At 71.9% G+C, this 56,900-nt stretch carries 54 protein-coding genes (2 of these 54 only partly in view); 33 read left to right on the plus strand and 21 right to left on the minus strand.

What is annotated here, in order from left to right; genetic code table 11:
- The 8 genes from AB0C25_RS11755 to AB0C25_RS11790 all read left to right on the plus strand — a co-directional run.
- On the plus strand, positions 1–156 hold the final stretch of the coding sequence (locus AB0C25_RS11755) for a 2Fe-2S iron-sulfur cluster-binding protein (protein WP_357372726.1). 339 nt of this gene lie to the left of the window's left edge; the window shows 156 of its 495 coding nt (coding positions 340–495); its start codon lies off the left edge, out of view; its stop codon occupies positions 154–156.
- The gene (locus AB0C25_RS11760; RefSeq protein WP_357372200.1) at positions 153–1,136 is read left to right on the plus strand and encodes a xanthine dehydrogenase family protein subunit M; all 984 of its coding nucleotides are present in this window, start codon (positions 153–155) and stop codon (positions 1,134–1,136) included. The genes AB0C25_RS11755 and AB0C25_RS11760 overlap by 4 nt, the downstream gene beginning before the upstream one ends.
- Positions 1,133–3,223, plus strand: a complete 2,091-nt coding sequence (locus AB0C25_RS11765; protein ID WP_357372202.1) for a xanthine dehydrogenase family protein molybdopterin-binding subunit — start codon at positions 1,133–1,135, stop codon at positions 3,221–3,223. The genes AB0C25_RS11760 and AB0C25_RS11765 overlap by 4 nt, the downstream gene beginning before the upstream one ends.
- Before the next feature lie 27 nt (positions 3,224–3,250).
- Entirely contained in the window at positions 3,251–3,616 is a 366-nt protein-coding gene (locus AB0C25_RS11770) for a metalloregulator ArsR/SmtB family transcription factor (RefSeq protein WP_357372203.1), read from the plus strand.
- Complete coding sequence (locus tag AB0C25_RS11775; protein ID WP_357372205.1) at positions 3,616–4,257, plus strand: SRPBCC domain-containing protein; 642 nt, start codon at positions 3,616–3,618, stop codon at positions 4,255–4,257. Before AB0C25_RS11770 ends, AB0C25_RS11775 begins: the two co-directional genes overlap by 1 nt.
- Positions 4,258–4,327: 70 nt before the next feature.
- Complete coding sequence (locus AB0C25_RS11780; RefSeq protein ID WP_357372207.1) at positions 4,328–4,837, plus strand: NUDIX domain-containing protein; 510 nt, start codon at positions 4,328–4,330, stop codon at positions 4,835–4,837.
- Between the two features lie 191 nt (positions 4,838–5,028).
- The gene (locus tag AB0C25_RS11785; RefSeq protein ID WP_357372209.1) at positions 5,029–5,859 is read left to right on the plus strand and encodes an SAM-dependent methyltransferase; all 831 of its coding nucleotides are present in this window, start codon (positions 5,029–5,031) and stop codon (positions 5,857–5,859) included.
- 22 nt (positions 5,860–5,881) lie between these two features.
- Positions 5,882–7,453: a nucleotidyl transferase AbiEii/AbiGii toxin family protein gene (locus AB0C25_RS11790; protein ID WP_357372211.1), complete on the plus strand. Its 1,572-nt coding sequence runs from the start codon at positions 5,882–5,884 to the stop codon at positions 7,451–7,453.
- A gap of 39 nt (positions 7,454–7,492) precedes the next feature.
- Here AB0C25_RS11790 and AB0C25_RS11795 read toward each other — a convergent pair whose 3' ends face one another.
- The 3 genes from AB0C25_RS11795 to AB0C25_RS11805 form a co-directional block, all read right to left on the minus strand.
- A complete protein-coding gene (locus tag AB0C25_RS11795; RefSeq protein WP_357372729.1) occupies positions 7,493–9,439 on the minus strand; it encodes an ABC transporter ATP-binding protein in 1,947 nt (648 codons plus the stop codon).
- A 77-nt stretch (positions 9,440–9,516) separates the two neighbouring features.
- Positions 9,517–10,974 (minus strand): ATP-binding protein, encoded by a 1,458-nt coding sequence (locus tag AB0C25_RS11800; protein ID WP_357372213.1) that lies wholly within the window; start codon positions 10,972–10,974, stop codon positions 9,517–9,519.
- Positions 10,975–11,009: 35 nt separating this feature from the next.
- A complete protein-coding gene (locus tag AB0C25_RS11805; protein WP_357372215.1) occupies positions 11,010–12,668 on the minus strand; it encodes an FAD-dependent oxidoreductase in 1,659 nt (552 codons plus the stop codon).
- Positions 12,669–12,819: 151 nt separating this feature from the next.
- On the opposite strand from AB0C25_RS11805, the gene AB0C25_RS11810 reads away from it, so the two are divergent.
- From AB0C25_RS11810 to AB0C25_RS11840, 7 genes are all read left to right on the plus strand, one after another.
- Positions 12,820–15,054, plus strand: coding sequence for a hypothetical protein (locus AB0C25_RS11810; protein WP_357372217.1), 2,235 nt, complete (start codon positions 12,820–12,822; stop codon positions 15,052–15,054).
- Between the two features lie 25 nt (positions 15,055–15,079).
- Positions 15,080–15,571: an SsrA-binding protein SmpB gene (gene smpB, locus AB0C25_RS11815; protein ID WP_357372219.1), complete on the plus strand. Its 492-nt coding sequence runs from the start codon at positions 15,080–15,082 to the stop codon at positions 15,569–15,571.
- Between the two features lie 482 nt (positions 15,572–16,053).
- Positions 16,054–16,476 (plus strand): TOBE domain-containing protein, encoded by a 423-nt coding sequence (locus AB0C25_RS11820; protein WP_357372221.1) that lies wholly within the window; start codon positions 16,054–16,056, stop codon positions 16,474–16,476.
- Positions 16,473–17,246 carry a molybdate ABC transporter substrate-binding protein gene (gene modA / locus AB0C25_RS11825; protein WP_357372223.1) on the plus strand — a complete coding sequence of 258 codons (774 nt, stop codon included), beginning with the start codon at positions 16,473–16,475 and terminating at the stop codon, positions 17,244–17,246. Before AB0C25_RS11820 ends, modA begins: the two co-directional genes overlap by 4 nt.
- Complete coding sequence (locus AB0C25_RS11830) at positions 17,243–18,058, plus strand: ABC transporter permease (RefSeq protein ID WP_357372225.1); 816 nt, start codon at positions 17,243–17,245, stop codon at positions 18,056–18,058. Before modA ends, AB0C25_RS11830 begins: the two co-directional genes overlap by 4 nt.
- Positions 18,055–19,122: an ABC transporter ATP-binding protein gene (locus AB0C25_RS11835; RefSeq protein ID WP_357372227.1), complete on the plus strand. Its 1,068-nt coding sequence runs from the start codon at positions 18,055–18,057 to the stop codon at positions 19,120–19,122. Before AB0C25_RS11830 ends, AB0C25_RS11835 begins: the two co-directional genes overlap by 4 nt.
- Before the next feature lie 147 nt (positions 19,123–19,269).
- Positions 19,270–19,848, plus strand: a complete 579-nt coding sequence (locus tag AB0C25_RS11840) for a dihydrofolate reductase family protein (RefSeq protein ID WP_357372229.1) — start codon at positions 19,270–19,272, stop codon at positions 19,846–19,848.
- Here AB0C25_RS11840 and AB0C25_RS11845 read toward each other — a convergent pair.
- The 4 genes from AB0C25_RS11845 to AB0C25_RS11860 form a co-directional block, all read right to left on the minus strand.
- Positions 19,830–20,540 carry a helix-turn-helix domain-containing protein gene (locus AB0C25_RS11845; RefSeq protein WP_357372231.1) on the minus strand — a complete coding sequence of 237 codons (711 nt, stop codon included), beginning with the start codon at positions 20,538–20,540 and terminating at the stop codon, positions 19,830–19,832. The two genes, AB0C25_RS11840 and AB0C25_RS11845, sit on opposite strands and share 19 nt — an antisense overlap.
- Positions 20,541–20,623: 83 nt before the next feature.
- Positions 20,624–21,037 (minus strand): type II toxin-antitoxin system Phd/YefM family antitoxin, encoded by a 414-nt coding sequence (locus tag AB0C25_RS11850; RefSeq protein WP_357372233.1) that lies wholly within the window; start codon positions 21,035–21,037, stop codon positions 20,624–20,626.
- A gap of 41 nt (positions 21,038–21,078) precedes the next feature.
- Complete coding sequence (locus AB0C25_RS11855; protein ID WP_357372235.1) at positions 21,079–21,651, minus strand: GNAT family protein; 573 nt, start codon at positions 21,649–21,651, stop codon at positions 21,079–21,081.
- Positions 21,652–21,762: 111 nt separating this feature from the next.
- On the minus strand, positions 21,763–23,070 hold the full coding sequence (locus tag AB0C25_RS11860; RefSeq protein WP_357372237.1) for a hypothetical protein: 1,308 nt from the start codon (positions 23,068–23,070) through the stop codon (positions 21,763–21,765).
- 175 nt (positions 23,071–23,245) lie between these two features.
- On the opposite strand from AB0C25_RS11860, the gene AB0C25_RS11865 reads away from it, so the two are divergent.
- Both AB0C25_RS11865 and AB0C25_RS11870 read left to right on the plus strand, forming a co-directional pair.
- Complete coding sequence (locus tag AB0C25_RS11865) at positions 23,246–24,808, plus strand: NAD(P)/FAD-dependent oxidoreductase (protein ID WP_357372239.1); 1,563 nt, start codon at positions 23,246–23,248, stop codon at positions 24,806–24,808.
- Between the two features lie 95 nt (positions 24,809–24,903).
- On the plus strand, positions 24,904–25,440 hold the full coding sequence (locus AB0C25_RS11870) for an alpha/beta hydrolase (protein ID WP_357372241.1): 537 nt from the start codon (positions 24,904–24,906) through the stop codon (positions 25,438–25,440).
- 4 nt (positions 25,441–25,444) lie between these two features.
- Here AB0C25_RS11870 and AB0C25_RS11875 read toward each other — a convergent pair whose 3' ends face one another.
- Entirely contained in the window at positions 25,445–26,275 is an 831-nt protein-coding gene (locus AB0C25_RS11875) for an RNA methyltransferase (protein ID WP_357372731.1), read from the minus strand.
- A 189-nt stretch (positions 26,276–26,464) separates the two neighbouring features.
- On the opposite strand from AB0C25_RS11875, the gene AB0C25_RS11880 reads away from it, so the two are divergent.
- Positions 26,465–26,635 carry a hypothetical protein gene (locus AB0C25_RS11880; RefSeq protein ID WP_357372243.1) on the plus strand — a complete coding sequence of 57 codons (171 nt, stop codon included), beginning with the start codon at positions 26,465–26,467 and terminating at the stop codon, positions 26,633–26,635.
- Here AB0C25_RS11880 and AB0C25_RS11885 read toward each other — a convergent pair.
- Positions 26,624–27,430 carry a hypothetical protein gene (locus AB0C25_RS11885; RefSeq protein ID WP_357372245.1) on the minus strand — a complete coding sequence of 269 codons (807 nt, stop codon included), beginning with the start codon at positions 27,428–27,430 and terminating at the stop codon, positions 26,624–26,626. The two genes, AB0C25_RS11880 and AB0C25_RS11885, sit on opposite strands and share 12 nt — an antisense overlap.
- A gap of 135 nt (positions 27,431–27,565) precedes the next feature.
- Between AB0C25_RS11885 and AB0C25_RS11890 the strand changes: the two genes are divergently transcribed.
- A complete protein-coding gene (locus AB0C25_RS11890) occupies positions 27,566–28,675 on the plus strand; it encodes a tetratricopeptide repeat-containing protein (protein ID WP_357372247.1) in 1,110 nt (369 codons plus the stop codon).
- A gap of 16 nt (positions 28,676–28,691) precedes the next feature.
- Here AB0C25_RS11890 and AB0C25_RS11895 read toward each other — a convergent pair whose 3' ends face one another.
- Positions 28,692–31,487 (minus strand): CHAT domain-containing protein, encoded by a 2,796-nt coding sequence (locus AB0C25_RS11895; protein ID WP_357372249.1) that lies wholly within the window; start codon positions 31,485–31,487, stop codon positions 28,692–28,694.
- A 74-nt stretch (positions 31,488–31,561) separates the two neighbouring features.
- On the opposite strand from AB0C25_RS11895, the gene AB0C25_RS11900 reads away from it, so the two are divergent.
- Both AB0C25_RS11900 and AB0C25_RS11905 read left to right on the plus strand, forming a co-directional pair.
- A complete protein-coding gene (locus AB0C25_RS11900) occupies positions 31,562–31,960 on the plus strand; it encodes a hypothetical protein (RefSeq protein WP_357372251.1) in 399 nt (132 codons plus the stop codon).
- Positions 31,957–32,859, plus strand: a complete 903-nt coding sequence (locus AB0C25_RS11905; RefSeq protein ID WP_357372253.1) for a hypothetical protein — start codon at positions 31,957–31,959, stop codon at positions 32,857–32,859. Before AB0C25_RS11900 ends, AB0C25_RS11905 begins: the two co-directional genes overlap by 4 nt.
- Positions 32,860–32,879: 20 nt before the next feature.
- Here AB0C25_RS11905 and AB0C25_RS11910 read toward each other — a convergent pair whose 3' ends face one another.
- Positions 32,880–34,127 (minus strand): MFS transporter, encoded by a 1,248-nt coding sequence (locus AB0C25_RS11910; RefSeq protein ID WP_357372255.1) that lies wholly within the window; start codon positions 34,125–34,127, stop codon positions 32,880–32,882.
- A gap of 124 nt (positions 34,128–34,251) precedes the next feature.
- Here AB0C25_RS11910 and AB0C25_RS11915 point away from each other — a divergent pair, with 124 nt between their 5' ends.
- The gene (locus tag AB0C25_RS11915; protein ID WP_357372257.1) at positions 34,252–35,184 is read left to right on the plus strand and encodes a LysR family transcriptional regulator; all 933 of its coding nucleotides are present in this window, start codon (positions 34,252–34,254) and stop codon (positions 35,182–35,184) included.
- 44 nt (positions 35,185–35,228) lie between these two features.
- Here the strand turns inward: AB0C25_RS11915 and AB0C25_RS11920 are convergent, their stop codons facing one another.
- Both AB0C25_RS11920 and AB0C25_RS11925 read right to left on the minus strand, forming a co-directional pair.
- Positions 35,229–35,840, minus strand: coding sequence for a hypothetical protein (locus tag AB0C25_RS11920; RefSeq protein ID WP_357372259.1), 612 nt, complete (start codon positions 35,838–35,840; stop codon positions 35,229–35,231).
- 46 nt (positions 35,841–35,886) lie between these two features.
- Positions 35,887–37,242 (minus strand): serine hydrolase domain-containing protein, encoded by a 1,356-nt coding sequence (locus AB0C25_RS11925; RefSeq protein ID WP_357372261.1) that lies wholly within the window; start codon positions 37,240–37,242, stop codon positions 35,887–35,889.
- A gap of 160 nt (positions 37,243–37,402) precedes the next feature.
- Here AB0C25_RS11925 and AB0C25_RS11930 point away from each other — a divergent pair, with 160 nt between their 5' ends.
- The 3 genes from AB0C25_RS11930 to AB0C25_RS11940 all read left to right on the plus strand — a co-directional run bounded on the left by AB0C25_RS11930 (position 37,403) and on the right by AB0C25_RS11940 (position 39,387).
- Positions 37,403–37,738, plus strand: a complete 336-nt coding sequence (locus AB0C25_RS11930; RefSeq protein WP_357372263.1) for a HEAT repeat domain-containing protein — start codon at positions 37,403–37,405, stop codon at positions 37,736–37,738.
- 19 nt (positions 37,739–37,757) lie between these two features.
- Positions 37,758–38,294 (plus strand): DUF4240 domain-containing protein, encoded by a 537-nt coding sequence (locus AB0C25_RS11935; RefSeq protein ID WP_357372265.1) that lies wholly within the window; start codon positions 37,758–37,760, stop codon positions 38,292–38,294.
- Between the two features lie 319 nt (positions 38,295–38,613).
- Positions 38,614–39,387 carry an SDR family NAD(P)-dependent oxidoreductase gene (locus tag AB0C25_RS11940; RefSeq protein WP_357372267.1) on the plus strand — a complete coding sequence of 258 codons (774 nt, stop codon included), beginning with the start codon at positions 38,614–38,616 and terminating at the stop codon, positions 39,385–39,387.
- 69 nt (positions 39,388–39,456) lie between these two features.
- Here the strand turns inward: AB0C25_RS11940 and AB0C25_RS11945 are convergent, their stop codons facing one another.
- Positions 39,457–42,528 carry a S8 family serine peptidase gene (locus AB0C25_RS11945; RefSeq protein ID WP_357372269.1) on the minus strand — a complete coding sequence of 1,024 codons (3,072 nt, stop codon included), beginning with the start codon at positions 42,526–42,528 and terminating at the stop codon, positions 39,457–39,459.
- A 402-nt stretch (positions 42,529–42,930) separates the two neighbouring features.
- Here AB0C25_RS11945 and AB0C25_RS11950 point away from each other — a divergent pair, with 402 nt between their 5' ends.
- The 5 genes from AB0C25_RS11950 to AB0C25_RS11970 all read left to right on the plus strand — a co-directional run bounded on the left by AB0C25_RS11950 (position 42,931) and on the right by AB0C25_RS11970 (position 46,686).
- On the plus strand, positions 42,931–43,527 hold the full coding sequence (locus tag AB0C25_RS11950) for a protein phosphatase 2C domain-containing protein (RefSeq protein WP_357372271.1): 597 nt from the start codon (positions 42,931–42,933) through the stop codon (positions 43,525–43,527).
- A gap of 80 nt (positions 43,528–43,607) precedes the next feature.
- The gene (locus tag AB0C25_RS11955; RefSeq protein ID WP_357372273.1) at positions 43,608–43,952 is read left to right on the plus strand and encodes a cupin domain-containing protein; all 345 of its coding nucleotides are present in this window, start codon (positions 43,608–43,610) and stop codon (positions 43,950–43,952) included.
- 114 nt (positions 43,953–44,066) lie between these two features.
- Positions 44,067–45,140, plus strand: coding sequence for a LacI family DNA-binding transcriptional regulator (locus AB0C25_RS11960; RefSeq protein WP_357372275.1), 1,074 nt, complete (start codon positions 44,067–44,069; stop codon positions 45,138–45,140).
- Entirely contained in the window at positions 45,137–46,153 is a 1,017-nt protein-coding gene (locus tag AB0C25_RS11965; RefSeq protein WP_357372277.1) for an aminoglycoside phosphotransferase family protein, read from the plus strand. Before AB0C25_RS11960 ends, AB0C25_RS11965 begins: the two co-directional genes overlap by 4 nt.
- A 47-nt stretch (positions 46,154–46,200) precedes the next feature.
- Positions 46,201–46,686, plus strand: coding sequence for a GNAT family N-acetyltransferase (locus AB0C25_RS11970; protein WP_357372279.1), 486 nt, complete (start codon positions 46,201–46,203; stop codon positions 46,684–46,686).
- Here the strand turns inward: AB0C25_RS11970 and AB0C25_RS11975 are convergent.
- Positions 46,667–47,968: an MFS transporter gene (locus tag AB0C25_RS11975; RefSeq protein ID WP_357372281.1), complete on the minus strand. Its 1,302-nt coding sequence runs from the start codon at positions 47,966–47,968 to the stop codon at positions 46,667–46,669. The genes AB0C25_RS11970 and AB0C25_RS11975 overlap by 20 nt on opposite strands.
- Positions 47,969–48,095: 127 nt before the next feature.
- Here AB0C25_RS11975 and AB0C25_RS11980 point away from each other — a divergent pair, with 127 nt between their 5' ends.
- A complete protein-coding gene (locus AB0C25_RS11980; protein ID WP_357372282.1) occupies positions 48,096–49,301 on the plus strand; it encodes an FAD-dependent oxidoreductase in 1,206 nt (401 codons plus the stop codon).
- The gene (locus AB0C25_RS11985; protein WP_357372284.1) at positions 49,298–50,221 is read left to right on the plus strand and encodes an RNA polymerase sigma-70 factor; all 924 of its coding nucleotides are present in this window, start codon (positions 49,298–49,300) and stop codon (positions 50,219–50,221) included. The genes AB0C25_RS11980 and AB0C25_RS11985 overlap by 4 nt, the downstream gene beginning before the upstream one ends.
- 74 nt (positions 50,222–50,295) lie before the next feature.
- Here AB0C25_RS11985 and AB0C25_RS11990 read toward each other — a convergent pair whose 3' ends face one another.
- Positions 50,296–50,856: an NAD(P)H-dependent oxidoreductase gene (locus tag AB0C25_RS11990; RefSeq protein WP_357372286.1), complete on the minus strand. Its 561-nt coding sequence runs from the start codon at positions 50,854–50,856 to the stop codon at positions 50,296–50,298.
- A gap of 136 nt (positions 50,857–50,992) precedes the next feature.
- Here AB0C25_RS11990 and AB0C25_RS11995 point away from each other — a divergent pair, with 136 nt between their 5' ends.
- Positions 50,993–51,475, plus strand: a complete 483-nt coding sequence (locus AB0C25_RS11995) for a MarR family winged helix-turn-helix transcriptional regulator (protein ID WP_357372288.1) — start codon at positions 50,993–50,995, stop codon at positions 51,473–51,475.
- Positions 51,476–51,512: 37 nt separating this feature from the next.
- On the opposite strand, the gene AB0C25_RS12000 is transcribed toward AB0C25_RS11995, so the two are convergent.
- From AB0C25_RS12000 to AB0C25_RS12020, 5 genes are all read right to left on the minus strand, one after another.
- The gene (locus AB0C25_RS12000) at positions 51,513–52,013 is read right to left on the minus strand and encodes an anthrone oxygenase family protein (protein WP_357372291.1); all 501 of its coding nucleotides are present in this window, start codon (positions 52,011–52,013) and stop codon (positions 51,513–51,515) included.
- Positions 52,014–52,062: 49 nt separating this feature from the next.
- Positions 52,063–53,910, minus strand: a complete 1,848-nt coding sequence (locus AB0C25_RS12005; protein ID WP_357372293.1) for an IucA/IucC family siderophore biosynthesis protein — start codon at positions 53,908–53,910, stop codon at positions 52,063–52,065.
- Positions 53,907–54,530, minus strand: coding sequence for a GNAT family N-acetyltransferase (locus AB0C25_RS12010; protein ID WP_357372295.1), 624 nt, complete (start codon positions 54,528–54,530; stop codon positions 53,907–53,909). The genes AB0C25_RS12005 and AB0C25_RS12010 overlap by 4 nt, the downstream gene beginning before the upstream one ends.
- Complete coding sequence (locus AB0C25_RS12015; RefSeq protein ID WP_357372733.1) at positions 54,527–55,804, minus strand: SidA/IucD/PvdA family monooxygenase; 1,278 nt, start codon at positions 55,802–55,804, stop codon at positions 54,527–54,529. Before AB0C25_RS12015 ends, AB0C25_RS12010 begins: the two co-directional genes overlap by 4 nt.
- 61 nt (positions 55,805–55,865) lie before the next feature.
- Positions 55,866–56,900 carry the 3' portion of an aspartate aminotransferase family protein gene (locus tag AB0C25_RS12020; protein ID WP_357372297.1) on the minus strand. 504 nt of this gene lie beyond the right edge of the window, so 1,035 of the gene's 1,539 nt are visible here — the last part of the coding sequence; the start codon falls outside the window, past its right edge; its stop codon occupies positions 55,866–55,868.

Below are 56,900 nucleotides of genomic sequence, written 5' to 3' on the forward strand. Positions count from 1 at the left end.
GCTCGCGGCTGGCCCAGCGCGGTCACCGACGACCTGAACACGTCCGCCGAGTTGACCGACGCGGAGATCCGCGAGCGGATGGCCGGCAACCTGTGCCGCTGCGCCGCGTACCCGCACATCGTGGCGGCCGTCCGCGAGACGGCGGCGACGCGATGAGGGCGTTCCGCTACCACCGGCCGGCCGACGTGGTCGACGCGGTCGCCGTGCTCGGCGCGGAACCGCACGCGGCCTACCTGGGCGGCGGCACCAACCTGGTGGACCTGATGAAACTCGGGGTGCAGCGCCCCGACGTGCTGGTGGACGTGACCGGGCTCCCGCTGGACACCGTCGAGGAGTTGCCCGACGGCGGGCTGCGCATCGGCGCGACCGTCCGCAACAGCGACCTCGCGGCCCACCCCGTGGTCCGCCGGGACTACCCGGTGCTGGCCCGCGCCCTGCTCGCCGCCGCCTCCGGACAGCTGCGCAACATGGCCACCACCGGCGGCAACCTGTTGCAGCGCACCCGCTGCGTCTACTTCCAGGACACCGGCAAGGCGTGCAACAAGCGGGAGCCGGGCAGCGGGTGCGCCGCCCTGCACGGCCAGAACCGCGACCTGGCGGTGCTGGACTGGTCCGAACAGTGCGTGGCCACCCACCCGTCCGACCTGGCCGTGGCGTTGACCGCACTCGACGCGGTGGTGCAGGTACACGAGACCGACGGCCCCCGCGACCTCCCGATCACCGCCCTGTACCGCTCCCCCGGCACGCACCCGGAACGGGAGACCACCCTGGGCCGGGGCGCGCTGATCACCGCCGTCCGGTTGCCACCGCTGCCGGCCGCGCGCCGCTCGACGTACCTCAAGGTGCGCGACCGGGCCTCGTTCGCCTTCGCCGCCGGTTCGGTGGCCGCCGTGCTGGACCTCGACGGGGACGTGGTCCGCGACGTGCGGCTGGCGTACGGGGCGGTGGCGCACCGGCCGTGGCGGGCGTACCGGGCCGAGGAGGAGCTGCGGGGTCGACCGTTCAGTCCGGAGCTGGCCGGACGGGCCGCCGACGCGGAACTGGCCGAGGCCCGCCCGTTGCGGCACAACGGCTTCAAGGTGCCGCTGACCCGGGCCATCACCGTGCGGGCGCTCAGCGAGCTGGCGGCGTCGTGAGCACCGACGCGGTCGGCCACGCGTACCCCCGGCTGGAGGGCCGCGCGAAAGTCACCGGCACCGCCCGGTACGCGGTGGAGTACCCGGTGGACGGCATCACCTACGGCTGGGCGGTGCCGTCTGCGGTGGTGCGCGGCCGGATCACCCGGGTCGACACCACGGAGGCGCTGGCGTCGCCGGGCGTGCTGGCCGTCGTGCACCACGGCAACGCGCCCCGGATGGCGCCCGGTCCGCAGCCGGAGCTGTGGCTGTTGCAGGAGCCGGCGGTGCACTACCGGGGGCAGTACGTCGCCGTGGTGGTGGCCACCAGCCTGGAGGCGGCCCGGGAGGGCGCCCGGCTGGTCCGCATCGACTACGACGCCGGCCCGCACAGCACCGTGCTCACCGACGACCACCCCGGCCTGTACCAGCCGGACCACGTCAACCCCAGCTACCCGACGGACACCGCCGAGGGTGACTTCGACGCCGGGTACGCGGCGGCGCCGGTGCGGGTGGACGCCACGTACCGCACGCCGGCATACCACAACAACCCGATGGAGCCGCACGCCACGACGGCACAGTGGCGCGACGGCCGGCTGCTGGTGCACGACTCCACCCAGGGTGCGTCACCGGTGCGGGCCACCCTCGCCGAGCTGTTCGAGCTGCCCCCCGAGTCGATCCGGGTGGTCGCCGAGCACGTCGGCGGCGGCTTCGGCAGCAAGGGGTACGCCAAGTCGTCGGTGGTGCTGGCCGCCCTCGCGGCCCGGCACGTGGACCGACCGGTGAAGCTGGCGCTGACCCGCCAGCAACTGTTCGGGCCGGTCGGTTATCGCACCCCCACCATCCAGCGGGTCCGCCTCGCCGCCGACGCCGACGGGCGGCTCACCGCCATCTGCCACGACGCGATCAGCCAGACCTCGACCATCCGGGAGTTCGCCGAGCAGACCGCCGTCTACACCCGCAGCATGTACGCCGCACCCCACCGCCGCACCACGCACCGGCTGGTCCGCCTCGACGTGCCCACGCCGTTCTGGATGCGCGCCCCCGGCGAGTGCCCCGGCGCGTACGCCCTGGAGTCGGCGATGGACGAGCTGGCCATCGCCGTCGGCGTCGACCCGGTGGAGCTGCGCATCCGCAACGACACGGCGGTCGACCCGGACCAGGGGCGGCCGTTCACCAGCCGCAACCTGGTGGCCTGTCTACGCGAGGGTGCGCAGCGGTTCGGCTGGACCGACCGGGACCCGACGCCCCGCGCCCGGCGCGACGGGCGCTGGCTGATCGGCACGGGGATGGCCGGGTCGAGCTACCCGGCTCGGGCCCGGCCGTCGTCGGCCACGGCCACCGCCCGACCGGACGGGAGCTTCCTGGTCCGGATCGACGCCACCGACATCGGCACCGGCGCCCGGACGGCGATCTGGCAGGTGGCCGCCGACGCCCTCGGCGTGCCGCCGGAACGGGTGGAGATCCACATCGGGGACAGCGCCCTGCCGACCGCGCCGTTGGCCGGGGGCTCGATGGGCACCGCCAGTTGGAGTTGGGCGGTGATCCGCGCCGCGCAGGCGCTGCGCGACAAGCTGCGCGACGGCGGACCGCCGACCGGCGAGGTGACCGCCGAGGCGGACACCACCGAGGAGGTGGGCGGGCAGCCCGCCCTGCCCCGGTACGCGTACGGGGCGCAGTTCGTCGAGGTGCGGGTGGACGCGGACACCGGCGAGGTACGACTGAACCGGATGCTCGGCGTGTTCGCGGCCGGTCGGGTGGTGAATCCGACGACGGCCCGCAGCCAGCTCATCGGCGGCATGACGATGGGGCTGTCGATGGCCCTGCACGAGGAGGGCCTGCTCGACGAGCGGTACGGCGACTGGGTCAACCACGACCTGGCCACCTATCACATCACCGGCTGCGCGGACGTCGAGTCCATCGAGGCGTACTGGCTGGACGAGCGGGACGACGAGCTGAACCCCGCCGGGGTGAAGGGCATCGGCGAGATCGGCATCGTCGGCGCGGCGGCGGCGGTCGCCAACGCGGTGCACCATGCCACCGGCGTGCGGATCCGGGACCTGCCGATCCGACTGGACAAGCTGATCGGGTTATCACGCTTGGCTTAAATAAGCTGCTGCTGATATAACTGTCGCGTGCACGCCTTCGACGTGCTGGGCGATCCGGTCCGGCGCCGCATCCTGGAGTTGCTCGCCACCGGCGAGCAGACCGCCGGCGCGGTCAGCGCGGTGATCCGCGACGAGTTCGGCATCTCCCAGCCCGCCGTGTCCCAGCACCTCAAGGTGTTACGGGACAACGGTTTCGCCACCGTGCGCCCGGAGGGCGCCCGGCGGCTGTACGCGGTCGACCCACGGCCACTACGTGAGGTCGACGGCTGGCTGGAGCACTTCCGCCGGTTCTGGACCCCGCCCCTGGCGGCACTCGCCACCGAGCTGGCCCGGGGCCGACGCGAGCGTCGGCTGCGCGAGGCAGCCGACCCACCCGACGAGAGGAACACCTGATGTTCGACGCCACCGAGCAGATCAACGCCGTGCGGCGCACGGTCGGCAGCCGCACCCTGGAGGCCGGTGCGGCTCGGGTGACCACGATCAGCCAGACCTACCAGGCGACGGCCGAGGATCTGTGGGACGCCTGCACCAACGCCGAGCGCATCCCCCGCTGGTTCCTGCCGATCTCCGGTGACCTGCGGCTGCACGGCAAGTACGAGCTGCAGGGCAACGCCCACGGCGTCGTCGAGACCTGCGAGCCGCCACACCGCTTCACCGCCACCTGGGAAATGGGCGGCGAGGTGAGCTGGATCGAGGTGCGGATCACCCCGGTCGACGACGAGCGGGCACGCCTCGACCTGGACCACATCGCGCACGTCGACCAGGACCGGTGGGCCCAGTTCGGGCCGGGCGCCGTCGGCGTCGGCTGGGACCTCGGGCTCCTCGGTCTCGCCGCCCACCTGGCCGGCGACGGCAGCGGGATCACCCCCGAGCAGGCCGCCGAGTGGAGCGCCTCGCCCGAGGGCCGACGGGCGGTGGAAGTGAGCAGCCGGCTGTGGGGTGCGGCGAGCATCGCCGCCGGCACCGATCCCGACGAGGCGAACGCCGCCGCCGCGCGTACCACCGCCTTCTACACCGGCGCCCCGGAGGCCTGAGCCTGAGCGGCGGCCCGAGCGCGGGCGGCGGCGCGGCAGAGTGGGCGGCGGCGGGGGTAACGTGCTGCGGATGACCGGCACGCCGTACTCGCACTGCTCCTACTGCGGCGCCGCCTACCCGCCGGCCGCCGGATGGCCGCGGGTCTGCGCGGCCTGCGGCGAGACCGTCTGGCGCAACCCGCTGCCCGTGGCGGTCGCGGTGCTGCCGGTCCGCACGGCCGACGGCCTGGGTGTCGTGGTGGTCCGCCGGGACATCGAGCCGGCCCGCGGGCTGCTCGCGCTACCCGGCGGCTTCGTCGAGTACGGCGAGGAGTGGTCCGACGCGCTCGTTCGTGAGCTGCGGGAGGAGACCGGCCTGGTCGCGGCCGCCGGGGACGCCCGACTGCTCGCGGTGCACGGCGCCCCGCACGGCGGCACAATGATGATCTTCGGAGTGCTGCCCGAGCGAGCGGCCGAGGATCTGCCACCGTCGACGCCGACGGAGGAGGCGACCGAGTGGCTGGTGCTCTCCGAACCTGCCGAGTTGGCGTTCTCCACCCACACGCGGGTCCTGGCCGAGTTCCTGACCGGCACCCCCTGACGTCTCCAGCATCGGGTACGGCACCTGCCCAGGCGGCCACGGCAAGAGCCTCGATCCATTCTGGTGGCCCGACGACCTCTGACCGTGGCCCTGCCGCCATCAAGGGTTTCGTCGATCCGCAGTACCATGCGAGCGCCGCCGCGCCGCTAGGCTACGGCTCGACATCGCATGGCTGGTAAGGGGAGACGGACATGTCGCAGGACCACGCTGAGCAGTCGGTGGGAGGTGCTGAGCAGTCGGTGGGAGGTTCGGCCGCCAAGCTGGACACGACGGTGCCGCACTCGGCACGGGTGTGGAACTACTGGCTCGGCGGTAAGGACAACTTCGCCCCGGATCGCGAGGTCGGCCAACAGGTACGGGCGGTCTTCCCGGAAATCGTCGAGGCGGCCCGGTACTCGCGCGCGTTCCTCGGACGAGCCGTGACCTATCTCGCCGCAGAGGCGGGGATCCGCCAGTTCCTCGACGTCGGTACCGGCCTGCCCACGGCCGACAACACCCACCAGGTCGCCCAACGGATCACGCCGCAGGCGCGCGTCGTCTACGTCGACAACGACCCGATGGTTCTCGCGCACGCCCGGGTGCTGCTGACCAGCAGCCAGGAGGGTGCCACCCAGTACGTCGACGCCGACCTGCGCGATCCGGAGAAGATCGTCCAGGACGCCCGCGACACATTGGACTTCGGTGAGCCGATCGCGCTGATGATGCTGGGCGTCATGGGTCACGTCGAGAAACCGGCCGAGGCGCGGGCCATCGTCGACGCTCTGGTCTCGTCCCTACCGCCGGGCAGCTTCCTGGCGATGTCCGACGGTACGGCTACCAGCGAGCGGGTCATCGAGTCGCATCGGCAGTACAACGAAAGCGGTGCTCTGCCGTACCACCTGCGTGCGGTCGCGGACTTCACGGCGTTCTTCGACGGCCTCGACCTGGTCGAGCCGGGTGTCGTGCCGCTGGGGCACTGGCGGACCGACAGCAGGCCCCCGGCCCCGGTCGATGGCTACTGCGGCGTCGCCCGCGTGCTCTGACGCCCTGGCATAGACTCCGCCGATGCATGAGGTGTCGGGGGACTTCGAAATCCACATCACGGTCCGAGAGCACGAGGCGGACGCGCTGTCTGCCTTCGCGGCCCGGCACCGGCTGAAGTCCGTGCACATCGTGCTCGACCGGGGCACGTTCGCCTCCCAGCCGATGCTCACCCTGACCGGGCGAGGCACGCTGGCCGAGCAGCAGGCCGTGGCGCAGCGCTGGCAACGCGAACTGCGGTCCACCGGCATGTACGTGAACCGCACGAAGATCGAGGCGGCACCGTGGTGCGTCGGTGTGCCGCAGTCGGACGAGCAGGCGGCGACGGAGCCGAGAGGTCGGTACTTCGAGCATCACGTCAAACTGCTGCTGACCGGCCCGGTGGTGGCGCAGGTGTTGGCGATCACCGATCTGGTCGAGCCGCACGGGGCGCGACTGTCCCGCAACGCCCGCCGGGAACGCGCCGGTGGTGCGCAGGAGCGGTTCGTCAACCAGCGCTGCCACGGCGTGGGGCTCACCACCGCCAAGCAGCGCCTGGACGACCTCGTCGCGATCCTGGCCGCCGCCGGCTATGAGGCCGTCGCCGTCGAGCAGGAGTACGTCGTTTTCGACAACAACCTGGCATACGACCGCAGTTGGCTGGACGTGCCCGAGAGCCGGGTGGACGAGTGGCAGGTGGAGCGCGAGAACGCCATGAGGTCCGCGCCGGAGGGCTCGCCGGACTTCCCGCCGACCTACCGACCGCTGCCCGCCGACGTGCCCGTCCGCCAGCGGGCGGCGTTCGATCCGGCGCTCAGGCAGTATTCGAACGCGTACCGGGCTGGTGAGCCCGACTTCCTCGTGGCCGCCACCGGTGAGCGATGGACCGCCGCCCGGCGCGCCGCGATGCGACAGGTCCTGGCGGTCATCGCGGCGATCCCCGAGAGCCGCCATCTCGTGCTGCGCGGCAGTGTCCTCATGCCGGCCCAGGTCGGAGACGGCGCCCGCGAGCCGGGCGATCTCGACTTCGTCGTCGTCCCACACATGATCACCAGCGACAGTGCCGACGCCCGTGTGCTACTCGACGCCGTCAAGGCCGCCGTCCGGGCCACCCCGGATGCCGGCCTGCGACCGGACCGGATCAGCGAGGCCGCCATCTGGACGTACGACCGGGCCGACGGCCGCCGCCTCGTCGTCCCGTTCAGCGCGCCCGGGGCTCCGGACGGCCACGTACAGCTCGACATCGTCTTCGGCGAAGAGCTTCCCCTCCCACCGGAGACGGTCCTGCTGCCGGGTGTCGCGGAGCCGATGCTGGCCGCACCCGCCGCGCTGGCGCTGGCGTGGAAGCTGCTGTGGCTGGCCACCGACTCGTATCCGCAGGGCAAGGATCTCTACGACGCGGTCCTCCTCGCCGAGACCACCACCGTCGACCTGGACCTGGTCCGCCGGCTCATGCGACCGGACCTCGCCTTCGAAGCCGACCGCTTCGTCGCCGAGACCGTGCTGACCTGGGGCGTCGACTGGGACAACTTCACCGACGAGTACCCAGGTATCGAGGGCACCGTCGAGCAGTGGCTACAGCGGTTGGCGCTGGCCCTCGACCGCGCCTGGGCATAGGGCCGCGGCAGCCTCCTCGGCTGGGCTCAGCCAATCTGGTCAGCGGGTGTCGGCGGGGCGGCGTTCGTCGGTGCCGGTCAGGTAGCCGCTGGCCTGTAGGTCGAACAGCTCGCGGTAGAGGCCCCCGGCGGACATCAGCTCGTCGTGACTGCCGTGCTGGACGAGTCGACCCCGTTCCAGCACGAAGATCCGGTCGGCGTGCCGGACGTTTGCCAGCCGGTGGGTGATCAACACGACCGCCCGGTCGGGGCGGCGGCGCAGGTGCTGGAACAGGGCGTGTTCGGCACGCGCGTCCAGGGCTGCCGAGGGTTCGTCACAGATCAGCAGGGCGGCGTCGCGGTAGAGGCCGCGAGCCGCGACGAGCCGCTGCCACTGCCCACCGGACAGTTCGTGGCCGTCCTTGAACTCCCGGTCGAGCAGCGTGTCGTAGCCGCGCGGCAGGCCGACGATCATGTCGTGCGCGGCGGCCGCACGGGCCGCCTCCTGCACACTCGGGCCGGACCGGTCCGGTGGGCGGTCGTGCCGGCCGACGCGGATGTTCTGCCCGGCGGTGAACGGGAACTTCCACCACTCCTGGGTCATCACGGCCACCTCGGCGCCCAGTGCGCGCGGGTCCAACTCCGCCGCGTCGACGCCGTCCCAACGGATCACCCCGCCGGTCGGCTGGTAGAGGCCCGCGATCAGTTTGGCCAGGGTGGTCTTGCCGGAGCCGTTCTCGCCGACAAGCGCGATCACCTCGCCCCGGCGGACGGTCAGGCTGACCCGGTCCACCGCCGGGGTGTCGGTGTCCGGGTAGCGCAGGCTCACGTCGTCCACCTCGATCACGTCGACACCGTCGGTCACCCGGTTGCCCCCGATCGGCACCCGGGCGTGGGCGCGGGCCAGGAAGTCCTGGTAGTCCTGGTAGTAGAGGGCATCCTCGTACAGCGAGTTGGTGGCGACGACGGCCACGCCCAGGCTGGTCCGCGCGGACTGCAACGCGAGCAGGGCGGTGGCCGCGGCGGCGAGGGCCACCATCCCACTGAGCAGCAGGCCGCCGAGGACCGCGTACACGCCGAAGGTGGCCAGCCCCGCCACCGTGGCACCGATGACCCGGGTGCCGGTCTGCGAGCGGACCAGCCGCAGCTCGGCGCGGGTCTCGACCGCCATCACCCCGCGATACTCGGCGAGCAGGAAGTCGCGCATCTGGTACGCGCGCACCTCGGCGGCGGTGTGCCGGTTGGCCATCAGGTGGGCCAGCATCCACATTCGGCGTCGCCTGGTGATCCGGGCCAGCATCGCCAGGTACTCCCGGCGGGCCATCCGCACCGCGGTGACCGCCTGGGGCACCGCGGCGAGCAGCAGGCAGGGCAGCAGCAGCGGTTGGATGACGGTCACCGCGACGGCGGTGGCGAGCATCCCCACCACGCCGGTGACCAGGTTGACGGTGTGGTCGACGATGTACGCGGCCTCCGCCATCCCCCGATCGCGCGCCCGGTCCATCTCCTCGGCGAAGCCGGCGTCGTCGAACGCGGCGAGGTCCACCGCCGTGGTGGCCTCGAACAGCCGCAGCTCCACCTGATAGTTGATCTGCGGGATCAGCCGGGCCTGTGCCCAACCCGCCGCGATGGTCAGGCCGCCGCGCGCCGACACCGCCGCCGCCGCCACGATCAGCGCCGGCAGGGCCGAGCGGACCCGGTCCGGGGTGGGACCGACGGCGAACAGCTCGCGCAGCACGCTTGTCGTCGCGAGCAGGCCGAATGTGGTCATCACCCCGGCGGCGATGTTCAGGCCGATGGAGGCGACCGTGTCCCGGCGGTTGGTGGACCAGGCCAGGCCGACCGCTGCCCGGACCAGCCGGGGCAGCCGGCGGGCCACCGCCCAGAAGCTGGTGTGCGCGAACTCCTGTGCGTGGTGCAGCCACTCACGATCCTCCAGCTCCGGCAACATCGTGTCCGGTGGATCATCCGGCTGGTCGTTCTCCACGGTGGTGCGCTGGCGTGCCATCGACTCCACGGGACCCTCCTCGGGGGCGGGATCACGAAACGCCGCCCGAGACTACTGCCCGCTACCGCCTGCTGTCTCTAGGTAGCCGGCGCGTCGCCGGGCACCTCCGGTGCGCCCTCCGTGATCGGCAGCAGCACCCGGAAGGTGGTCCGTCCCGGCTCGGTCTCCACCCGGATGTCGCCGTGGTGCTTGTGCACCACGATCCGGTACGAGATGTCCAGCCCCAGGCCGGTGCCCGCGCCGACCGGCTTGGTGGTGAAGAACGGCTCGAAGATGCGTGGACGCACCTCGGGCGGGATACCCGGGCCGGTGTCGGTGACCTCGACCGCCAACTGGTCACCGACGCGGCCGGTGTGGACGGTCAGCACCCCCTTCTCCCCCATCGCGCCCAACGCGTTGTCGATCAGGTTGGTCCACACCTGGTTCAGCTCGGCCGCGTACGCCGGGACCGGCGGGATGCTGCGGTCGTACTCGCGGACCAGCTTCACCTCGGCGGGGATCTTCCCCTTGAACATCACGAGCGTGGCGTCGAGCAGGTCGTGCACGTCCACCACCCGATGCGCCGCGCGGTCCAGCTGCGAGTACTGCTTGGCGGCGCCCACCAGGCCGGAGATCCGGGTGACCGCGTCGCCGATCTCCCGCATCAGCAACTCGGTGTCGACCGTGTAGGTCAGCCAGCGCACCGCCGCCTCCAGGTCCGCGGCACCGACCGCCGCCTTCACCCGCGCCAGCCAGGGCGCGTCGAGACCACCACCCACCAGGATCGGCGCCAGGTCCCAGGCACCACTGACGCCGTGCTCCTCCAGCCAGTCGGTGAGGATGTCCTCGGCATCGGCGGTGGCCATCGGGGTCAGCTTCGGCGCGGTGGCCACCCGGGCCACCGCCTCCTCCTGCAACGCGACAAGGCCGTGCAGGGCGGTGCCGTCGAGCCGACCGTCGGCGATCATGGCGAGCTTGTGCCGCATCCCGGCGACCCGGTCCCGCAGCACCGAGGTGGCGCGCACCGCCGCCGCGGCCGGGTTGTTCAGCTCGTGGGTCAGCCCCGCCGACAGCGAACCGAGCGCCAACAACCGCTCCCGTTCGCCGACGATGGTCTGCGAGTCCCGCATGCCGAAGAACAGCCCCTCCAACAGATGCATGGGCATCGGGAACCACGACCGCAGGGCGTGCGCGAAGTCCTCCGCCGGCAGCACGAAGAGGTCGGAGTCGGCCACCGCCCGCATGCTGTTGCGGTAGACCTGGTCGACCTGGTCACCCAGGTACGCCTGGACCGCCCCGCCGTACACGCCGCGCTGGTCGGTGCGGCTGACCTCGACATCGTCGCCGCGCACCTGCCGGCTCAGCGCGACCGCGCCACGCACCAGCACGAAGAAGCAGGTCGCCGCCTCGCCCTCGGCGTACACGAGGGTGCCGCCGGCGCGCTGCTCGACCCGGCCGCGTTCGGCCAGCCAGTCGAGCTGCCCCTCGTCGAGGGACTCGAACAGGAACAGGGTGCGCAACTCCGCAGGTGTCAGCCGATCAGACTCGATGCTCACTGGGTCTCCTTCGTTGCGAGGCTCACTGAACCGGCTCACTGGGCCTCCAGGTAACGGTGCACGAGGGAGACGGCCATCGCGCCCTCGCCGACGGCCGAGGCGACCCGCTTGACCGACTCGGCCCGCACGTCCCCGGCCGCGAACACCCCCGGCACACTGGTCTCCAGGTGGTACGGGTCGCGCGACAGCGACCAGCCGGCCGGCCGGCGTCCCCCGGCCAGCAGGTCCGGGCCGGTGACGATGAAGCCGCGCCCGTCCCGGACCACCACCCCGTCCAACCAGTCCGTACGGGGCTCCGCGCCGATGAAGATGAACAACCAGGAGGTGTCGACCGAGCGGGCCTCCCCGGTACGGGTGTCACAGAGGGTGAGCCGTTGCAGGTGGTCCTCACCGGCCCCGCCAACCACGGCCGTGTGCGGGTGCACGGTGATCCGGTCGATCCGCTCCAACTGGTCGATCAGGTAACGCGACATCGAGGCGGTCAGGTCCGCGCCCCGGATCAGCAGGTGCACCCTCGACGCGTACCGGGAGAAGTGCACCGCCGCCTGGCCCGCGGAGTTGGCCCCGCCGACGATGTAGACCTCCTGCTCGACGCAGCTCGGCGCCTCGGTGGCGGCCGCGCCGTAGAACACCCCCCGACCGGTGAAGTCAGCCAGCCCGGGGGCGTCCAGCACCCGGTACGACACACCGGTGGCCAGCACCACGGTGTGCGCCGCGATCTCGGAGCCGTCGCCGAAGCGCAACAGCCGGGCGCCGCCGGCCTCACTCAGACCGACCACCTCCCGGGCACTGAGCAACTCGGCGCCGAACTTGACCGCCTGCCGCCGGGCCCGATCGGTCAACTGCGCGCCCGAGACGCCGTCGGGGAAACCCAGGTAGTTCTCGATCCGGCTGCTCTGCCCGGCCTGCCCGCCGGTCGCCCGCCGCTCGACGAGCACGGTGCGCAGCCCCTCCGACGCGCCGTACACGGCGGAACCGAGGCCGGCCGGGCCGCCACCGATCACCACCAGGTCGTAGAAGTCCGACGCGGGCACCACGGTCAGCCCCGCCAACGCGGCCAACTCGGCCTCGTTCGGGGCGATCAACGCCTTACCGTCGGCCGTCACCACCAGCGGCACGTCCGCCTCGGTGGCCCCGGCCGCGTCGAGCAGGCGGGCGCCCTCCGGATCGTCGGAGAGCATCCACCGGTACGGCACCAGGTTGCGGGCCAGGAAGTCACGGACCTTGAACGACGGCGCCGACCAGCGGTGCCCGACGACCCGGATCTCGGCGCTCGCCGCGTCCGGGGTGACCGACCACGCCTCCAGCAGCCCGTCGACCACCGGGTACAGCTTCTCCTCCGGCGGATGCCAGGGCTTGAGCAGGTAGTGGTCCAGGTCCACCACGTTGATCGCCTCGATCGCGGCGTCGGTGTCCGCGTAGGCGGTGAGCAGCACCCGGCGGGCGGCCGGGAAGATGTCCATTGCCGCTTCCAGGAACTCCACGCCGGTCATCTCCGGCATCCGGTGGTCGGCCAGGAGCAGCGCCACCTGCTCGCCGCGCAGCTTGACCTCCCGCAGCGCGTCCAGCGCCTCCGGCCCGGAGGAGGCGCGCAGCACCCGGTAGCGGTCGCCGTAACGGCGGCGGATGTCCCGGGCCACCGCGCGGGACACCACGGGGTCGTCGTCGACGGTCAGGATCACCGGATTCGCCATAGCGCCATGAAATCACCTGTTGACGGTCGGCCGCACCATGGCCCGGGCTCGGCGGATGGTTGACCGGGTTCGGGATGGGTAAGCCGGGGAGCCGCGTGGGTGGTCGTCCGTCGACGACCCGCCCGGCTGCCGCGCACACCTCGGGGGGCCCATGGCGGACGTGTCGCCGACCGGACCGACCACGTCGGGCGGGATCGTGGAACTGCGGGTGCACGGTGTCTCCGGCGCGGGGGCGGATCAGGTGCTGGGCCGGCCGTACGTGCACCAGGTCGCCGGGGACCGCAGCGGCGGGTTCTACCGACCGCGCCCCGGCTACCCGGACTCGACCGGGACGGACGGGGTGACGCTGGAGGCGTACCGGTGGAGTGACCTGCCGTCCGGCACGGCCGTGCGGACGCTGTCGCTGGTGTTCCTGTTGCCCTTCATGCTCTGCAACGTGGCGCTCTGGATGCGCCCGGCGAACACCGCGTCGAAGCTGGGCGTCATGGCGCTGTGCCGGGTGCTCGCCCTCACCCTCACCATGCTCTACGTGCTCTCCATCGTCGGGGTGGCGTTGGACCTGGTCGCCTGGCGCTGCATGGACACCCCGGCGTGCCTGGCCGGGCGGAGCTGGCTGTCCTGGCTCGGCGGACGCCCGCCCGGGCTCCGCCTGGGTGTGCTGGCGTTGGTGCCGGTCGCCGCCATCGGTGTGGTCTGGTGGCTCGGCGCCCGCCCGGGCCACTCGTTCGACGCGTTCCGGACCCCGTCGACCCGGACCTCGAAGCACCGGTTGAGCGCGGTCGGCCAGTGGGACGGCGAGCCACTCGTGGGTCGGCTGCGCTCGGTCCACGTCGCGGCGGGATTCGCCACCCTCGACGGCAGCCTGCTGGCCGCCCGCGCCAGCCAACACCGCTCGTGGGTGATGGTGCTCCTGCTGGCGGCCACCGGGGCGGTACTGCTGGCCTGCCTGGTCCTGCTCACGGTGGTGCCGAGCATCGACCGGACCGACCCGGCGCCCCGGGTGGACGCCCTCTTCCGCGGGCTGCGCACGATCGCCTGCGGCGTGACGATGCTGGTGATCGTGCACGTCGTCATCAGTCCCGCCCCGTGGCCGCAGGGCGGCGCACTACCCGGCTACGGAGCGATCGTGGCCTGGCTGTTCGTCAGCCAGATGATGCTGGTGACCATCCTCGCCGCGCTGGTGCTCTGGCGGCGGGGCGGGCAGCGCGGGGCGCCGCTGCGCGCGTTGGGAGCGCCGGTCTTCGTCACGATCGCGGCCGGCCTCGCCGTGGCGTTCTCCGCCGAACTGGTCTACCGGGTGGCGGACCTGCTCGATCGCGAGGGCACGACCGCGGACGGGCTGGAGACCAGCCCGCCCCTGGCGTACAAGTGGGCGATCTTCGGGTTTTTCCTGGCGGTGGTGACCGCCCTGCTGGTGGCCGCCCTGGTGACCAGGCTGACCCGCCGCGGGCGGCGGCGGGCCGCCCAGGCGATCGTGGCCGCCGACTTCCCGCACGCGCCCCCGGCGGCGGCGGACCGGCTGCGCCGGGTCGAGCGGGCCGTCGCCCGCGCCCGGTTCACCGAGCGGCTGGAACCGCTCTCCGTGGTGTACGCCGGGCTGGCGGCGCTCGGCCTGTCCACCAGCGTGCTCGGCCTGCTCCAGCTTCTGCCGGGCGAACTGGCGCAGCGCTACGTCGGAGTGCCCGAGAGCATGGTCAACTTCCTGATCGGGTCGGGCAGCTACGCGATCGCCGTGATCCTGCTCGGCCTGGTGGTGGGCGGCATCTTCGCGTACCGGACGGCGCAGTTCCGTCGCTACGTGGGTGTGCTCTGGGACCTGGGCACGTTCTGGCCCCGGGCGGCACACCCGTTCGCGCCGCCCTGCTACGCCGAGCGGGCCGTGCCCGAGTTGGCCAAGCGGATCACCTACCTGGTGGAGCAGGGACAGGGCGTGCTGCTGGCCGGGCACAGCCACGGCTCGGTGCTGCTCGCCGCGACGGTGCTGCAACTGCCCACCCGGATCACCGACCGGGTCGCGCTGCTGACCTACGGATCGCCACTGGGTCGGTTGTATTCGCGTCTGTTCCCGGCCTACGCCGACGAGCCGGCGCTGCGGGAGATCGGCGAGCGGGTCGGCTGGCGCTGGATCAACCTGTGGCGCGACACCGACCCGATCGGTGGTTGGATCTTCGCCGCCCACCGGCCCGGAAAGGCCGAGACGCTGACCGGGCCGGCGGCGACGGTGGACCGCCGGTTGGTCGACCCGCAGGATGTGGTGCCGGCGCCCAGCGACAGCGTTCCCCCACCGATCCTCGGGCACTGGCCGTGCGAGTCGCAGGACGAGTTCGCCGAGGCGGTACGGGAGCTGACCGGGCGACTGCTCCCCGAACGCCGGACGACCGACTGAGGCAGCGGCCGGATATCGTCGCGGGGTGAGCCCGTCCAAGCAGCCCGAACGCCGGTTGATCGCCTCGAACAAGAAGGCCCGGCACGAGTACACCGTGCTGCGCACCTACGAGGCGGGCATCGTGCTGGTCGGGACCGAGGTGAAGTCGCTGCGCGAGGGGCGGGCCTCGCTGGTGGACGCGTTCGCGCACGAGCGCGACGGTGAGATCGTGCTGTACGGCCTGCACATCGCCGAGTACACCTACGGCACGTGGACCAACCACGCCCCGCGCCGCAACCGCAAGCTGCTGCTGCACCGGGCCGAGATCGACCGGATCCTGGACAAGGTCCGCGAGGGCGGGGTGACCCTGGTCCCGCTGTCGATGTATTTCGAGAACGGCTATGCCAAGGTCGAGCTTGCCCTGGCCAAGGGCAAGCGCTCGTACGACAAGCGGCAGACGCTCGCCGAGCGCGACGCGAACCGCGAGATCGCCCGCGAGCTGGGACGACACCTCAAGGGCCACCCCCGCCGGCCCTGATCTCCTTCGATCGCGGTTCTTCTCACGCGGTCGCGGTCCTGTTCACGCGGCACGCCCCGCGGTTCTGTTCACGCGGCACGCCCCGCGGGTCGTTCACGCGGCACGCCCGCGGGTCGTTGACGTATCTCCGAGGACGTCGTCTGCCAGGCCCCGGGAGCGACTTCGGGTGACTCGCATCCGTTGGTCACGCTCGATCCTGGAAGTAGTGGCCTCACCAACACACCGATGCCACTACTTCCTGGATCGAGCACGATCTTGCGGCGAGAGGGGCCGAGACGTGCGAGGGGCCGAGACGTGCGAGGGGCCGAGACGTGCGAGGGGCCGAGACGTGCGAGGGGCCGAGACGTGCGAGGGGCCGAGACGTGCGAGGGCGGTGCGTGTCGGCTTGCTATCGCAACTGCTGACGTTGATACCTGTGCGCCTACGCAGATGATGACTATGGGGCCTTATCAGCTCGCAACTGCGGGCGCTAGGGTGAGCCGGTGACGACGTACCGGATCGGGGAGGCCGCCGACCTGCTCGGCGTCAGCGCCGACACCATCCGCCGCTGGGTGGACGCCGGGCGGCTGACGGCCGGGCGCGACGAGCACGGCCACCGGGTGATCGACGGGGTCGACCTGGCCGCGTTCGCCCGCGCGCAGGCCGGCGACCCGGACGCGGGCGCCGAGTTCTCCTCGGCCCGCAACCGGCTGCGCGGCATCGTCGTCGACGTCCGCAAGGACACGGTGATGGCCCAGGTCGACATCCAGGCCGGCCCGTTCCGCGTCGTGTCGCTGATGAGCCGGGAGGCGGTCGACGAGCTGGACCTGCGGGTCGGGTCGATGGCCGTCGCGGTGATCAAGTCGACCACCGTGGTGGTGGAGCGGGCCGCACCCGCCCCGAGCAGGGGAAGGTCGGCGGGATGAGCGCGCGGGTGCTGCGCGCGGTGGTGGTCGTACTCGTGGCGGTGGCCGTTGCCGGTTGCGGCGCGGGCGGCGAACGGGCCTCCGGCGGTGCCGCGGACGGCCGGGTGACGGTGTTCGCGGCCGCTTCGCTGACCGAGTCGTTCCGCCGCATCGGCAAGGACTTCGAGGCCGCCAACCCGGGCAGCACCGTGACTCTCAACGTGGCCGGCAGTTCCGCGCTGGCCAACCAGATCAACCAGGGTGCACCGGCGGACGTGTTCGCCTCCGCCGCCCCGGCGAACATGGCCACGGTCACCGCGGCGGGCAACGCCGACGGCGCACCGAGCGTCTTCGCCCGCAACCAGTTGGTGATCGCGGTGCCCCGCGGCAACCCGGCACGGGTGACCGGGTTGGCCGATTTGAGCAGGTCCGGCGTGAAGGTGGCACTCTGCGCCAGCCAGGTGCCCTGCGGGGCGGCTGCCCGCACCGCCCTGGACGCGGCCGGCGTCGCGCTGACCCCGGTGACCCTGGAGCAGGACGTCAGGGGCGCGCTCGCCAAGGTGAAGCTCGGTGAGGTCGACGCGGCCCTGGTCTACCGCACGGACGCACGAGCGGCGAGCGCCGACGTGACCGGGGTGGAGTTTCCCGAGTCGGCGCGAGCGGTCAACGACTACCCGATCGTCGCGCTGAAGGACGCCCCGAATCCGGCCGGCGCGAAGGCCTTCGTCGCGTACGTCCGCTCGGCGCCGGCGCAGGCGGTCCTCGCCGAGGCCGGTTTCCAGGCGCCATGAGCCGGGTCCTCGAGCACGCCGCGCCCCGACGGCGGGGGCGGGTGCCGATCGCGCTGCTGATCCCCGCCGGGTTGGGGCTGCTCTTCCTCGTCCTGCCGCTCGTCGGTCTGGTGATCCGGGCGCCCTGGACGACCCTGCCGCAGCGGCTCACCACGCCGGGGGCACTGACCGCGCTGCGGCTGTCGGTGCAGACCGCGACCCTGGCCACCGTGCTCTGCCTGCTGCTCGGGGTGCCGCTCGCGTGGATGCTGGCCCGGGTCGAGTTTCCCGGCCGGCGACTGGTCCGCGCGCTGGTCACCGTGCCACTGGTGTTGCCGCCGGTGGTCGGCGGGGTGGCGCTGTTGCTGGTCTTCGGCCGGCGGGGGTTGCTCGGCGGTTGGTTGGACGCCACGTTCGGCATCACCCTGCCCTTCACCACCGCGGGCGTCGTGTTGGCCGAGTCGTTCGTCGCCATGCCGTTCCTGGTCATCGCGGTGGAGGGGGCTCTGCGCGCCGCCGACCACCGCTACGAGGAGGCCGCCGCCACGCTGGGCGCCGGCCGGTGGACCACCTTCACCCACGTCACGTTGCCGCTGGTGGCACCCGGGCTGGCCGCCGGGGCGGTGCTCTGCTGGGCGCGGGCGTTGGGCGAGTTCGGTGCCACCATCACCTTCGCTGGCAACTATCCCGGTCGGACACAGACCATGCCGCTCGCCGTCTACCTGGCGTTGGAGACCGACCTGGAGTCCGCGATCGTGCTCAGCCTGGTGCTGCTCGTCGTGTCGGTGGGCATTCTGGTGGCGTTGCGGGACCGCTGGATGACCAGCGCATGAAGCCTCCGCTGCTGGACGCCCGGCTCGTCGTCGAGCGGAGCGCATTCCGGCTGGACGCCCCGCTGCGCGTGGCGCCCGGTGAGGTGGTCGCGCTGCTCGGGCCGAACGGCGCCGGCAAGACCACCGCGCTGCGCGCGCTGGCCGGGCTGCATCCCCTCACCGCCGGGCACGTCACGCTCGACGGCGTCGACCTGGACCGCCCGGAGACGCGCGGCTGGGTGCCCACCGAGCGCCGGCCGATCGGCGTGGTCTTCCAGGACTACCTGCTGTTTCCGCACCTCAGTGCCCTGGACAATGTGGCGTTCGGGCCGCGCCGGCACGGCGTGGACCGGCGGGGCGCGCGTGCCACCGCCCGGGACTGGCTCGCTCGGGTGGGGCTTGACGCGCAGGCGCACCGCCGTCCCCGACAACTCTCCGGTGGCCAGGCGCAGCGGGTGGCGCTGGCTCGCGCGCTGGCCGTCGCGCCGTCGCTGCTACTGCTGGACGAGCCGCTCGCCGCGCTGGACGCCCGTACCCGGCTGGACACCCGCGCGGAGCTGCACCGGCACCTGTCCGCGCACCCAGGCGCCACGGTGCTGGTCACCCACGACCCACTGGACGCCCTCGCGCTCGCCGACCGGCTGATCATCGTCGAGGGTGGTCGGGTGGTCCAGGAGGGTGACGGACCGAGCGTCACCGCCCGCCCGCGCACCGACTACGTGGCCCGGCTGGTCGGGCTCAACCTCTACCGGGGCAGGGCCGAAGGACACGTGGTACGCGTCGCGCCGGCCCTGACCCTCACCGTCGCCGACCGGTTGGACGGCGAGGCCTTCGTGGCGTTCCGCCCGGCGGCGGTGGCCCTGCACCCGTCCCGGCCGGAGGGCAGCCCGCGCAACACCTGGGCGGGGACGGTGACCGGCGTCCAGCGGCACGGCGACAACCTACGGGTGCAGCTGGACGGACCGATCGGGGTGGCCGCGGACGTCACGCCTGCCGCGGCCGCGCAGCTGCGACTGATTCCCGGTCAGCGGGTCTGGGTGGCGGTCAAGGCAGCCGAGACGCACGCCTACCCGGCCACCGGCTGAACGTCGGGTCGCCACAGACACGCAGGACGAGCCGGCCGCGGCGGTGGTGGTGGTGGTGGTTCCCCTGTCGTTTTCGTCCAAGACAACCACCGGGGTCGCGATCTAGCGTGGACCCGGCAGCTCGCCCGAGCACGAGGAGACAGCACAATGCGCAATCTGGTCTACACCGGCTTCATGTCGCTCGACGGCGTCGTGGACTCGCCCGGCGGCGGCCCAACCGAGGAGCACCGCAGCGGTGGGTGGGTGTTCAAGGACCTCGAGTTCGTCCCGGAAGCCTGGTCGCTGAAGGGCGAGGAGCTTGCCGACACGACGGCGTTGATGTTCGGCCGGCGCAGCTACGAGGCGTTCGCGCCGGTCTGGCCCGGCTCGGAGGACCACGCCGGCTACAAGGAGCTGCCCAAGTACGTCGTGTCGACCTCGCTGTCCGACGACGCCGTCGTCGACGGGTGGGGGCCGACCACGATCCTGCGCTCGACCGGCGACATCGCCGCGCTCAAGGAGAGCGAGGGCGGCGCGATCTTCATCCACGGAAGCGCGGAGCTGGCTCGGCGGCTGTCCGACGCGGGCTTGATCGACCAGTACAACCTGCTCGTCTTCCCCGTGTTGCTCGGTGCCGGCAAGAGCCTGTTCGGCCGAGCCGACCGGGACAAGCACATGCTGACGCTGCGGGAGTCGGAGAGTTACCCGAACGGGATCCTCAAGCTGGTCTACGACGTCCGGCGGTGATCCAGGTCGAGGGCGATCGCGCCGCCGGACCCCTCGCGCAGCTGCCGGGCGGTGCGGCCGACGTAGGAGCGCAGCGCTCGGGCCAGGTGCGGCTCGTCGAAGTAGTCGAGCTTGACGACGACGTCGGCCGCCGGGTCGCCGGCAGCCAGTAACTCCGCCGCCGTACGGGCACGCTCGATCTGCCGGACGGCGCTCTGCGTCAATCCGGTCGAGGCGCGGAACCGGCGTTCGAGCGTGCGCCCCGACACGGCCGGGCGGTGACCCCGCAGCACGTCGGCGACGAGCGCGTCACGGACCACGACCCCGGCCCGGACGAGGCGGTCGACCAGAGCCTCGGCGTCGTCGGGAGAGGGCGTCTGCCAGTGCCCGCCGTCCAGCCAGAACGCCCGGCGCGTGGTGTCGGGAAGCGCGATGCCACCGTCGGTCAGCGTCGAGGTGGGCACGGCCCGCAGCGAGGTGCCCACGGCGAACTCGATACCCGTGAAGGTCGCGCCCTCCGGCACCGGCGCCGTGCCGGTCCGGGTCTCGGGACCGGTGATGCCCGTCTGCGCCCGGCCGGCCTGTGTCCAGAACACCAGGCCCCACCGCACCCCCGCGACGGACGTCATCGCGGTGACCTGGTCGCTCGTGCAGGTCCACACGGTGTCCACCCACGGCGAGTCCGATCCGCGTGTCGTGAACCGCAGCCCCACGGACGAAGGATACGGTGCCGCGCGCTCGCCGTGGCTCGGCCGGCTACGGAGGATCCCGCCGAGAACTGGCCGCGCGGACGCGGTCAGCCGGCGAGCAGGTCGTTGTGCGCCGCGCGCAGCCGGGCCAGCGTGGGGTCGCTGCCCGGGACGACCCGGCGGTCCAACTCGGCCCACGCCTCCGCCAGAGCGGCGCGGATCGCGGCCAATTCGGCGGCGTGCCGCTGGGTGCTACGTCGGTGCTGCTCCTCGAGACGGCGTGCCCAGCCTGCGGTGACCGTGGCGAGCCGGTCGGCGTCGGCGCGGGCCTGGGCGCCGCTGCGCGCGGCTGCGGCGGGGACGATCGCGGCGACCGGGCGGGGATCGCCGTCGCGGGTGACGACGGTGACCGCGTCGGTCAGCTCGGCGAGGGCGACAAGCTGACCGAACCGGGTGCGCGCCTCACGCAGCGGCACGGAACGCGGCGGGTCGGGGTGGGGGGTGAGCGCGGGGACGGCCATGGATGCATGGTGCCGCCGGGGTACGACAAAAAGCGCCGTCGTCAGTGGACGGTGGTCGGTGCCGGGCCGGGGCTGGCCAGCCACTCGTCGGCGAGCACCGACCAGACCTCCAGGTCGATGCGGCCGCGGGGGCTCGGGTAGAGCTGACGCAGGGTGCCGTCGTGGCGCAGGCCGAGTCGGCGGGCCAGGGCGATGCTGCGGGCGTTGGCGGCGTTGGTACGCCACTCGACCCGCTGGATGCCGCGCTCGCGGACGGCCCAGTCGACGAGCCGGCGGATCCCCGGGGCGACAATGCCGCGCCCCTGCGCCGCCGGCTCCAGCCAGCAGCCGACCTCGCAGACGCCCAGCACCACGTCGAACGACACGAACATGACGCCGCCGACGAGCGTGCCGCGCCACCACAGCCCCCAGATGCCGCCGGTGTCGCTGGCCCACCGGTCGGCGTACCGCTGCAACACCGCCCGGGCGGACGGCAGGTCGGTGGCGACGAACGACGGCGACACCCAGGGCTGGATGTGCTCCCGCGCCCGGTCCAGGTGGGCGAGGAACTCCTCGGCCCGCCACGGGTCCAGCGGGCGCAGCTCGACCTCCTCGGTCAGCGGCAGGGCGAACACCGGGCCTCCAGTCAGATGCGGGAAAACAGCCTCGCACACGCCTGTCGCGTCCGCCCGCGCCGGGCACGCCCTCAGGTCGGCAGCTGGGCACGCTGTCGGCGGCCGGCCCAATCAGATGATCATGTGGGTCCAGTAGGTGAGCCAGAGCACGAACAGCACGCCCTGCACCACGGCGAGCGTCGCCGTCAGCCAGAGGTCGACGCCGCCGTGGCGCGCCCACCGGGCCAGCACCAGGGCCACCGGGAACGCGGCGAGCAGGTACCGCAGCAGGCTCCGGTACACCGCCGGACCCATCGAGAGCGGCACCAGCACCATGAGTACGCCGTACACCAGGTAGGCCAGCTCGCGGCGGCGGAACCCGGCGACCAGCACGGCCAACACGGCCACGGCGAAGAGGACCCGGGCGGCGTCGCGGGGCTCCCCGGCCAGCCCGTTCAGCAGCACCGGCACCGGGTTCTGCACCTCGATGCCCCACCCGATCCGCTGGGCGTGCTGGTAGGCGAACCAGTCGCCGCCGCGCCACCGGCAGAACGCCATGAAGGTGAACCAGCCGGCGGGCAGCAGCAGCAACGGCCAGCCGATCCGCAGATAGCCGAGCAGGGCGCGGGGGCCGAGCCGCCAGTCGTGCTGACGCAGCAGGACCAGGGCCAACGGCAGCGCGACGAGCAGGCCGACGGAGCGGCTCATCGCCAGGAAGTAGCCGAGCACACCGACCAGCAGCCACTGGCGTCGCTCGGCGTGGTAGAACGCGGCCAACGCGAGACAGACGAAGAGCGACTCGGTCAACGCGGCCTGGAACAGGAACGCGGTGGGCAGCAGCACGAGATACCTGGTGAAGCGGCGGGCCGCTGGTGCGTCGCCGAGCAGCACCTCGGCCAGCCGGTAGCCGTACCAGAGCGCCAGCAGGAACGCGACGTTGCTGATCACCAGCAGGGCCAGCGCGGTGTCGCCGCCGAGCAGCGCGCCGACCGGCCGGGCCAGGAACGGGTAGAGGAGCGGGAAGCCGAAATCGTTCCAGGGCCGGTTCAGGGGCAGCTCGCTCAGCCGCAGGTAGAGCAGCCCGTCCCAGGCGAACCAGAGGGAGATCCACCGGTGCCCGGAGATCTCGCGCTGCTGCGCCCACATCAGCGCCTCGTCGGGCGGCGGCGCACCGGGCACGCCGTCCCAGGCGTGCAGGACCAGCAGTCCGAGCAGGGTCAGCAGCAGCTTCGCGCCGAGGAACAGGCCGATCACGTACGGCCAGGGCGCCGGCACCCGACGGACCGCCCGCGCTCCGGCGCGGCCGGCAGCACCCATCAGGCCGGCGCGGCCGGCAGCACCCACCAGACCGGCGCGGCCGGCAGCACCCACCAGGCCGGCGCGGCCGGCAGCGACCAGTCGGATGGCCAGCGTCGCCGCGCCGCTCCGCCACCGGTGCATCCGCCCCGCCCCCCGGTTCGCCGGCCCACCCGCCGCTCAGGAGTGTGGTCCAACCCGTTGTACGCCGCCAGACGCCACTCCGGAGTGGAATCGATCGTTGACCGGGAGTGACATTCGGCGCAGACCGGGTAGGCGCGGCGCCACCGACGATCAGCAGAGCGGGGAGTGCGGCAGCATGGGCGAGCAGCACGGCACGGTGGTCATCGGCGCGGGGCCCGCGGGGCTCACGGCGGCGTACGAACTGCTCCGGCACGGCCGGACGGTCCGGGTCTTCGAGGCCGACGAGGTGGTCGGCGGGATCAGCCGGACCGTGGAGCGCGACGGGTGGCGGTTCGACATCGGCGGGCACCGGTTCTTCACGAAGGTGCCCCGGGTGGAGGCGTTCTGGCACGAGATCCTGCCGGACGAGGACTTCCTGACCCGGCCCCGGATGAGCCGGATCTTCTACCGCGGCGCGCTGTTCAACTACCCGCTCAGCGCCGTCAACGCGCTGCGCAACCTGGGGCTGGCGGAGGCGGTCCGCTGCCTCGGCTCGTACGCCCACGCCCGGCTCCGGCCGCCACGCGACCAGACGCACTTCGAGGGCTGGGTGTCGGCCCGGTTCGGCTGGCGGCTGTACTCGATCTTCTTCAAGACGTACACCGAGAAGGTCTGGGGGATGCCGGCGGACCGGTTGCAGGCCGACTGGGCCGCGCAGCGGATCAAGAACCTGTCCCTGGCCACGGCGATCCGCAACGCGTTGCTGCCGAGCCGCCGGCGCACGGACGTGACGAGTTTGATCGAGGAGTTCCAGTACCCGAAGTACGGGCCGGGGATGATGTGGGAGCGCTGCGCCGAGCGGGTCCACGAGCGGGGTGGGCAGGTGTCGACGGGCGCCTGGGTCACCGCGGTGCACCGCGACCCGGGGCGACGGCGGGCGATCAGCGTGACGGTCAACGGCGCCGACGGGCAGCGTACCGAGCCAGCCGACCACGTGATCTCGTCGATGCCGATCTCGGAGCTCGTGTCCGTCCTGCGTCCGGCGGCGCCGCCGGAGGTGCTGGCCTGCGCCGCCGACCTGCGCTACCGCGACTTCCTGACGGTGGCGCTGGTGGTGCCCGCGGAGTTCTCGTTCCCGGACAACTGGATCTACGTGCACGATCCGGGGGTACGGGTGGGCCGGATCCAGAACTTCGGCTCCTGGTCGCCGTACCTCGTCAAGGACGGCCGCACCTGCCTCGGCCTGGAGTACTTCGTGTTCGAGGACGACGAGATGTGGCGTACCCCGGATGCCGACCTCGTGGCCCTGGCCACCGCGGAGCTGGAGCGGCTGGGGTTGGCGCGGCCCGGCGTGGTGGAGGCCGGCTACGTCGTGCGGATGCCGAAGGCCTACCCGGTGTACGACGAGCGCTACCAGCACAACGTGGACGTGATCCGGGCGTGGCTGGCCGAGGCGGTGCCGAACGTGCACCCGGTGGGGCGCAACGGCATGCACCGTTACAACAACCAGGACCACTCGATGCTGACCGCGATGCTCACGGTCGAGAACATCGCCACCGGCAGTACGCACGACGTCTGGACGGTCAACGTCGAGCAGGACTACCACGAGCAGTCCTCCGGTGGCGACCGGCGCGGCACGGGCCGGGACGCGCCGGTGCTGCCCAGCCGGATCGTCGCCGCCCCGATCGTCGCTCCCGTCGGGGTGCGCGCCGGCGGCGACGGCGACCGGGCCGCGCCGCTGCCGGCACCCGTGGACTGAGCGCCCGGCCGCCCCGCCGAAATGCCGGAGGTGTCGCCTGCCCCGCCTCCGAGGATCACGTGGTTTGATCTGCACGTCGATCCGAAGGGGGCAGGGTGGGGCGCAGGGCGATCATCTTCCACGGGACCGGTGGCAACCCGGACGTCGTCTGGTACCGCTGGTTGGCGCGACGGTTGGCGGCCCGGGGCTACACCGTCGAGGTGCCGCACCACCCGGGCATCAACGTCGAACCGATCGCCACGTTCCTGCCGACGGTGCTCAACGGGCACCACTTCGACGAGGACACGATCCTGGTGGGCCACTCCGGTGGCGCGGCGCTCCTTCTGGCGCTCCTCGAACACGTCGACGTGACCGTGGCGCAGGCGATCCTGGTCGCCGGCTACTGCACCCGGCCCAACACCAGCGAGGAACCGGTCCTGCAGCAGAGCTACGACTGGGCCGCGATCCGGTCCCACGTGCGCGACATCTACTTCATCAACTCCCGCAAGGATCCGTACGGCTGCGACGACCGCCAGGGGCGCGCCATGTTCGAGCGACTCGGAGGCACCCAGATCGTGCGCGACGACGGGCACTTCGGCGACCACGACCAGCCGTACGAGCGGTTCGAACTGCTCGACCGGCTCATCCCCTGACCTGCTACCCGCGCTCCCCGCGCGCCCGCTGGCGTGCCGATTCGTACAGCACGACGGATCCGGCGGTGGCGGCGTTCAGGGAGCTGGCCATGCCCACCATGGGGATCCGGATCAGGTGGTCACAGGCGTCGCGCCACGCCGAACTCAGCCCGGACGTCTCGTTGCCGACCACCAGCAGCGTCGGCCGGGTGAAGTCGTACTCCGCCGCCTCCACCGTGCCGCTCTCGTCGGTCCCCACCACCTGCACGTCGACGCCGTCCGCGCGGATGGCCTCGACCCAGTCGAGCACCGTTCGGTGGGAGGGCACCCGCACCGCGGGGACCGAGAAGAGCGAGCCCGTGCTGGCCCGAACCGACTTGGGGTCGTAGACGTCGGCGGCATGGCCGGTGACGATGACGCCGCCGGCGCCGAAGGCGTCCGCCGAGCGGACCAGCGTCCCGATGTTTCCGGGGCTGGTGGGCCTGTCGAACACGACCGCGAGCAGGTCGGCACCCGTCGGGATGCGACCGAGGTCGTCATCGGGCATCGCCACGATGGCGAGCAGTTCCGGGGCGACGTCCGCCTTGCCACCGAGCTCGAGCATCAGCTCGCCGGCAACGGCCACCTTCGTCGCGCGGGCCGCGTCGAGGGTCTCGTGCGCCCAGCTCGACAGGTGTGCGTCCGCGTTGTACAGGAGTTGGCGGACCTGCCACCCGAGCTGGGTCGCGAGCGTGATGGGTCGGACGCCCTGCACGAGGAACTCGCCGCTGCGCTGGCGCTTGGTGCGGTTGCCCAACAGCGCCTCCCACTGTTGGAACCGCGCATTGCGAGTTGTCACCCGTAGGACCGCCACCAACCCCGCCTCCATCGCGTCTGACCGTGCGCCGAGCGTACTGGGGTGGGCACCGCGGTCGGCAGGCGCTCCGGCCGGAGTCGGCGCGGTCGTGGTCGTACTCCCCCCACGGCCACTCCCCCGGCCGGGGACAGCGGATCCCCTACGGAGGGGAGGAGAGGCCACCCCATCGCCTGGGCCACCGGCGACAACGTGGACGGGTCGGCGTGGTTCCTGGCGGTCGTGCTGCCGGCGTACATGCTGTGGGGTCTGGGGCTGCTGGTCGCCGCCACCTCGTACCTCAGCCTGACCAGACCCGAGTGCGCGCTGAGCCGAACGAGCGTTCCCGGGGCCGTACCCCGCCCCCAGCCCTCAGCTCGTTAGGTGCGTCCAGTACGCCACCGTGGCGTCGTCCGGGACCTGGCCGTCGGTGTCGGCTTCGGCCTCCCGGACGGCCCGGATGACGCCGGCCGGGCCGTCGGCGGCGAGCAGGTCCAGCACGCCGGGCCAGTCGGTCCGGCGGTACGGATCGACGATGCGGCTGGCGCCGTTGCTGAGCAGCGCGATGCCGTTCAGGTCGGCAAGGCGCCGGCTGCCGGTCACCGCCTCCCGCGCCGCGCGCGGGTCGTCCTTGGCGATCCAGTAGCCGCCCGGCCGGTTCCGGCGAGCACGCAACGCCCTGGCACAGGAGGCGCGAACGCGGTCGTACTCGGGTGTGTCCCGGGCGACACCGATCAGCGGGGCGGAACAGTCGCGCCGGGCGATCACCTCACGCTCGTCGGTGATCACGCGCGGGCCGCCGTGGGCCTGGTCGAGGACGAGGAAGCAATCCGCGAGGAGCAGGTAGTCCAGCCGGCCCCGATGGGCGCGGGCCAGCACGACCGTCGCCTGCGGGCTGCTGGGGTCCGCGATGTCGCAGGTGTCCCGGTGCGCGGCGGCGATCTCGTCGATGGCGGTGGCGAGGATGTCCGCGAGGTCCCGTCCGTCGTCGGGCGACAGCTGGCCGAGCAGCGCGCTGCCGAGACGGTGGGTGTACCAGGCGACCCCGTGGCGGCACAGCGACTCCGCTCCCGGGATGCCCGCGCCGTCCAACAGGACGACAGCGCCGGGCACCGCACCGACGAAGTCCTCGTTGCGCCGGTCGGCCCTGCCGGGGCTCGTCGCCAGACTGACGTGCACTGCCGACTCCTGACGTTCCGGGCGTCGATCCGCGAGAACGTGTCGGACTCACGATAGGTCGTCGGTTGACGCCGACACGTAGTCTGCTGTCGATGACGGGTCGTGTGGTTGTCGACACTGCGGGAGGTGCGGTCGGTGGGCAGATGGTTCAACCGCGGCCGTAAACGCGACGACGAGCCACCGCGCGAGTCGAAGCCGTCCGGCCCGGTCATCGAGATCACCGTCACCCAGGGCGGTCGGTCAAGCACCACGACTCTCGGTGGTCCGACCGCCTTCGGGCTGCAGTACCACGCCTACCACGAGCAGTACGGCGCGACCGACGCGCGGACGTTGGAGGCGGGGACCCTTTACGCGCAGGAGTTGATGCGCGACAACGACATCGACGAGGCCGTGGCCCTCTATCAGGAGGTCGTGGCGTTGCGCAGCTCGGCGCTCGGGCCGGAGCATCCGGACACCCTGCGCAGCAAGCACAGCCTGGCCTTCGCGCTCTGGCAGCGCGGCTCCCACGCCGAGGCGCAACGGGTGCAACGGGACGCCTACGAGGCACGGCGTCGGGTGCTGGGCGACGAAGACGTCGAGACGTTGCGCAGCGGCAACAACCTTGGCTGGCTGCTGATCGAGCTGGGTCGGATGGACGAGGCCGAGCCGCTGCTGCGGCGGGTCGCCGACGGCATGGCGCGGACGCTGGGCCGAGACGACCCGGACACCCTGACCTGCCAGATGAAGCTGGCGGGGCTCCAGCACCTGCAGGGCCGCAGTCAAGCGGCCGAACGTGCTCTGCGGGACGTGGCCCGGCGGCTGAGCCGGACGGTGGGCTCCACCAACCCGGTGACGCTGCAGGCCCGCAGCAACCTGCTGGTCGTCCTGCTCGACAACGGCCGGGCGGCCGATGCGGTCGACGCGGCCCGGTCGCTGGCGGACGACGCCGGGCGCGCCCTGAGCAACACCGACGGTGTACTCCTGCACGCCCGGCACTCCCTGGCCCGAGCGTTGGACGGAGTGGGCCGGCGGGCCGAGGCGATCCGGTTGCTGGCGGACACGTTGCCGGACAGTGAACGGGGCCGAGGCGTCGACCATCCCGCGACCCTGGAGATGCGGACGCTCTTCGCCCTGCTGCTGGTCGAGGCGGGTGACCGGCGGGCGGGCCAGGAGGCACGGGCCGCGCTGGCCGGGTGCGAACGCGTGCACGGCCCGACCCATCCCCAGACGGAGAAGGCCCGAGCGCTGGTCCGGCGCACCCGCTGACGCCGACGGGCGGCGGTCAGCCGCCGGTGTGGATGTGCGCCGCCCACAGCGTCGGCGCCAGCGGGTAGCGGTCGCGCAGCGCCCGCACGGCCGCGTGCAGCGCGTACGCCGCCGCCCCGGTCGCGTCGCCGTGCTGGTAGAAGGCGGTGGTCAGGGTGAGGGAGACCGCGTCGTCGATCTCCCACAGGGTGCCGATGACGTGCCGGAATCCGGCGAGCTGGAAGGCGCCCGTGATGTGCAGCGCCTCGTCGACGAGGGTCGGCGGGGCCTGGGCGGTGGCGCAGGCCGACAGGAAGGCGAACTCCGCGTCCAGGTCGAGCTGGGACACGTCGGCCACGGTGAGGGGGCTGTCCTGGTGGTCGTGCACGAGCAGTCGGCCCTGCGCCGGGTCGTGCGGATCGGCCACCGCGTGGCACGCGAAGTGCGCGTAGGCCGAGCCGGCCAACCGGTCCAGGACGTGCCGCCGGGTGGCCGCGGCGTCCAGTCCCAGCCACGCTCCGGGCAGCGCCCCCGCCGCGGCCACGGCCTCGCGTTCGGCGCTGGGCAGCGCCTGTGGGCCGCCGGGGGTGGCGCGCATCGCCACGACGCAGGACCGGGCGTCGGCCCGGGACTGCCGCACTCCGGTGCGTTTGCGGGCGAGCGCGGTCACCGTCGGGGTGTAGGAGGAGACCACCCGGTCGAGGGCGGACCGGCCGGCGGCCTGGGCGGCGTGCAGGGGGAAGAACGCCAGCGGGCCGACCGGGCACCACCAGACGCGCGGCAGCTCAGCGGCTGCCCCGGGCGCGTCGATCCGGTCCAGCACCGGCCCGACGAGGGCACGCCACAACCATTCCAGTACGCCGGTGAGCACCGACTGGGCGCGCAGCCTGCTCCGGGCGTCCGCCGTCGGGTCGTACGCCGTGGTGGTGGCCTCCTGGAGCAGCCGTAGCTGCGTCATCGCGTCGGTCAGCGACAGATCCGGCAGCGGCAGCACCGTCACGCGGTGCTGCCGCAGGATGAGCGCGTCGCAGCGCAACTCGCTCGCGATCGGCACGATCACGGTCCCGTCGACCTGGTCGAGCAGCTGCCGGGCGCTGGGCGGGCGCAGGAAGTCACCCAGGCCGGGCAGCTCCCGGATCGTCGCCAGCAGCACGTTCCACTCGGTTTCCCGGTCCCGGCCGAAGGTGGTGGGTCGGGGCGCTTCGGGGGCGGGCGCTTCGAAGTCCCGGCGCATCCGCTGGAAGTCGGCCGCCAGGCGCGGGTCGGCGCGTTGGAGCGCCGCCCACTCGCCGTCCCCCGTCAACCGCTGGTGCAGCAGCAGGCCCCGGCCACGTTCGAGCAGCTCCAGGGCGCGTTCCGGCTGGCCGGCGCCGATCGCACAGGAGGCGGCCGTCGCTGCCAACCCGGCCGTCGAGCCGAGGTCGGCGTACTGGTCGTGGCGGGTACGCCCCCGGGAGGCCAGCCGGGGCAGCAACGTGATGGCCTCGTCGAAGGCCTCCGTCGCCTCCTCCCACCGGCCCAGCGCGGTCAGCGTGTAGGCCGCCTTGTCGAACGCCTGGATCCGGGCGGGCACGGCGCCGGAGTCGATGCGGCCGGCGGCGCGCGCCCGCTCGGCGGCCTTGGTGAGCAGGGCCGTCTCACCGGTCCGCAGATAGGTCGCCCGCAATGCCTGGGCGATGGACAACCCGGTCTTGACACGCTGCGGATCACGCGCGGGCAGGGCGTCGAGCGCCCTGCGCAGCAGGACGAGTGCCTCCTCCAGGTAGGCGGGCTCCCGGGTGGCGTCGTAGAGCAGCCGGAGGCTGTAGCCCAACTGGTCCAGGTACAGCGCGTGGTTGGCCTCGCCGCGGACGGAGAGCGCGAGCGCCCGGCGCAGCAGGCCGATCGCCGACTCCAGGGCGGAGATGTCGCCGGTCAACTGGTGCGTCTTCATGCCGACGTTGGAGAGGCTGGCGAGCGCCATCCGGTATTCCGGATGCCCCTCTCCGACGGTGTTCAGCGCGGCGGTGAACTCCTCCCACGCCGGGCCGAGCAACTCGGCGCGGCCGGTGCGGTCGACGAGGGTGAGCAACGTCTGCCCGGCCAGGAAACGCGGGCCGTTGCTCTGCGGGGTGTGTTCCCGCAGCACCGCGACGGCCCGCTCGACATCGGCGGTGTGAGTGGTCCCGGCCGCCCTGGCCAGCAGGCACCGGGCTCGCAGCATGACGATCTGGTCCTGGTTGGGGCCGGTCGTGTCCACCGAGGACACCAGCTCCATCGCCTCGTCGACGTAGTCCTCCACCCCGGTGAGCTGGTAGGCGCGCAACAGCGCCTCCGCGTGGATGCCACGCAACACGGGCCGGTGTTCCTCGCTGATCCACGACTCGGCCAGTTTGGCGATGGCCGTGAGCCGGTAGAGCGTGTCGACCGAGCCGTCGAAGGTGTGCCGGGCTCGATGGACCTGGCAGGTCTTGAGCATCAGCAACGCGCTGTTGCCGAGGTCGGCCGAGGCGTCCTCGGCGAACTGCAGATACTGCTCGGCGATGTCCAGTAGCTGCGGATCACTGTCGATCCGGGCTCTGGCCAGCAGCACATCGGTGTACGTGGACAGCGCGCGGACACCGTGTGTCGTACCCAACTCCTCGGCCAGAAAGGAGTCGGCCATCGTGCGGATCGCGGCCTCCAGCACGACGGTGGCCTCGATCAGGTCCTCCCGCGCCTGGTCCGCGTGGTGCCTGTCGAGCAGCGCGGCCCCCAACTCCACCTGGGCCTCGGCCCACCGCCGGTCCCCACGCGGCTGCCCGGCCGCGGCACGACGCCAGTGGTCGACGGCGTCCCTTGCGTAGCGGCTCACCGGCACACCCCCCGTCGCGGTCACTCCCCCAGCCTGCCAGCCGCGTGTCGACATCGACAGGAGATAATCAGCCGATGAGTCAATCGGCGCCGGACAGGCGACTCGACGACGACCGGGCGGCCCGGCTGGCCCGGGTCTGCGCGGACATCGCTCAGGTGGGCGACCTGCTCGGGCCGGAACCGGCCCAGACCCTGGCGCGGCTGCGGGACCGGCCGCTGTCCGACCAGGGCGTGGACGCGGTGCTCGCCGAGGTGACCGAGTTGATGCGCCGCAGCGGGCTGGTCGGTGGTGACACGACCGCCCGGGGCCACCACTACCTGCCACTGGCCGGCATCCACGGCCGCCGCCCGGAGGTCGTCCTGGTGTGCCCCGGTGACCTGTGCGACCGGGTGGAGATCCCCCGGCCGGACGCCGGCCCGCCGCACTGCGCCGTGTGGGACTGTCCGCTGCCGACGTTCCGGATGGACCGGTGAACGCGGTCATCGCCTCGCTCGGCGGAAAACTGGCGGAGCGGTGGCTCGCCGGGCTGGCGCTGCCCGGTGTGGTGTTCGTGGCGCTGGCCGCCGTGGCTATGCGCCTCGGCCACTCCCATTGGTGGGACCTGCGGCTGCTGGCGCGGGAGGTGGATCGGCTCGCCCTCGGGTCGCCGGCCCCGGGCACCGGCTCCGCGCTGCTGATCGTACTCGGTGTCGTGCTGGCCAGCGTCGTCGCCGCGACGGCCGCTCAGAGCCTGGAACGCCTGGTCGTGGCCCTGTGGACGCAGAGCTGGGGCCGGGCCGGCGAGGCCGTGACCCGCCGGCGGCGACGCCGGTGGCACGCCGCCGTGGGCCGCTACGAGACCGCCCTGCGGGACAAGGCACGCCGGTTGCGGTCCGCCGACAGCGCCACCGGGCCGCTGCCGGACACCCAGGCGCTCGCCCGCGCCTGCGACCGGATCGCGTTGACCGAGCCGGACCGGCCGACCTGGATCGGTGACCGCATGATCGCCACGGCGGTACGGGTGCGGGACTGCTACGGCCTGGACCTGGCCGCGGCCTGGCCCCGACTGTGGTTGCTGCTGCCCGAGGAGAGCCGGGATCCGCTCGCCCTCGCGCAGGCCGACTTCACCGCCGCCGCCCGACGGGTGGGCTGGGGGCTGCTGTATCTGGCGCTCGGCCTGCTGTGGTGGCCCGCCGCAGTCATCGGCATCGGCCTGTGCGTGGCGGGTTGGCGACAGGGCCGCGGCACGGTGTCCGTGCTGGCCGACCTGGTGGAGGCGGTGGTCGACCTGCACGTACGCGCCCTCGCCGCCACGCTGGGCCACCCCACCGACGGCATGTTCGGCACGGCCGACGGCCAGGCGGTGACGGTCCTGCTCCGCAAGGACCGCTGATCCCGGGGCGCGCAGTGGGGTCACGCGACCCGGACGTCGTCGGCCGGCCGGACCGGCTCCGGGGCCGACCAGTCCTTCCGCCTGGGCAGCAGGAGCGGGGTGGCGAGCAGGAGTACGCCGGAGACGGTGATCGCGGCGAGCGCGCTGGTGCGGGTGGCGAGCACACCCCAGATCACCATCAGGACGGCCTGGAGGAGTCTGCTGCTGGCACTCCAGGTGCTGAGGACCCGGGCGGTGTGCGCCACCGGAGTCCGTTGCAGGCGTTCGGTCGCGTAGATCGGATTGAAGATGCCCATGCAGGTGATCAGCAGGCCCTCGACGACGATCACGGTGACCACCCCGGGGATGCCGGGCTGGACGAACGCGAGACCGAGGGGGAACACCGATCGCAGCCAACCGGTGACCATCAGGACGCGGTGCCGGCCATGGCGGTGCACGAGACGCGCGGACAGGCGGGCGCCCACGAACCCGCCGAGCGCCGGGATGCCGAAGGCGAGACCGTACTGCCAGGCCGGGACGTCGTACTCGCCCAGCAGGAGAACGGCCAGGAGCGGGGCGGTGGCCATGATGAGGCCGCCGACCAGCACCGAGTTGAGAAACAGACCCCGCAGGACTCGGTCGTCGAGGATGACTCGCCAGCCGTGCAGGAGGTCGGCTGGGCGCAGCCGGGTGACGCGGTCGCGGGGAGTCGCGACGTCGCCGCCCCGGATACGCAGGACCGCGAGCGCGGACAGCAGGTAGCTGAGAGCGTCGGCCAGGACCGTGACGACCGGGCCGAGCATCCCGACGAGCGCCCCACCGAGGGGCGGACCCACCGCGGTCGCCGTCCAGGTCGTGCCCTCGAACCGTCCGTTCGCCACCAGGAGGTGCTCACCACGGACCAGATAGCTCAGGTACGCGCCGGAGGCGGCGGCGAACGCGATGCTCGCCGTCCCGGAGACCACCGACACAACCAGCAGTTGACCGTACGACAGCACGCCGAGGACGTACGCGACCGGGACACTGGCCATCGCCGCGAACCGGACCAGGTCCATCACGATCATCACCGGACGCTTGGCCCGGTGCTCGACCCACGGTCCGAGCGAGAGGGCGACGATCGCCGCGACGGCTAGCCCCGCCGCCTCCAGGAGTGCCACGGCGAACGCCGACGAGTCCAGCACCCATACCGCGAGCAGCGGAAACGCGCCGAAGGCGAGCCATGTGCCGTACGCGCTGACACCGTACGCCGACCACAGCCACCCGACGTCGGGCCCCAACCGCGTACGCATGCGACTCCCCCGTTGACCACAGACGTTCCGGTCCGGGCATCCCACCCCACGGGCCGGCGCGGAATCAAACAACCAATGTTCGGGGGAGCCACAACCACTGGTTGTACGTGGGCACAATGGGTCGGTGGATACCGAGGCGGTGCGATCGTTCGTCCGGGCTGCGGAACTCGGGCAGCTGCAACAGGCGGCCGACGAGCTGGGCGTGACGCAACAGGCCGTGTCGAAGCGGATCGCGGCCCTCGAACGTGAACTCGACGTGCGGTTGTTCACCCGTACCGCCCGAGGGGTCGAGCTGACGCTCGACGGCCAGGCGTTCCTCGCGCACGCCCGGGATGTCGTCGCCGGTGTCGACCGTGCCGTCGCCGCGATCAGGCCCGGCTCGCGGGCCCTGCGGATCGACGTCCTCGGCCTGCGAACCGCGCAGGCCGTCGTCCTGCACGACTACTGGCGGTCGCATCCGGAGATCACTCTCGACGTGGTGACCCTGCGGGTCAACGACCCGCGTGCGGCGGCCGCCGCCGTCCAGGCCGGCGACATCGACGCCTCGTTCCGGTCGGTCACCGACCCGGCCGCCCTGCCGCGCGACGTGCGGATGATCCGCGCGTTCGACTCCCCGACGGAACTCCTCGTCGGCCCGAGGCACCCGCTCGCCGGCGCACGGTCACTGACACCGGCGCAGCTACGCGGTCATCGGATCTGGGTGCCGGGCATCGCGCCGCGCAGCGAATGGGCGGACTTCTACGACCAGCTCGCGACCGACTTCGACCTCCGCATCGACGCGGCAGGCCCGCACTTCGGCGACGAGGTCCTCCTCGACATCCTCGCTGACTCCGCCGACGTGGCAACCCTCGTCGGCTCGCGCGACCGGTACCTCTGGCCGGCGAACCACGACCTGCGTCGCATCCCGATCGTGCGTCCGACGCTCGCGTACCCGCTGTCGCTCCTCCTGCCCCGGGCGAACCCGCACCCGGGCCTGCGGGCGGTCATCGACCACGTCGCGAGCCTGACTCCGCTCCCCGCCGCGACCTGGCGCCCATCCTGGGCACCGGCCACCTGAGGTGCCGGTGCCTCTCCGGTCGGATCAACCGGTCAGTCGGGCGGTCAGGGGGCGGCCGTTCGGCGGCCACCGTGCGAGGCGACCAGGGCGTCGGCCACGATCGCGGCGTCGGCCTCGGCGAGGTCGGCGGGATACTCCGGCAGGAGGTCGTCCCAGACGACCAACCAGGATCCGAAGAGCTGCGCCTGCCCCTCGGGCCGGGCGAAGAACCAGACGTGCAGGTGGGCGGCGCCGTCACCGATTCGGTAGACGTGGGCTCGCGAGATGTGCGGCAGGGCCTGCACGTGGCGGACGATTCGCGTGGTCAGCAGCCCCAGCTCGGCGGCGAGGTCGTCGGGGAGGTCGGCCATGTCGTAGTGGTCGCGCGGGTACAGCATCAACGCCAACGGCACGCCCACTCCGGTGACCCGGGCCAGCCGCCAGTGCTCGTTGAACCAGATCCCCTCGTCCCGCTCCTGGCAGTTCTGGCAGTCCGCCGGATCCTCGCCGTGTCGGGCGGGGTCGGGCACCACCGGGGGGCGCAGCGGTGCGACGCGCAACCCATCCTGGTCGAATGGGCTGATGTCCCAGCCGGTCATGTCGGCCAGCGGTAGCCGCCGCTCGCTGTCCGCGACGGACATCGCGTGGTCGTAGAACTGGTCCGGTCGCAAAGCCATGGCGGGAAGACTAGTACAACCAAGATCCTCTTGGTGCCCGTCGCCATCACGACCGTTTCGCGGTCTGGGTCACCCCTTCCTGCCGCAGTTCCAGGATGTGTGGCTGGCCGTCGGACGGTAGGAAGCGGATCTCCAGGTCGAGTCCTGGGTGGAGGTAGCCACCGCCCGAGGCAGCCAGCAGCGTCACCGGTTGCTGGCCGGGAGCGGAGAAGATCAGCTGACCGTCGGTGACCGCGACGTCGATCGGATAGTCGTCGCGCAGGACGTAGTGGCCCGAGACGTCGTCAAGCGGTGCGGTGGCGAGACTGCTGGCGTACCGACGGTCGGCGGCGGCGCGGATGCTGGTCAGCACCTCCCAGCCGTCCTCCGAGTTCGTCATCGCCGCGACCGCGGTGCCGCTGTCGGGCCAGACGTAGGAGAAGCAGGTGTATCCGACGTTCAACCCGGTGTGCCCGAATCGCCGACACCCGGCGCGGTCACCGATCTCGGTGCCGAGCCCGTAGGAGCCGCCCGGAATCTGCGGTGTCCGCATCTGGGTGGCCAGGTCGCGGTCGAGCAGCGTCGAATTCCCCGAGGCCGCTCGGGCGATCTCCAGTTCGAGCCGGACCAGGTCGGTCGGGGTGCTCCACAGCCCGGCCGCCGCCATCTCCGGTTGCGTCCGCCACCCACCGGGGATCCCGGTGCCGCCGATGTGGTGGCCCCGCGCCACCAGATGTGGTCGCTGGTGCGGAAACCGCTGGTCGAAGCTGCTGTCGGCCATGGCCACCGGGTCCAGCACCAGAGTCCGCATCAGATCCTCGAACGGCATCCCGGTCGCGTCCACCAGCACCTGCTGCAGTACGGAGTAGTGGCTGCCCGAGTAACGGAAACGGCTGCCCGGCAACAGGGTCGACCGTACCGGTGCGGTGGTCGTCGGGCCGCTGCCCTCCAGCACCTGCACCAGCGACGGGACCCGATCGGCTGCGTAGCCGCGGTACCAGGTGTCGGACAGGCCCGCCGTGTGGGCCAGCAGCTGTCGTACGGTGACCGCTGGTTGCCGGCCCGCGCGGTCGAGCAGTCGCCACGAGGTGAGGTAGTCGCGGATGTCGGTATCCAGACTGAGGACACCGTCCTGGACCAGTCGCAGTGCGCCGAACGCGGCGACGTGCTTGCTGATCGAACAGGCCGCGAACGTCGTACGTTCGGTCACCGGCGTCGACGTCCCGCCGCCCGTGACGCCGTACCCCGCTGCCCACACCTGCCCGCTCAGGTGCCCGACGGCGATGCTGACACCCGGGACCTGGTAGCTGCTCATCAGGTCGGGCAACGCCGCCGTGTCCGGCGAGAGCTGACCGGAGGACACCTGCCGGTCAAGGTGGCCCAGCAACTGGACCCAGTCCTGCGAAAAATCCCCGTCGTCCACCGCGCCGATTCTTGACCAGACGCGCGGGCGGTTCAAGAGACCCGGTCACGGCCGGCATTCCAGGATCGGCCGAGCAGGCCGGTATCGTGCCGTTGCACGATCTTCGGTTGTCCTCAAGAACCATGACCGCGCCCAATTGAGACACCGCACTGGAGACGACGTGGCGAACCAGTTCCAGCAAGCCATGCGGTTGATGCGCAGCAACGACGCGCAGACCCAGGAAGACGGGTTCCACCAGCTGCGGCCCCACGTCGCGCAGCACCTCGATGAGCTGATCATCGAGTTCGACCGCGAGACTGACCATGGCCTGCGCTGCTGGCTACTCGAACTGATCGGCGACGCCCGCGCCGAACAAGCGCTGCCGGTGCTGATCGACCAACTCCACGGCGACAACGAGTCGCTGCGGGACTGGGCTGCCAGAGGCCTCGAACGGCTCGACACCAAACAAGCACGCCGCGAGCTGTACCAGGCCCGCACCACTGGCTTGATCACCTGACCCGCGTTACGGTCCGTTCGTGGACGAGGACGCGTTCTGGGCGCTTGTCGAGGAGTCCCGACGGGAGAGCGGCGACAACACCGAACTCTCCTCGCGCCTTCTTTTCCGCCGCCTCCGAACGCTCGACGCGACCGAGGTCGTCGAGTTCGTCCGGCTCTGGGAACAGACACGGTCTCGCCTGTACTCATGGCCGGTGACCGACGCGGCCTGCCTGCTGCTCGGCCCGGTCGAGGAGGAGGACCTGCGCCACATCCAGGACTGGATAATCTCCTACGGTCGCGCAGTGGCGGAGCGGATCGCTCGGGATCCGGACAGCCTCACGGACCTTGCCGCGGATGCGGGTAACGCCCGCGCGCAGTGGTTCGACGAGTTCACCACGGAGGCGCATGTCGTCGTCAGCGGCACCTGGCCGCCCGGCTACGACCCGGACGGACCCGAGGATCTGCTGGGTGAGCGCACTGACCTCAACGAGTGGGCCGCCGTCCGCCGACGGTTTCCCAGACTGGCCGCGTATCGGCGGGACCACCCCCAACTCGGCATTCCCGAACTTCGCTGACCAGTTGGGAGCGGGTTCTCGCGTGACGGAAACCGTCCAAGATCTAGGTGGCGGCGCGGGTAGAGCTGTTTGGGTCGAAGCTCGCTGAGCGCTTCGGGAAATGGTCGGGAACACCCTTTTGCCCGCCCCAACTCGATCAATATCGTCACGAATCGCCCCACCGTTCGACCAGGCTCGGCCGAGGGGTGCAGACCGGCGGGGCCCTGGGTTGCGGGATCGTCGACCCCGATTCTGGACTTGCGGGTCCATTATCTGCGAGTCACAGTCCGAAAGGCGTCGAGCAATGGCCCGGCCGTCCCGGAAGCAACGGGGGAAGATCATGGATTTGCAACTTGCTGGCAAGCGCGCGCTGGTGACGGGCGCGAGCAGCGGTCTCGGTGCAGAGATCGCGGCGGTCCTGGCCGCCGAAGGCGTTGCCGTCGTCGTTCACGGCCGAGACCAGACCCGCACCGAGCAGACCGCGCAGAAAGTGGGCGGTCAGGCCGTGATCGGAGACCTCACCACTGATGTCGGCGCCGAGGCCGTGGCTACCCAGGCCGGGGAGGTGGACATCCTGGTCAACAACGCCGGCAGCTACGATCCCGAATCAGGGTGGTCCGAGCTGGACGCGGACGCGTGGGCCGACATGTACAACCTCAACGTGCTCAGCTCGGTCCGCCTCATCCGACATCTGGTCCCCGCGATGCGGGCCAAGGGGTGGGGCCGTGTCATCCAGATCGGCAGCGTGACCGGTGAGACGCCGTCGGCGGGGCAGCCGCACTATGCGGCCAGCAACGCCGCCCGACTCAACCTCGCCCGGTCTTTGTCCCGTGACCTCAAGCACACGGGGGTGACCTCCAACGCAATCGCAGCCGGCGCCATCCTGGTCCCCGCCACCCGCGAGTACCTCATGGAACTCGGCCGGGAGAACGGGTGGGGTGAGACATGGGAGGAGGTCGAGCGCAACGCTGCCCCGATTCGCGCCGGTACCGACGTCGGTCGCATCGGCACTCCTCGCGAGTACGCGGACCTCGTCGCCTACCTCGCCAGCCCACTCTCCGGCTACCTGACCGGCGCCACCCTCCGGATGGACGGTGGCAGGTACGACAGATAGCCGCAGCGGACCGTGGCGGAGCGACGGTGGGGCGGCGCACGTCGGCGCCGCCCCACCCTCTGCTACCGGCTACTCCCAGGAACTCTGCTGCGTGTAGACGAGATTTCCGGGGATGACCGTGCCGTTGGTGCTGTACTCCGTGTACGACCAGAAGTCGCCCTCGGGCAGCGGCTTGTTCGGCTTGAGCGTGAATCCTTGCGTCGCGCCGCGCTCCGCCGTGGAGGGGAGCGTCAGCGTGGCACCCGCGTACTTCGCGTTGCGGCCGATGATGGCGTGGCTGAACTGGAAGTCGACGACCGGGCCGCCGGGGTACTGTGCGAACACGTACGCGGTGTAGCGCCCCGGCTCGGGCAGGAACTTGTACACCTGCTCCAGGCTGGTCCAGTACCTGTCACTGCTGTAGACCAGTTTGTCGCCCTTGTACAGGTAGAGGTCCAGGTTCGTGTTCGGGTCGTCGGTGTTGACCTCGGCCATGATGCCGGCGGTGTTCGCCGGCACGGTGAAGTCGAACTTCTTCACGCCGGTGGCGCCCGGGTCGAACACGCCGCCGTAGACGCCGGCCGGCATCGAGTACGACGCCCGACGCATCGGCGTGTAACCGGTGCTGCGACCGGACAGGGACCCCGTGAAGCCGGGCTGGATCGCGCCGAACGAGCCACTGGTCATCCGGCCGAATTCCTCCCCGTCGTCAGCGTACGGCCGCGGCATGATTCCCCACGGACGGGCGGTGACCGGGATCCGGGCGCTGTGGGCCTTGCCGCGCCAACCGATCGACCCGGCCACGTACCGGTCCCAGGGCGCGCTGCCCCGACGCAGCGTGATGGTCACGGTCGCGGACGTGCCGGGCGCCAGGGTCACCGACGCGGGCGTCACGGTGACCTTCATGCCGTCCAGCCCGGACACCGACGAGCGGTAGGTCTCCCGCGCCTTGCCCACGTTGGTCAGGGTGCGGGTGAGTGTCACCGGGCGGGTCCCGTCGTACTCACGCAGCGAGATGGCCGGCAGGTTGAGTTCCTTGCCGTCCGGCGCGGCCGTCTCGCTGAAGGTGACCAGGTCCGCCGCGGTGGGCTCGATGACCAGTCCGGGGTCGGTGGCCCGGGCCAGGTTGATGAAACCGCTGCCCTGGTCGAGGGGACTGCTGGTGCCGACCGTGTCGGTGGCGGTGGTGCGCAGCGCCGAGGCGACCGCGCCCGGCGACCAGGTCGGGTGCGCGGCACGCAGCACCGCGGCCGCGCCGGCCACGTACGGCGAGGCCATCGAGGTGCCCGAGTACGCGTCGTACGCCCGCCCGAAGTTGCCCGCCGGGGAGACCGCGGCGATGATGTTCGAACCCGGCGCGACCAGGTCCGGCTTCGCGACACCGACGGCCACACTGCTCGGGCCGGTGGAGGAGAAGTCCGCGACGCTGGGCACGCCGGGGACGCTGGAGCCGTCACCGCCGCCGCGCAGGGACACCCGCGCGTCGGTCGGGTGGCGCATCAGGTAGTTGAACAGCGTGCCGGCCTGCTTCTCGGTCGGCAGGTAGACGACCGGGAAGTTGAAGATCGAGTTGATCCGGTAGTTGCCGGTCGGCTCGAACACCACCATCGCCGCGCCGCCCTTGGCCTTGATCTCGGCAGCCGAGCCGAACATGTCGGACAGCGCGCAGGCGACGACCTTGCCCTTGATCTTGGCCGGGTCGAGGCTGCCCGGTTCGCAGTAGACCGCACCCAGATCCGGCGATCCGGCCTGGTCGCCGAAGACCATCGGCGCGTCGCCGCCGGGCAGCGCGTCCAGCGAGCCGCCCACGAGCTTCGTGCCGTCGCCGAGCTTGACGGTCGCCTCGTCGAGCTTGGTCACCGCCGCGCCGACCGTGGTCACCCACGGTGCCGCGTTGCTGATCGCCCCGCTCACGATGCCGGTGTTGCCGGCCGAGGCCGCCACGAAGACTCCGGCCAGCGTGGCGTTGAGGAAGGCGCTGCCGATGGGGGTGTTGGCCTCCCAGTCGCCGAGTTCGCTGCCAATGGAGAAGTTGATCACCTGCACGCCGTCGGCGACGGCGGCGTCGATGCCGGCGATGATGTCGGCGTCGTAGCCCATGCCGTTCCAGAGCACCTTGTAGACGGCGATCTGGGCGTCCGGCGCCACCCCGGAGACGGGACCGAAGCGCCGACCGTCGATGGTGACGTTCGGGATCGGCAGGCCGGCCGCCGTGGACGCGGTGTGCGTGCCGTGCCCGTTCATGTCGCGGGGAGACAGCACCTCGCCCTCGGGCACCGAGCCGCCGCCCGCGAGCCACGTGTCGGCGAAGTACCGGGCGCCGACGATCTTGCCGTTGCAGTGCTCGGCCACGAAGGCGACACCGGTCTGGCAGGTGCCGTGCCAGGTCGAGGGAGCCGGCATCTTCTTGGCGAACGACGCGCTCTCCGGCCAGATGCCGGTGTCCAGGACGCCGATCACCATGCCCGCGCCCGTGCCGGGGCCGGGCTTGACCGGCTTGCCGGCGGGACCTCCCGCCGGGGGCTGCTCCGGCGTAGCCGGAGCGGTGGCGCCCGGAGCGCCGGGTGCCGGGGCGGCCGGCGACGGCGCGGTGGGCGGCGGCGTCCTGGTACCGAGCGCCTGCGCGGCGGTCACCGCGCGGACGCGCTTGTCCGCCCGCAGGGTGGTCACCTGCTCGGCGGTCAGCTTCGCGGAGAACCCGTTGAAGGCGGCGGTGTACGCCGCCTTGACGGTGACCCCGGCGGCGGCAGCGACGGCCTTACGCTGCGCGTCGAGGTGTCCGCGGTAGGCCCGCGAGGGCGCCGAGGTCACGTCCAGCCGGGCGCCCACCTCCGGCCGGGTCCGTGCCAGCCCGGACACACCGCCGGCGTACGCGGTCAGCGGGTCCTCGGCCAACTCGACGACGTACATGCCCGCACCGGTCGTGTCCACGGCGGCGCGTTGGCTGGCCGCGTTCCGGCCGCCGGGTCGACGATCGGCCCCGTCGGTCAGGGTGACCTTCTTGTCCTGCCCGGTGGTGAAGTAGCCGGTGCCGCTGCCCGATGCCCCTCCGGGCGCCGCCGACGCCGATCCCGCAATCCCGGTGGTGCCGGTGATCAGGGCGACGACAAGCGTCGGTATCGCTAGTCGTCGCAGCCTGTATCCGCTCGTGCCTGTAGCCACGAGACTCCTTTCGATGGCTCCCTTGTGGAGCTGTTCCGCGTTCACGATCCGCTCATGGGAGCGCTCCCCCACCTAAGCCGCCGATGGTTAATCGATGGTTTGCGCGGTGTTACGGATCGCCGGTGCGTATAAGATCACGTTCGGTCGGCCGTGCCTAGATCAAGTTTTCCCGATGCCGCCCGAGCTGGGCGTGCACCCCGGCTGGTAGGACCTGACGGTCCACATCGCCGGTGACGCCTGCTTCGCGTACCGCTGCGCGGGTCATGTCGAGATCGGCAGGGACAGCAGCAGCCACCCGGCCCTCGGCGGGCTCGTCCAGGCCATTTTGGTCCGGCGTGGGATAACGCTCGCGCTGGTCGGCGACGGACCCAGCGGTGAGCGTTATGACTCAGGGGCATAAATATGACTCAGAGTCATAACGCTCGTCGCGCTATCCGCCCGCCCGGCCAGTTCGTTCCCGGCGCGGTCGCGGCGCGGGTGCTGCGGTCGTCGCGCCGCCGCAGGCGGTCGGCCAACTCCGCTGCGCGACGACAAACGGGACCTGGGAGTACGCGGTGGACATTGCTGCACTCCGGCAGTCAAGCGGTCGTGGCGAACGTCGGGGACTCCCGTGCCTACCTGATCCGACGCCACGGCTCCCACGACAGGGCCATGGTCCAGCTCAGCGCGGACCACACCTACGCACACCTCGTCGCCGGCGCTCAGGAGGTGCCGAACCTCCCCGAGAAGTTGACCCGCTTCCTCGACGGACGGAATGACGGCCGGTCGGCCGACCTGACGCCTCTCCGGCTCCATCCCGGCGACCGGGTCCTGCTGTGCTCCGACGGACTGAGTTCGTACGTGCCACACGAGCAGATAAGGGCTGCCCTCGACTCCGACGGCAGCCCAGGGGACATCGCCGAGCAACTCGTGGCCCTGGCTATCGACCATGGTGGGCACGACAACGTCACCGTCATCGTCATCGACGTGACATCGGCGCCCGGACCAATCCATTGTTAGTTCGTCGAGTCGATCCATCGAACCCGGATCCTCGAATTCGCCGGCCCCGCCTACTGCCCTTGTCGTACTAGGCTCTCGCCATGCTGATCATCGATGGCGCGGGCCGGTGGACCGCCCCCGCCGGGGCCGCCAACGACTGGGTCGAACAGCTGAGAGTGCCGGACCTGTCGGTGGGGACGTACTGCATCCCGGCGGGCGGTCGCGACGACCAGAGCCCGCACACCGAGGATGAGATCTACGTGGTCACCGCAGGGCGGGCGCGGATCGTGACCCCGGACGGCGCGGCCGAGGTGGGCCCGGGTTCGGTGATCTTCGTGCCGGCCGGCGAGGAGCACCGGTTCGACGAGGTGACCGAGGACCTGGCGCTGCTCGTGGTGTTCGGCCCGGCGTACGGTTCGCGCGCTCCGGGTCGGCCAGCCGAGTAGGGCGGCGACCTCACGGCTGCCACCGCTGCCACCCCGCGGGAAAGGGCTTTCTCTGCGGTACCGTGGCGCCAGCCGGCACGGCGACACGCCGTCGACAGACCGAGAGGACGGGACATGGCGACCCTGTCCGATGTGGCACGCCGGGCGGGCGTCTCACCCGCCACCGCCTCCCGCGTGATCAACTGCAGCAGCAAACCCGTGACCGACGAGCTGCGGGAGCGGGTGCTCGCCGCCGTCGCCGAGTTGCAGTACGTGCCGAACGCCCACGCTCAACTGCTGGCCCGCTCGCACCGCAGCGCGGTGGGCGTGATCGTGCACGACGTCTCCGACCCGTACTTCGCCGAGATCACCCGCGGCCTGCAACGCGTCGCCACCGACCAGGGCCGGCTGCTGATGATCTGCAACAGCTACCGGGATCCGGACCGCGAGCTGGAGTACGTGGAGCTGCTGCGCGGCCACCAGGTGGCGGCGCTGATCCTGGCCGGGTCCGGTTACCACGACGAGGCGTTCACCCGGCAGCTCAACGAGAAGCTCGCCGCGTACGAGGCCACCGGCGGGCGGGTGGCGGTGATCGGCCGGCATGAACACTCCGGCGACGCGGTGATGCCGGACAACCGGGCCGGCGGCTACCTCGCCGGACGCGAGCTGTGCGGGTTGGGGCACCGAGTGATCGGGGTGGTCGCCGGTCCGCGCATCCTGACCACCACGACCGACCGCCTGGCCGGCCTGCGGCAGGCCCTCAGCGAGCAGGGCCGGGACCTGCCGGAACGGCGAATCCGGTACGCCGAGTTCGACCGCGACGGCGGTGCCGCGGCGACCGCCCGACTGCTCGACGCCGACCCGGAGTTGACCGCGATCGTCGCCCTCAACGACTCGATGGCCATCGGGGCGCTCGCCACCCTGCGGACCCGCGGGCTGGCCGTGCCGCAGCAGATCTCCGTGGTGGGGTTCGATGACATGCCGATCGCCCGGGACGTCACCCCGGCGCTGACCACCGTGCGACTACCGCTTGTCCACCTGGGAGTCCGGGCGATGTCCCTGGTGCTCGGTGCGGAGGTGCCGGCCCCGCGGGTCGAGGTGCTCCCCGCCGAGCTGGTCCGCCGGGACACCGCCGGTCCCGTCCCGCCCGCCGCGCCCGTGACCGCCCGCGCCGCACCGCGCGCTCGAGCGGGTGACACCGTCTCGTGACCGGCGTCAGCCCGACGCAGCGCCTGCTCACCGGTGACGACGTGGCGTATCTGGTCCGGGTGTCGTTCGGCCCGCACACCCGGGTCCGGGACGCCGGACCGCTGGCCGGCGGCGGATACGCGACGGTCTGGTGGGCACGCCTCGACGACGACCGCCGGGTGGTGCTGAAGCTCGCCCCGCCGGCCGGGACACCGCTGCTGCGCTACGAACGAGGACTCTGCGCCGCCGAGGCCCGATACTTCCGCCTCGTCGCGGAACGCGCCCCGCAGGTGCCCGTACCCCCGGTGTTGTGGCACGGCACCGACCCCGCGTACGGCGAGTGGTTGGTCACGGCGCTGCTGCCCGGCCGGTCCCTGTCCGAGCTGGCCAGGGCCGACGTCGCCGTCGACGACGGCCCGGCGCGCTACGACCTCGGCGTCGCCCTCGCCGCGTTGCACCGGGTCACCGGCGACCGGTTCGGGCACGACGGCGACCGGGCCGGCGGAGCGACCTGGCGGGTGGCGTTCACGGCGATGCTCGACGCGCTGCTCGCCGACGCGACCGACTGGCACGTGCGGCTGCCGGTGACCCCGGATCGCCTGCACACGCTCGTCGGACGGCACGCCGACGCGCTGGACGAGGTACGCCGACCGGCGCTGCTGCACTTCGACTGCTGGGACGGCAACGTGCTGGCCGCGCCCGACGCGCAGGGTCGGCTCCGGCTGTGCGGCCTGGTCGACGGCGAACGGTTCCTCTTCGGCGACCCCCTGCTGGACCTGGTCTCGCCGCTGCTCTTCCGGCGCGTCGAGGACGAGCCGGAGCATCCGCTGCTGCGCGGCTACCGCGACGCCGCCGACACACCCCTGGTGCTGGACGCCTCGGCGCGCCGCCGACTCGGTCTCTACCGACTGCACCTGTATTTGCTGATGACCGTGGAGATGCCCAGCCGTGGCATGACCCCGAGCAGTCATCCGCAGCGGCACGCCCGGCTCGCGACGCTGCTGGACGCGGAACTTCGCGCGCTCGCAGCCTGAACCCAATTCAGTTGTCCGGGCTGCTCGCCGCTCCTACCCTTCTCGGCGTGCAGATTCGGGAGTTCGTGGCGGAGGACTGGTCGCAGGTGTGGCCGATCGTCGAGGAGGTGATCCGGGCCCGGGAGACCTTCCCCTACGACCCCGCGATGACCGCCGAGCAGTCGTACGGCATGTGGGCGGAGGCGCCGCCGGGCCGGACCGTCGTCGCGGTCGACGGCGAGCGGGTGCTCGGCACCGCGAAGATGGGCACCAACCGACCCGGGCCGGGAGCGCACGTGTCCACCGCGAGCTTCATGGTCGCCGCCGACGCCCGGGGCCGGGGCGTGGGCACCGCGCTGTGCCGCGACGCCCTGGCCTGGGCACGCCTTCAGGGGTACGCCGGCATGCAGTTCAACGCCGTGGTGGAGAGCAACCGGTCGGCGGTCGAGCTGTACCTGCGGGAGGGTTTCGCGGTGGTCGGCACCGTGCCCGGCGCGTTCCGCCACCCCACCCTCGGCCGGGTCGGCCTGCACGTCATGTACCAGGAGTTCTGACCGGCGGCTGACCGGCCGCGCCCAACTCGGCCGCGGCCGGCGGACGACGCGCCTCGGCACCGGCTCGGCGAACCGGGGTGAAGAGGCTACCGACCGCGACCAGCAGGCAGCCAGCACCGGCCGCGAGGGTGACCGCCTGGACGCCGTACCGGCCGGCGGCCCAGGTCAGCGTCGCGGCGCCGATCGGCCCGAGGGCGTAGTGCGTGCTCCAGAACGCCGAGGTGACCCGGCCGAGCAGGTGGTCGGGGGTGATCTCCTGGCGCAGCGACATCGAACAGATCCCGCCGATGCTCAGGCAGCACAGGTACACCGCGGTCAGCGCGGTGACCGCCGGCACGCTCGTCGCGAGGCCGACGCCCGCCACCGCGAAACCGCAGACCGAGTGCGCGCCGATCCAGGTCGCGCCGAAGCCACGTCGGCGGCGCAGCGGGGCCACCAGCAGCGCACCGGCGACCGTGCCCAGCGCGGCCAGGCCGAGCACCGCGCCGACGGTGCCCGCCGAGCCGCCGAGGTCGTGGGTGACGTGGTAGATCAGCACGTCGGTGAAGCCGTAGGTCAGGAAGATGAACACCGACAACAGGACGGTCAGCGCGCGCAGCACGGGCTGCCGCCACAGGAACCGCGCCCCGGCCAGGAACTCGGCCAGTGGCCGCTCCCGGGTCGCCGGTGCGGCGGCGTCGGCTCGTACGGGTCGCAGCCGGATCAGCCACAGACCGGTTGCCGAGAGGGCGAAGCTCGCCGCGTTGACGGCGATGGCGAGCGCCGGGCCGAAGCTGGCCGACACCACGCCGGCGAGCAGCGGCCCGAGGACGGCCGCCGCCGCGTACGTCGCCTGCAACCGGCCGTTGGCCTCGGTGATCCGGTCGGAGTCGACGAGGTTGCGGACCGCGGTCACCGCCGCGACCTGGAACAGCATGCCAGCCGCCTCGCAGATCGGCAGCACGACGAAGAGCAGCCAGACCTGCGGGCCGGCGAGCCAGGCCAGTGGCACCAGGCCGTAGAGCACCAACCGGGCCAGGTCCGCCACGATCATCAGGGTGCGCCGGTCGTACCTGTCGACGAGCACCCCGCCGAAGATCCCGGCGACGACGGACGCCGCGCCCGCGACGGCGGTGAGCAGGCCCATCCGCGCCACCGACCCGGTGGCCTGGAGCACCAGCAGCGGCACCGCCAGGTAGGCGAACGAGTCACCGGCCGCGGAGAGCGACTGGGCGACCCAGTACGTGCCGAAGGTGCGGTCCCGCCACAGCGGAGGCCGGCCGGGGGCGGCGGATCGGCTCATCGCGACGAGGGTAGTGGACCCGGCCGCCCCGGTGCTGGCCGTGGCGGGCGTCACTCCGGCCCGATGTCACGAAGCGGAGGCCGCCCGCCATCTCGTGGTCGTCAATTCCGGCAGAGAGGCGAAGACAATGAGCACAGCGCACACCACCGGCCCGGCGGGCACGCACCACGTCCTGATCCTCGGCGCGGGCTACGCGGGCCTGGCCGCGGCGACCCAGCTCGCGGCCCGGACCAGGAAGGCCGACGTACGGGTGACCCTGGTGAACGCGCACGAGCGGTTCACCGAGCGCCTCCGGCTGCATCTGACGGCGACCGGGCAACGCGTCGCCGAGTTGGACATCCCCACGCTGCTGGCGAACACGGGCGCGCACTTCGTCCGCGGCTGGGTGACGGCTGTCGACGCGCAGACGAGGACCGTCCGGGTCGACGACAGTCGGGTGCTGCGCTACGACACCCTGGTGTACGGGTTGGGCAGCGTGACCGACACGACGGTGGTGCCGGGTGTCGAGGAGCACGCGTACACGCTGGACGGTCCGAGCGACGCGACGACGCTGGCGGATCGGCTGGCGCGGCTCGACGGCGGCACGGTCGTCGTGGTCGGCGGCGGGTTGACCGGCGTCGAGTCGGCCGCGGAGATCGCCGAACGGCACCCGGAACTCGATGTCGTGCTGGTGGGCCGGCAGGATCCCGGGGCGAGGATGACCGCGAGGGCGCGGTCACACCTGCGGACCGCGCTCACCCGCCTCGGTGTGCAGGTGATCAGCGGGACAGCGGTCACGAAGGTGCTGCCCGACGGGGTCGAACTGGCCGGCGCGCGGACCATGGCGGCCGACGTCGTCCTCTGGACGGCCGGTACGCGGGTGTCGCCGCTGGCCGCCGCCGCGGGGCTGACTGTGGACGACCGCGGTCGCGTGGTCACCGACGCCACGTTGCGGTCGGTGTCGCACCCCGACGTCTACGCGATCGGCGACGCGGCGGCGATCCGGCAGGGCTACGGCGTCCTGCACGGGACCTGCCAGAGCGGCATGCCGACCGGAGTGCACGCGGCCGTGTCGATCGCCCGCGCGCTGCGGGGCAGGCAGCCCCGGCAGTTCCGGTTCGGTTACTACCACACCCCGGTGAGCCTGGGCCGGAACGACGCGGTCGTGCAGTTCACCCGCCCCGACGACAGCCCCCGCCGCGGGTGCCTGACCGGGCGTCCGGCGGTCTGGTACAAGGAGACCGTGAGCGCCTCACCCTGGCCGACGTACCGGCGCATGACGACGCTTCCCTCCTCCGGCGTCTTCTGGCCGCGCGGCGGCCGCCTCACCCGTCGGCGGGACGACGCGCGGTGACGCACCCACCCGACCCGGACGAGCAGGTCTTCCACCGTCACCGCAACCTGCTGTTCTCGGTGGCCTACCGCATCCTCGGCACCGCGGCCGATGCCGAGGACGCGGTGCAGGACGCCTGGATCAGGTGGTCCTCGGCCGACCGCGCCCAGGTCGCCGACCCCAAGGCGTACCTGGCCCGCATCGTGGCGAACCTCGCGCTGGAACGCCTGCGCTCGGCCCGACGGCACCGCGAGACCTATCCGGGACCGTGGCTGCCCGAGCCCGTCCTGACCGCTGGGGACACCGCCGACGCCGTCACCGACGCCGAGTCGGTGTCGATGGCGATGCTCGTGGTGTTGGAGACGCTCAGCCCGCTCGAACGTGCGGTGTTCGTCCTGCGGGAGGTGTTCGAGTTCAGTCACGCGGAGATCGCGGTGGCGGTGGAACGCTCCGAGGCCGCGGTCCGCCAGACCGCCCACCGTGCGCGCGAGCACGTGCGGGCCCAGCGGCCCCGCTTCACGGTGGACCGGTCGCAGCAGCGCGGCGTGACCGAGCGGTTCCTCGCCGCCGCGACCGGCGGGGACCTCAACACCCTGCTGGAGTTGCTGTCCCCGGACGTCACGTTGTGGACCGACGGTGGCGGAAAGGTCCGCCAGGCCCGACGTCCCGTCCGGGGCGCGGTGCAGGTCGCCGCCTGGTTCGCGGCCATCGGCACCGTCACCTACCAGGGCGTCGAGCCGCACGACATGCACGCCGCCCTGGTCGAGATCAACGGAGGTCCGGGCCTGGTGTTCAGCGGTGCGGGCCGGGTGGTCGCCACCATCTGTCTCGACATCGACGCCGCTGGCCGTGTCACCGCCATCCACAACGTGGCCAACCCCGACAAGCTCCGAGCGGTCGCCGACGGCACCACCCACCACCTTGACGCGGGGCGGGCCTGACCGCCCGGGAGGCGGACAGGCGCAGACGGCCGCCGGAGGGATCCCGCGGCCGTCTACGGACGTGTTCGAGACGATCAGGCCTGGCGCAGCGGCGCGAGCGCGGCGCTCCAGGCGACCACCTGGTCGAGGGTGGTGGTCAGCGCGTCCCGCTGGAACTCGTTGGGCTTGAACACGCTGAAGTTCTCGAAGTCGGTGAACAGCGACAGCGCGACCTGCGAACGCACGTCGGCCATCTGCAGCTCACCGGAGATCAGCCGCAGGTGCTCGACGGCCCGCGCGCCGCCGACCGAGCCGTAGCTGACGAAGCCCACGGCCTTGTTGTTCCACTCGGCGTACAGGAAGTCGATCGCGTTCTTCAGGGCACCCGAGGTCGAGTGGTTGTACTCGGGGGTGACGATGATGAACCCGTCGTAGGAGGCGATCGTCTCGGCCCACCGCAGCGTGTGCGGCTGGGAGTACTGGCCCATCGACGGCGGGTACGCCTCGTCGAGGTGCGGCAGCTGGTAGTCGAGCAGGTCGATCAGTTCGTACTCCGCGTCGGAGCGCTGCTTGGCGATCTCGAGCACCCAGCGGGCAACGGCTTCACCGTTACGCCCCGGGCGGGTGCTGCCGAGAATGATCCCGATCCTGGTCATGGTGGCGCCTTTCCTCGGTACGTGGGCTGACGGCCCGACGCTAGCCGGTGGTTGCTTGGTCAAGCAAATGTCGCTCTTATGGTCGTGCTCACACGCTGAGTGAGCAATTGCTCAATCAAGCAAGTATGCTGGGAGGATGTCCAACCCCGCCGCAGAACCTCTGCAACCCCTCAACCCCGACGAGGAGGCCCTGGTCCGTGCCCTGGGCCAGGTGATGCACGTGCTGCCCCGCGCGATCGACGCCGACATGGTCGGTGACCGTCAGCTACCGCTCACCGAATACACCGCTCTGATGAACCTATCCGAGGCGCCGGACCGGCGGATGCGGATGAACGAGCTCGCCTCGGCCTGCTACCTCTCGCTCAGCGGCATGACCCGCACCATCATCCGGTTGGAGACACAGGGCCTGGTCAAGCGGGAGCGCTGCGCGGAGGACGCGCGCGGCTGGAACGCCGTGCTCACCGATGCGGGGTTCGCCCGCCTGGAGGAGTCCTGGCCCAGCCACCTGAACGCCGTCCGCCGGCGCTTCCTGCAGCACTTCGAGAGCTTCGACCTCGCCCAGTTGACCCGCGCGTTCCAGCGGGCCGGCACCGCCGAGAGCACCGAGACGACCGACTGAGCCCGGCCCGGCCCGGCCCAGCCGGTCGCCCGGCGGCTCAACCGGGTAGCTGCCCGGCCGCGACCAGCGCCCACGCCAGCAGCCCGAAGGCACCGGTCGACGCGACCGCGCGGACCACGTTGCCGCGTACCCAGCTCACCTCGAAACGGTCCCGCAGCGCCGCGAGGTCGGTGCCCCCGTCCACGTCGCCGGCACGGGCCAGCACGTTGTTGAGCGGCACGTTCACCGCAGCGGTGACACCGAGCACCACCAGGTACAACAGCAGCCCGGCGACGATCCACGGCAGCACCGCCCGGCGGTCGGTGGCCAGGTGCAGCGCCGCCGCCAGCAGCGTGAACAGCAGCGCACCGCCGAAGCAGACGGCGAACCACCCGTTGAGGATCGACTCGTTGATCCGTCGCATGGCGAGCACCAGCGTCCGGTCGTCGGTGCGGCCCAGGCCCGGCATGACCGCGTACGCGAAGGCGGCGAACAGCCCCGCGGTCAGGCCGGTGGTCAACGTGGCGACGAACAGGCTCGCGGTACTCAGGAATCCCATGGGCCCCATTGCACCCGCTGGCACGCCTGCTGACCAGACCCGATCATGGTCACCGGGTCGGGGCGTGGGCGGCCAACGGGTTGACGAGGGTGCCGACGAACTGCAGCGCCGCCGACGGGTCGGCCAGGTCGATCATCTGCTGGTTGTCGCGTAGCTGGAGCCGGTTGAGGCAGGACAGCGTGAACTCCGGTGCGAACAGGTCGTAGTGGCGGACCCGCTCGGCCAGGTGCGGCACTCGGTCGAAGTAGTCGGCGGCGCAGGCCGCGACCGTACGCCAGAAGTCGTCCTCGGCGAGCACACCGGCCTCGACCAGCACCGCGTTGAGGTGGCGCAGGAAGCAGTCCACCACGTCGGTGAAGATGGTCAGCAGCTTGGTGTCGTCGGGTACGTCGATCCGGATCCGTTCCACCTCGGCGGGCAGCTCGACCTTGTCGCTCATCACCGCGATCTCCTCGGCGATGTCCTTGAAGATCACCCGATGGACCGTGTCGTGCTCGTCGAGGACCAGGATGACGTTCTCGCCGTGCGGCATGAAGGCCAGGTCGTGGGCGTAGAAGCTGTGCAGCAGCGGGGTCAGGTAGGCGTCCAGGTAGCGGCGCAGCCACACCTCGGGGGCCAGGCCGGAGCGGGCGATCAGCGCCGCCGCCAGTGAGCCGCCGTCGTCGTCGACATGCAGCAGCGCGGCCATGGTGGACAGTCGCTGTCCCGGCGCGAGGTCGGGCACCGGGCTCTCCCGCCACAGGGCGGCCAACATCTTCCGGTACGGGGAGGTGCGGTCGGTCGCCGCCTCGTACTGCCGGTGCCGGTAACCCACGGCGGCCCGCTCCCGGATGACGGTCAGGCCGGTGCCGGTCAGCACCTCGTCGGAGGCGATCAGCTCGGCCAGCCAGTCGTTGATCGCCGGGGTGGCCGCCATGTACGCCGCCGACAGCCCCCGCATGAAGCCCATGTTCAGCACCGACAACGCGGTCTTCACGTAGTGCCGGTGTGGCGCGGTGACGTTGAAGAAGGTGCGGATGGACTGCTGGGCGAGGTACACGTCCGGCCCCGGGCCGAGGTGCACCAGCCGGCGCGCGGCCAACTCACCGGCGAAGGTGACCGCCAGCTTGTTCCACCACTGCCACGGGTGCGCGGGGATCAGGTGGTAGTCGGCGAGGTCCAGCCCGAGATCGGCCATCGTGGCCGCGAACCGGGCCAGGGTCTCGGCGTCCAGCTCGCTCTCGATCAGCGTGTCGTAGTCGAGGTCGGCGGCGCTGCTGAACGTCGAGTGGTCCCGGTGCGCGGCGAGCCACTCCAGCCGGACCGGGGCGGCGGCCTCCGGCGCGTACCTGTGGTACTCGTCGACGCCGAAGCCGAGCCGGCCGTTGTTGGCCACGAAGCAGGGGTGGCCCTCGGTCATCGACGTCTCGATGGTCTGGAAGTCCGCGTCGGCCAGTTCGGCGGCGCTCGGCGCGGCCTGGGCCAGCTTGTACGCGGTGCCGGCAAGCGTCGAGGTGATCTCCTCCAGGTAGACCGGGAGCACCCGCGCGGAGAGGCCGAGGGTGCCGCGCAACTCGACGATCAGGTCCACCGCGTCGGGCGGCAGCGTCGTGTCGTCGCGGTGTCGGGTGATGCTGTCCGCGTCGATCTGCCAGTGCGCCAGGGCGAGGACCCGCGCGACGAACCGGTAGGTGACCGCGCCGTCGTCGCTGCGGACCTCGTACCACTGCCGGTCGTCCGGACCCGACACCGGCTGTGGGGTGAGCAGCCGTTCGTGGGTGAACTCGGCGAGCGCCTTGCGGACCAGCAGCCGGTTGGCCCGGGCCCAACGCTGGGGGGTGAGATGCGCGACCGGGTCGCCGGGGCTGTCGTACGCGGCGGCGACGGTGGTCTGGGCGGGGACGGCGGTGGCGGTCACGCCGGGGCTCCTTCGGTTCGGGTGGCGGCGGTTCGGGTGGCGGCGACGTGGTCGGCCGCGGCGCGGTCAACGGCGGCCTGGAACTGTGCTCGGGTGCAGACGCTGAGCAGCGCGTCCTTCTCGGGCTTGGCGATCGGGCCGACGACCTCGAAGCCGACGGCGGCGTTCAACGCGTGCACGGCGGTGTTGCGGACGTCCGGCTCGACCACGACCCGACGGGTCGCCGCGTCGGCGAAGAGCCAGGCCATGACGGTGGTGAGCACCGCCCGGGTGAAGCCGTGCACCGGAGTGCCGACCGGCGCGCAGAGGAAGTGCATGCCCACGTCACCGGGCTGGTGGTCGTACCGGCCGACCAGCTCGACGTGGGCTGGGTCGTAGCGTTCGGCGAGGAACGCCGGACTCCCCCGCCACAGCCCCAGGTACGCGTCGTGGTGCGGGTGCGCGGCGATCTGCCGGTACTCGTCGGCCACCCGGGCCACGTCGGCGTCCTGCATCAGCCAGAACGCCGCCTTCGGGTGGGTGACCCAGGTGTGCAGCAGCGCGGCGTCGGCATCGGGGTCGAGCGGACGCAGCGCGAACTCGCCGAGCCGATCGTCGGCGCGGGTGAAGACGGCGCTCACGACGTCACCCCGAACTCCTGGAAGGTGATGCTCTTCTCGATCGGGTAGTACTCCCGGCCGAGCAGTTGCCGGATGATCCAGGAGTTGCGGTAGGCGCCCATCCCCAGATCGGGTGAGGTGATGCTGTGCGTGTGGGTGCCCGCGTTCTGCAGGAAGATGCCCCGCCCGGTGTGGTCGATGCTGTAGTTGCGGGCCACGTCGAAGCGGCCGTGCGCGTCCCAGCGGATCCGATCGCGTACCGGCGCGAGGAACTCCGGCACCCGGTAGTGGTAGCCGGTGGCCAGGACGAGGCCCTCCGTACGCAGCGTGAGGTCCCGTTCCTGCTCGACCTGACGCAACCCCAACGTGTACGCGCCGTCCTGGTGGGTGGCGCTGACCAGCTCGGTGTTGGTGAGCAGGCGGGTGTTCACCGGCCCGTTGACGCTCAGCGCGTACAGCAGGTCGAAGATGTCGTTGATCAGGTCGGCGTTGATCCCCTTGAACAGGCCCTTCTGGTCGGACTCCAGCCGGTAGCGGGTCGCCTCGGGCAGCGCGTGGAAGTAGTCCACGTAGTCCGGTGAGGTCATCTCCAGCGTCAACTTCGTGTATTCCAACGGGAAGAACCGCGGCGACCGGGTCACCCAGTTGAGCTGGTAGCCGTACCTGTCGATGTCACCGAGCAGGTCGTGGTAGACCTCGGCGGCGCTCTGTCCGCTGCCCACCACGGTGATGCTGCGCTTGGTGCGCAGCGCCGTCCGGTGCTCCAGGTAGCGGGAGTTGTGCACGGCGTCGCCGGCCAGGTCGGCGACCGTGTCGGGCAGGTGCGGCGGCGTGCCGGTGCCGAGCACCAGGTGCCGGGCGCGATATTCGACGGTCTCCCCGGTGCCGGTGCTGGCCCGCACCACGTACCGCTGGTCGGCGGTGTCGAACTCCACGGTGGTCACGGTCTGGCCGAAGCGCAGGTTCGGCAGCTTCGCCGCCGCCCACCGGCAGTACGCGTCGTATTCGCTGCGCAGGGGGTAGAAGCTCTCCCGAATGTAGAACGGGTAAAGCCGGCCGATCTCCTTGAGGTAGTTGAGGAAGGAGTACGGCGAGGTCGGGTCGGCGAGGCTGACCAGGTCGGCGATGAACGGGGTCTGCAACCGGGCCGACTCCAGCAGCATGCCGGGGTGCCAGGCGAGGCTCGGCCGGGCCTCCAGGAACACCCCGTCCAGGTCGTCGATGGGCGCGGTGAGGCAGGCCAGCCCCAGGTTGTACGGGCCCAGCCCGATGGCGATGAAGTCGTGGGTGGACATCCGGGTCTCCAGGGGCGAGTTCGGGTTCACGGCATCAGCCGACGTGGCAGGCCGGTCGGCATCAGCCGACGTGGCACGTCAGCTCGGCGGCGACGTGGTCGTGCACGTACCGGCCGGCGTGGGTGGCGATCAGGTCCAGCACGTAGCCGACGTCGTCGACGGTGGTGGCCGGGTTGAGCAGGGTGAACTTCAGGAAGTGTCGGCCGTCGACCCGGGTTCCGGCGACCACGGCGAGACCGGAGGCCGCGAGGGCCTCCCGGGCGTGCAGGTTGGCGGCGTCGGCGAAGCCCCGGCCCGCTCCGGTGGGGAGATACCGGAAGACCACGGTGCTCAGGTCGGAGCGGGTCACCACCTCGAAGCGGGGGTCCTCGCTGACCAACTGCCACGCGTCGGCGGCCCGGTCGATCACCTCGTCGAAGAGCGCGCCGAGGGCGTCCGGCCCCATCACCCGCAGGGTCAGCCAGAGCTTCAGCGCGTCGAAGCGGCGGGTGGTCTGCAGGCTCTTGTCGACCTGGTTGGGGATGCGCTGCTGCACCATCCGGGCCGGGTTGAGGTAGTCGGCGTGGTAGGTGGCGTGCCGCAGCGCCTGCCGGTCGCGGACCAGCAACGCGCTGGAGCTGACCGGCTGGAAGAAGGACTTGTGGAAGTCCACGGTCACCGAGTCGGCCCGCTCGATGCCGTCGAGCAGGTGCCGCCGCGTCGGCGAGACGAGCAGACCACAGCCGTACGCGGCGTCGACGTGCAGCCAGACGCCTGTCGCCGCGCGGATCTCGGCCAGCTCCGGGAGCGGGTCGATGGAGCCGAAGTCGGTGGTGCCGGCGGTGGCCACGACGGCCATCACCACCAGGCCGGCCTGCCGGCACCGCGCGATCTCCTCGCGGACGGCGGCCGGGCGGATCCGCCGCCGGGCGTCGGTGGGCACCGCGATCACGGCGTCCGGGGCGAGGCCGAGCAGCTTGGCCGACTTCTGCACGCTGAAGTGACCGGCGGCGGAGGTGAGCACGCGCAGCCGGGGCAGCAACTCGGCGCGCGCCGCCGGTCCGATCGCGTCGGCGCACGCCTCCTCCCGGGCCAGCAGCAGGGCCTGGAGGTTGGA

The sequence above is a fragment of the Micromonospora sp. NPDC048839 genome (genome assembly GCF_040649915.1).
Taxonomy (GTDB): Bacteria; Actinomycetota; Actinomycetes; order Mycobacteriales; family Micromonosporaceae; genus Micromonospora.

Excerpts from the sequence above, each read along its gene's own strand:
- AB0C25_RS11760 (WP_357372200.1), top strand. The coding sequence starts at position 153 with ATGAGGGCGTTCCGCTACCACCGGCCGGCCGACGTGGTCGACGCGGTC.
- AB0C25_RS11775 (WP_357372205.1), top strand. The coding sequence starts at position 3,616 with ATGTTCGACGCCACCGAGCAGATCAACGCCGTGCGGCGCACGGTCGGC.
- AB0C25_RS11780 (WP_357372207.1), top strand. The coding sequence starts at position 4,328 with ATGACCGGCACGCCGTACTCGCACTGCTCCTACTGCGGCGCCGCCTAC.
- AB0C25_RS11785 (WP_357372209.1), top strand. The coding sequence starts at position 5,029 with ATGTCGCAGGACCACGCTGAGCAGTCGGTGGGAGGTGCTGAGCAGTCG.
- AB0C25_RS11790 (WP_357372211.1), top strand. The coding sequence starts at position 5,882 with ATGCATGAGGTGTCGGGGGACTTCGAAATCCACATCACGGTCCGAGAG.
- AB0C25_RS11795 (WP_357372729.1), bottom strand. The coding sequence starts at position 9,439 with ATGGCACGCCAGCGCACCACCGTGGAGAACGACCAGCCGGATGATCCA.
- AB0C25_RS11805 (WP_357372215.1), bottom strand. The coding sequence starts at position 12,668 with ATGGCGAATCCGGTGATCCTGACCGTCGACGACGACCCCGTGGTGTCC.
- AB0C25_RS11810 (WP_357372217.1), top strand. The coding sequence starts at position 12,820 with ATGGCGGACGTGTCGCCGACCGGACCGACCACGTCGGGCGGGATCGTG.
- modA (WP_357372223.1), top strand. The coding sequence starts at position 16,473 with ATGAGCGCGCGGGTGCTGCGCGCGGTGGTGGTCGTACTCGTGGCGGTG.
- AB0C25_RS11830 (WP_357372225.1), top strand. The coding sequence starts at position 17,243 with ATGAGCCGGGTCCTCGAGCACGCCGCGCCCCGACGGCGGGGGCGGGTG.
- AB0C25_RS11835 (WP_357372227.1), top strand. The coding sequence starts at position 18,055 with ATGAAGCCTCCGCTGCTGGACGCCCGGCTCGTCGTCGAGCGGAGCGCA.
- AB0C25_RS11840 (WP_357372229.1), top strand. The coding sequence starts at position 19,270 with ATGCGCAATCTGGTCTACACCGGCTTCATGTCGCTCGACGGCGTCGTG.
- AB0C25_RS11850 (WP_357372233.1), bottom strand. The coding sequence starts at position 21,037 with ATGGCCGTCCCCGCGCTCACCCCCCACCCCGACCCGCCGCGTTCCGTG.
- AB0C25_RS11860 (WP_357372237.1), bottom strand. The coding sequence starts at position 23,070 with ATGCACCGGTGGCGGAGCGGCGCGGCGACGCTGGCCATCCGACTGGTC.
- AB0C25_RS11865 (WP_357372239.1), top strand. The coding sequence starts at position 23,246 with ATGGGCGAGCAGCACGGCACGGTGGTCATCGGCGCGGGGCCCGCGGGG.
- AB0C25_RS11900 (WP_357372251.1), top strand. The coding sequence starts at position 31,562 with ATGAGTCAATCGGCGCCGGACAGGCGACTCGACGACGACCGGGCGGCC.
- AB0C25_RS11910 (WP_357372255.1), bottom strand. The coding sequence starts at position 34,127 with ATGCGTACGCGGTTGGGGCCCGACGTCGGGTGGCTGTGGTCGGCGTAC.
- AB0C25_RS11920 (WP_357372259.1), bottom strand. The coding sequence starts at position 35,840 with ATGGCTTTGCGACCGGACCAGTTCTACGACCACGCGATGTCCGTCGCG.
- AB0C25_RS11940 (WP_357372267.1), top strand. The coding sequence starts at position 38,614 with ATGGATTTGCAACTTGCTGGCAAGCGCGCGCTGGTGACGGGCGCGAGC.
- AB0C25_RS11950 (WP_357372271.1), top strand. The coding sequence starts at position 42,931 with ATGACTCAGAGTCATAACGCTCGTCGCGCTATCCGCCCGCCCGGCCAG.
- AB0C25_RS11955 (WP_357372273.1), top strand. The coding sequence starts at position 43,608 with ATGCTGATCATCGATGGCGCGGGCCGGTGGACCGCCCCCGCCGGGGCC.
- AB0C25_RS11960 (WP_357372275.1), top strand. The coding sequence starts at position 44,067 with ATGGCGACCCTGTCCGATGTGGCACGCCGGGCGGGCGTCTCACCCGCC.
- AB0C25_RS11975 (WP_357372281.1), bottom strand. The coding sequence starts at position 47,968 with ATGAGCCGATCCGCCGCCCCCGGCCGGCCTCCGCTGTGGCGGGACCGC.
- AB0C25_RS11980 (WP_357372282.1), top strand. The coding sequence starts at position 48,096 with ATGAGCACAGCGCACACCACCGGCCCGGCGGGCACGCACCACGTCCTG.
- AB0C25_RS11990 (WP_357372286.1), bottom strand. The coding sequence starts at position 50,856 with ATGACCAGGATCGGGATCATTCTCGGCAGCACCCGCCCGGGGCGTAAC.
- AB0C25_RS11995 (WP_357372288.1), top strand. The coding sequence starts at position 50,993 with ATGTCCAACCCCGCCGCAGAACCTCTGCAACCCCTCAACCCCGACGAG.
- AB0C25_RS12000 (WP_357372291.1), bottom strand. The coding sequence starts at position 52,013 with ATGGGATTCCTGAGTACCGCGAGCCTGTTCGTCGCCACGTTGACCACC.
- AB0C25_RS12015 (WP_357372733.1), bottom strand. The coding sequence starts at position 55,804 with ATGTCCACCCACGACTTCATCGCCATCGGGCTGGGCCCGTACAACCTG.